General features: G+C 70.0%; 44 protein-coding genes, 1 tRNA gene and 2 pseudogenes (1 of these 47 running past the window's edge). 16 read left to right on the top strand and 31 right to left on the bottom strand.

Translation table 11 applies throughout. The annotated features are described in order from the left end of the window. The 12 genes from nuoE to ASF45_RS05545 form a co-directional block, all read right to left on the bottom strand. Window positions 1-336, bottom strand: the 5' portion of a protein-coding gene (gene nuoE, locus ASF45_RS05600; protein WP_056658263.1) for an NAD(P)H-dependent oxidoreductase subunit E. The gene continues 201 nt to the left of window position 1, outside the view; only the first 336 of its 537 coding nucleotides appear in the window; it begins with the start codon at window positions 334-336; its stop codon lies off the left edge, out of view. Further along, complete coding sequence (locus ASF45_RS05595; RefSeq protein WP_056658260.1) at window positions 333-1586, bottom strand: NADH-quinone oxidoreductase subunit D; 1254 nt, start codon at window positions 1584-1586, stop codon at window positions 333-335. Before ASF45_RS05595 ends, nuoE begins: the two co-directional genes overlap by 4 nt. A gap of 28 nt (window positions 1587-1614) precedes the next feature. Then, complete coding sequence (locus ASF45_RS05590; RefSeq protein WP_056658257.1) at window positions 1615-2223, bottom strand: NADH-quinone oxidoreductase subunit C; 609 nt, start codon at window positions 2221-2223, stop codon at window positions 1615-1617. A 3-nt stretch (window positions 2224-2226) separates the two neighbouring features. Continuing rightward, window positions 2227-2709 carry an NADH-quinone oxidoreductase subunit B family protein gene (locus ASF45_RS05585; protein WP_056175322.1) on the bottom strand — a complete coding sequence of 161 codons (483 nt, stop codon included), beginning with the start codon at window positions 2707-2709 and terminating at the stop codon, window positions 2227-2229. 27 nt (window positions 2710-2736) lie between these two features. Continuing rightward, the gene (locus ASF45_RS05580; protein ID WP_056658254.1) at window positions 2737-3096 is read right to left on the bottom strand and encodes an NADH-quinone oxidoreductase subunit A; all 360 of its coding nucleotides are present in this window, start codon (window positions 3094-3096) and stop codon (window positions 2737-2739) included. A 63-nt stretch (window positions 3097-3159) separates the two neighbouring features. After that, window positions 3160-3244, bottom strand: a tRNA-Leu gene (locus tag ASF45_RS05575). 157 nt (window positions 3245-3401) lie between these two features. Then, complete coding sequence (secG, locus tag ASF45_RS05570; RefSeq protein ID WP_056658251.1) at window positions 3402-3782, bottom strand: preprotein translocase subunit SecG; 381 nt, start codon at window positions 3780-3782, stop codon at window positions 3402-3404. 24 nt (window positions 3783-3806) lie between these two features. Beyond that, complete coding sequence (gene tpiA, locus ASF45_RS05565; protein WP_056658771.1) at window positions 3807-4562, bottom strand: triose-phosphate isomerase; 756 nt, start codon at window positions 4560-4562, stop codon at window positions 3807-3809. 5 nt (window positions 4563-4567) lie between these two features. Continuing rightward, a complete protein-coding gene (locus ASF45_RS05560) occupies window positions 4568-5554 on the bottom strand; it encodes an NAD(P)H-quinone oxidoreductase (RefSeq protein WP_056658248.1) in 987 nt (328 codons plus the stop codon). A 94-nt stretch (window positions 5555-5648) separates the two neighbouring features. After that, complete coding sequence (gene pnp, locus ASF45_RS05555) at window positions 5649-7811, bottom strand: polyribonucleotide nucleotidyltransferase (RefSeq protein ID WP_056658245.1); 2163 nt, start codon at window positions 7809-7811, stop codon at window positions 5649-5651. A gap of 229 nt (window positions 7812-8040) precedes the next feature. Continuing rightward, window positions 8041-8307 (bottom strand): 30S ribosomal protein S15, encoded by a 267-nt coding sequence (gene rpsO, locus ASF45_RS05550; protein WP_056658242.1) that lies wholly within the window; start codon window positions 8305-8307, stop codon window positions 8041-8043. Between the two features lie 147 nt (window positions 8308-8454). After that, window positions 8455-9330, bottom strand: a complete 876-nt coding sequence (locus ASF45_RS05545) for a neutral zinc metallopeptidase (RefSeq protein WP_056658239.1) — start codon at window positions 9328-9330, stop codon at window positions 8455-8457. A 153-nt stretch (window positions 9331-9483) separates the two neighbouring features. Between ASF45_RS05545 and ASF45_RS05540 the strand changes: the two genes are divergently transcribed. Continuing rightward, a complete protein-coding gene (locus ASF45_RS05540) occupies window positions 9484-10698 on the top strand; it encodes an adenylate/guanylate cyclase domain-containing protein (protein WP_056658236.1) in 1215 nt (404 codons plus the stop codon). Between the two features lie 4 nt (window positions 10699-10702). On the opposite strand, the gene dcd is transcribed toward ASF45_RS05540, so the two are convergent. The 3 genes from dcd to ASF45_RS05525 all read right to left on the bottom strand — a co-directional run bounded on the left by dcd (window position 10703) and on the right by ASF45_RS05525 (window position 13526). Further along, a complete protein-coding gene (gene dcd, locus ASF45_RS05535; protein WP_056658233.1) occupies window positions 10703-11269 on the bottom strand; it encodes a dCTP deaminase in 567 nt (188 codons plus the stop codon). Between the two features lie 59 nt (window positions 11270-11328). Continuing rightward, complete coding sequence (locus ASF45_RS05530) at window positions 11329-12495, bottom strand: BMP family ABC transporter substrate-binding protein (RefSeq protein ID WP_082550824.1); 1167 nt, start codon at window positions 12493-12495, stop codon at window positions 11329-11331. A 185-nt stretch (window positions 12496-12680) separates the two neighbouring features. Next, entirely contained in the window at window positions 12681-13526 is an 846-nt protein-coding gene (locus ASF45_RS05525; RefSeq protein ID WP_082550823.1) for a LysR family transcriptional regulator, read from the bottom strand. A 141-nt stretch (window positions 13527-13667) separates the two neighbouring features. On the opposite strand from ASF45_RS05525, the gene ASF45_RS05520 reads away from it, so the two are divergent. The 4 genes from ASF45_RS05520 to ASF45_RS05505 are packed head-to-tail and all read left to right on the top strand — an operon-like array spanning window position 13668 to window position 17217. Further along, window positions 13668-14714 (top strand): tripartite tricarboxylate transporter substrate binding protein, encoded by a 1047-nt coding sequence (locus ASF45_RS05520; RefSeq protein ID WP_162243962.1) that lies wholly within the window; start codon window positions 13668-13670, stop codon window positions 14712-14714. 25 nt (window positions 14715-14739) lie between these two features. After that, complete coding sequence (locus ASF45_RS37050; protein WP_369802100.1) at window positions 14740-16032, top strand: nuclear transport factor 2 family protein; 1293 nt, start codon at window positions 14740-14742, stop codon at window positions 16030-16032. Between the two features lie 35 nt (window positions 16033-16067). Continuing rightward, on the top strand, window positions 16068-16688 hold the full coding sequence (locus ASF45_RS05510; RefSeq protein ID WP_063887586.1) for an XRE family transcriptional regulator: 621 nt from the start codon (window positions 16068-16070) through the stop codon (window positions 16686-16688). Window position 16689: 1 nt separating this feature from the next. After that, window positions 16690-17217 (top strand): N-acetyltransferase, encoded by a 528-nt coding sequence (locus ASF45_RS05505; protein WP_056658221.1) that lies wholly within the window; start codon window positions 16690-16692, stop codon window positions 17215-17217. Window positions 17218-17224: 7 nt separating this feature from the next. On the opposite strand, the gene ASF45_RS05500 is transcribed toward ASF45_RS05505, so the two are convergent. Together ASF45_RS05500 and ASF45_RS05495 are read right to left on the bottom strand one after the other, a co-directional pair. Continuing rightward, the gene (locus ASF45_RS05500; protein ID WP_235580829.1) at window positions 17225-20659 is read right to left on the bottom strand and encodes a DEAD/DEAH box helicase; all 3435 of its coding nucleotides are present in this window, start codon (window positions 20657-20659) and stop codon (window positions 17225-17227) included. A 7-nt stretch (window positions 20660-20666) separates the two neighbouring features. Next, window positions 20667-21716 (bottom strand): adenosine deaminase, encoded by a 1050-nt coding sequence (locus tag ASF45_RS05495; RefSeq protein WP_056658218.1) that lies wholly within the window; start codon window positions 21714-21716, stop codon window positions 20667-20669. Between the two features lie 68 nt (window positions 21717-21784). On the opposite strand from ASF45_RS05495, the gene ASF45_RS05490 reads away from it, so the two are divergent. Beyond that, window positions 21785-23245 (top strand): SulP family inorganic anion transporter, encoded by a 1461-nt coding sequence (locus ASF45_RS05490; protein ID WP_056658215.1) that lies wholly within the window; start codon window positions 21785-21787, stop codon window positions 23243-23245. A 46-nt stretch (window positions 23246-23291) separates the two neighbouring features. On the opposite strand, the gene ASF45_RS05485 is transcribed toward ASF45_RS05490, so the two are convergent. From ASF45_RS05485 to ASF45_RS05460, 6 genes and pseudogenes are all read right to left on the bottom strand, one after another. Further along, a complete protein-coding gene (locus tag ASF45_RS05485; RefSeq protein WP_056658212.1) occupies window positions 23292-24446 on the bottom strand; it encodes a BMP family ABC transporter substrate-binding protein in 1155 nt (384 codons plus the stop codon). Window positions 24447-24483: 37 nt separating this feature from the next. Continuing rightward, window positions 24484-25404 carry an ABC transporter permease gene (locus ASF45_RS05480; protein WP_056658209.1) on the bottom strand — a complete coding sequence of 307 codons (921 nt, stop codon included), beginning with the start codon at window positions 25402-25404 and terminating at the stop codon, window positions 24484-24486. Further along, a complete protein-coding gene (locus ASF45_RS05475) occupies window positions 25404-26474 on the bottom strand; it encodes an ABC transporter permease (RefSeq protein ID WP_056658206.1) in 1071 nt (356 codons plus the stop codon). Before ASF45_RS05475 ends, ASF45_RS05480 begins: the two co-directional genes overlap by 1 nt. Continuing rightward, window positions 26461-27987, bottom strand: a complete 1527-nt coding sequence (locus ASF45_RS05470; protein ID WP_056658203.1) for an ABC transporter ATP-binding protein — start codon at window positions 27985-27987, stop codon at window positions 26461-26463. Before ASF45_RS05470 ends, ASF45_RS05475 begins: the two co-directional genes overlap by 14 nt. A 176-nt stretch (window positions 27988-28163) precedes the next feature. Continuing rightward, window positions 28164-29893, bottom strand: a pseudogene (locus ASF45_RS05465) (alkaline phosphatase). A gap of 59 nt (window positions 29894-29952) precedes the next feature. Continuing rightward, complete coding sequence (locus ASF45_RS05460; protein ID WP_056658200.1) at window positions 29953-30867, bottom strand: LysR substrate-binding domain-containing protein; 915 nt, start codon at window positions 30865-30867, stop codon at window positions 29953-29955. Window positions 30868-30948: 81 nt separating this feature from the next. Between ASF45_RS05460 and mdlC the strand changes: the two genes are divergently transcribed. Both mdlC and ASF45_RS05450 read left to right on the top strand, forming a co-directional pair. Next, window positions 30949-32541 (top strand): benzoylformate decarboxylase, encoded by a 1593-nt coding sequence (gene mdlC / locus ASF45_RS05455; RefSeq protein ID WP_056658197.1) that lies wholly within the window; start codon window positions 30949-30951, stop codon window positions 32539-32541. Between the two features lie 27 nt (window positions 32542-32568). After that, window positions 32569-33537, top strand: a complete 969-nt coding sequence (locus ASF45_RS05450; protein ID WP_056658194.1) for a tripartite tricarboxylate transporter substrate binding protein — start codon at window positions 32569-32571, stop codon at window positions 33535-33537. On the opposite strand, the gene ASF45_RS05445 is transcribed toward ASF45_RS05450, so the two are convergent. Genes ASF45_RS05445 through ASF45_RS05415 form a run of 7 tightly spaced genes read right to left on the bottom strand, consistent with a single transcriptional unit; the run spans window position 33538 to window position 45959 of the window. Beyond that, the gene (locus ASF45_RS05445; RefSeq protein WP_056658191.1) at window positions 33538-36921 is read right to left on the bottom strand and encodes a hypothetical protein; all 3384 of its coding nucleotides are present in this window, start codon (window positions 36919-36921) and stop codon (window positions 33538-33540) included. Next, window positions 36918-40076 carry a discoidin domain-containing protein gene (locus ASF45_RS05440; protein ID WP_056658188.1) on the bottom strand — a complete coding sequence of 1053 codons (3159 nt, stop codon included), beginning with the start codon at window positions 40074-40076 and terminating at the stop codon, window positions 36918-36920. Before ASF45_RS05440 ends, ASF45_RS05445 begins: the two co-directional genes overlap by 4 nt. Further along, window positions 40076-40903 carry a carbohydrate ABC transporter permease gene (locus tag ASF45_RS05435; protein WP_056658185.1) on the bottom strand — a complete coding sequence of 276 codons (828 nt, stop codon included), beginning with the start codon at window positions 40901-40903 and terminating at the stop codon, window positions 40076-40078. Before ASF45_RS05435 ends, ASF45_RS05440 begins: the two co-directional genes overlap by 1 nt. Then, the gene (locus ASF45_RS05430; RefSeq protein ID WP_056658182.1) at window positions 40903-41778 is read right to left on the bottom strand and encodes a carbohydrate ABC transporter permease; all 876 of its coding nucleotides are present in this window, start codon (window positions 41776-41778) and stop codon (window positions 40903-40905) included. The genes ASF45_RS05435 and ASF45_RS05430 overlap by 1 nt, the downstream gene beginning before the upstream one ends. Beyond that, a complete protein-coding gene (locus ASF45_RS05425) occupies window positions 41775-43076 on the bottom strand; it encodes an extracellular solute-binding protein (protein WP_056658178.1) in 1302 nt (433 codons plus the stop codon). Before ASF45_RS05425 ends, ASF45_RS05430 begins: the two co-directional genes overlap by 4 nt. A gap of 5 nt (window positions 43077-43081) precedes the next feature. Continuing rightward, complete coding sequence (locus tag ASF45_RS05420) at window positions 43082-44608, bottom strand: glucoamylase family protein (RefSeq protein WP_056658176.1); 1527 nt, start codon at window positions 44606-44608, stop codon at window positions 43082-43084. Window positions 44609-44612: 4 nt separating this feature from the next. Beyond that, complete coding sequence (locus ASF45_RS05415) at window positions 44613-45959, bottom strand: GH1 family beta-glucosidase (RefSeq protein ID WP_056658173.1); 1347 nt, start codon at window positions 45957-45959, stop codon at window positions 44613-44615. Window positions 45960-46381: 422 nt separating this feature from the next. Here ASF45_RS05415 and ASF45_RS05410 point away from each other — a divergent pair, with 422 nt between their 5' ends. From ASF45_RS05410 to ASF45_RS05395, 4 genes are all read left to right on the top strand, one after another. Further along, on the top strand, window positions 46382-49438 hold the full coding sequence (locus ASF45_RS05410) for a PAS domain-containing hybrid sensor histidine kinase/response regulator (RefSeq protein WP_056658170.1): 3057 nt from the start codon (window positions 46382-46384) through the stop codon (window positions 49436-49438). A 229-nt stretch (window positions 49439-49667) separates the two neighbouring features. Then, window positions 49668-50669 carry a Bug family tripartite tricarboxylate transporter substrate binding protein gene (locus ASF45_RS05405; RefSeq protein WP_082550821.1) on the top strand — a complete coding sequence of 334 codons (1002 nt, stop codon included), beginning with the start codon at window positions 49668-49670 and terminating at the stop codon, window positions 50667-50669. 111 nt (window positions 50670-50780) lie between these two features. Next, a complete protein-coding gene (locus ASF45_RS37045) occupies window positions 50781-51068 on the top strand; it encodes a tripartite tricarboxylate transporter substrate-binding protein (RefSeq protein WP_156472860.1) in 288 nt (95 codons plus the stop codon). Window positions 51069-51071: 3 nt separating this feature from the next. Further along, on the top strand, window positions 51072-51659 hold the full coding sequence (locus ASF45_RS05395) for a tripartite tricarboxylate transporter substrate-binding protein (RefSeq protein WP_162243961.1): 588 nt from the start codon (window positions 51072-51074) through the stop codon (window positions 51657-51659). Here ASF45_RS05395 and ASF45_RS05390 read toward each other — a convergent pair. Next, window positions 51598-52566, bottom strand: a complete 969-nt coding sequence (locus tag ASF45_RS05390; protein ID WP_162243960.1) for a LysR family transcriptional regulator — start codon at window positions 52564-52566, stop codon at window positions 51598-51600. The genes ASF45_RS05395 and ASF45_RS05390 overlap by 62 nt on opposite strands. Window positions 52567-52720: 154 nt before the next feature. Here ASF45_RS05390 and ASF45_RS05385 point away from each other — a divergent pair, with 154 nt between their 5' ends. From ASF45_RS05385 to ASF45_RS05375, 4 genes and pseudogenes are all read left to right on the top strand, one after another. Further along, entirely contained in the window at window positions 52721-54586 is a 1866-nt protein-coding gene (locus ASF45_RS05385) for a hypothetical protein (RefSeq protein WP_056658160.1), read from the top strand. Between the two features lie 178 nt (window positions 54587-54764). Further along, window positions 54765-56483: a PHB depolymerase family esterase gene (locus ASF45_RS05380; protein ID WP_056658157.1), complete on the top strand. Its 1719-nt coding sequence runs from the start codon at window positions 54765-54767 to the stop codon at window positions 56481-56483. A 111-nt stretch (window positions 56484-56594) separates the two neighbouring features. Then, window positions 56595-56911 (top strand): annotated as a pseudogene (locus ASF45_RS35060) (Bug family tripartite tricarboxylate transporter substrate binding protein); the annotation flags it as partial. Window position 56912: 1 nt separating this feature from the next. Then, window positions 56913-57668, top strand: a 756-nt coding sequence (locus tag ASF45_RS05375; protein ID WP_063887588.1) for a tripartite tricarboxylate transporter substrate-binding protein, incomplete at its 5' end; no start/stop codon positions are given. Window positions 57669-57671: the final 3 nt, after the last annotated feature.

Below are 57671 nucleotides of genomic sequence, written 5' to 3'. Positions count from 1 at the left end.
GTGCAGCGCCTTGTAACCGTCGCGCAGCTGGCACGGCAGGTTGGTACAGACGTTCAGCTTGAACTTGCCGACCGGCTGCTGGTTGTACATGTTGTAGAAGGTCGTGACCTCGTGCACGGCGATCGTCGGCATGCCCAGCAGCTCGCCGATGATCTTCTCGTGCTCGGGGTACACGTGGCCGTGCTGCTGCTGTGCGATCGACAGACATGCCATCACGGCCGACGCGCGGCCCTCGTAGGGGTACTTGGCGATCTCGCGCGCGAAACGGTCCAGCGTCTCCTGCGACAAGGCAGGCGCCGGCGCGGCGGATGCGGAATGGGGAGCTGCTGCGCTCATCGGTCGATCTCTCCGAACACGATGTCCAAGGTGCCGATGATCGCCACGGCGTCGGCCAGCATGTGGCCGCGCGACATTTCGTCGAGCGCTGCCAGGTGCACGAAGCCGGGCGGACGGATCTTCAGGCGGTAGGGCTTGTTAGCACCGTCGCTGACGAGGTAGATGCCGAACTCGCCCTTGGGATGCTCAACGGCGGCATAGGCCTCGCCCTCGGGCACGTGGAAACCTTCGGTGAAGAGCTTGAAGTGGTGGATCAGCTCTTCCATGTTGGCCTTCATGCCCTCGCGCGAGGGCGCCGCCACCTTGTGGTTGTCGGTGATGACGGGGCCGGGGTTCACGCGCAGCCAGTCCACGCACTGCTTGATGATGCGGTTGGACTGGGCCAGCTCTTCCATGCGGACCAGGTAGCGGTCGTAGCTGTCGCCGGTCTTGCCGACCGGGATGTCGAAGTCCATGCGGTCGTAGACGTCGTAGGGCTGCTTCTTGCGCAGGTCCCAGGCGATGCCGGAGCCGCGCAGCATCGGACCCGTGAGGCCCAGGTTCAGTGCGCGGTCGGCATCCATGACACCGATGCCCACGGTGCGCTGCTTCCAGATGCGGTTGTCGGTCAGCAGTGTGTGGTACTCGCCCAAGTAGGTCGTGAAGCGCTTGGTGAAGTCGTCGATGAAGTCCAGCATGGACCCCTGACGGTTCTCGTTCATACGCGCCAGCGCCTTGGCGTTCTTGATCTTGCTGACCGTGTACTGCGGCATGGTGTCCGGCAGGTCGCGGTAGACGCCGCCCGGACGGAAGTAGGCCGCGTGCATGCGCGCGCCGGAGACGGCCTCGTACATGTCGAACAGGTCTTCGCGCTCGCGGAACGCGTAGATCAGGATGGTGGAGCTGCCGCAGTCGTTGCCGTGCGAGCCGAGCCACATCAGGTGGTTCAGCATGCGCGTGATCTCGGAGAACATCACGCGGATGTATTGCGCGCGGATCGGCACCTCGATGCCGAGCAGCTTCTCGATGGCCAGGCAGTAGGCGTGCTCGTTGCACATCATCGAGACGTAGTCCAGCCGGTCCATGTAGGGCAGCGACTGGATGAAGGTCTTGTGTTCGGCCAGCTTCTCGGTGGCGCGGTGCAGCAGCCCGATGTGCGGGTCGCAGCGTTGCACGACCTCGCCGTCGAGCTCCATCACCAGCCGCAGCACGCCGTGCGCGGCCGGGTGCTGCGGGCCGAAGTTCAGGGTGTAGTTCTTGATTTCTGCCATGGGGTGTCCGCGGGTCGGCCTCGCGCGCTCAGTGCAGGCCGCCGTAGTTGTCTTCGCGGATCACGCGGGGCGTGATCTCGCGCGGCTCGATGCTCACGGGCTGGTAGACCACGCGGCGGAGCTCTTCGTCGTAACGCATTTCCACATGGCCCGACAGCGGGAAGTCCTTGCGAAAGGGATGGCCGATGAAGCCGTAGTCGGTCAGGATGCGGCGCAGGTCAATGTGGCCGTCGAACAGGATGCCATAGAGGTCGAAGGCCTCGCGCTCGAACCAGTTGGCCGAGGCCCACAGGTGCATGAGGGACGGCAGCATGGGCAGGTCGTCATCAAGGCAGAACACCTTCACGCGCAGGCGCTGGTTCAGACTCACGGACAGCAGGTGCGAGACCACGCAGAAGCGCGGACCTTCCCACACCGCATCGCGGTAGGCGGAGTAGTCGACGCCGCACAGGTCGATGAGTTGCTCGAACTTGCAGCCGGGCGCGTCGCGCAGGGTCTGCATGGCGTCGATGTAGTCGGCGGCCTTGACGGTCACGGTGACTTCGCCGCGCTCGAGTTTGAGCGCCTGCACCTTGTCGCCCAGCGTCGTGGCGACCGTGTCCTTGAGGACTTGGAGATCAACAGCAAAGACGGTCATGGATCAGACGCGGGCAATGGTTTGGGTGCGGCGGATCTTCTGCTGCAGCTGGATGATTCCGTAGATCAGCGCTTCGGCCGTGGGCGGGCAGCCCGGCACGTAGACATCGACCGGCACGATGCGGTCGCAGCCACGCACCACGGAATAGCTGTAGTGGTAGTAGCCGCCGCCATTGGCACACGAGCCCATGGACAGCACCCAGCGCGGCTCGGCCATCTGGTCGTAGACCTTGCGCAGGGCCGGCGCCATCTTGTTGCACAGCGTGCCGGCCACGATCATGAGGTCGGACTGGCGCGGGCTGGCGCGGAACACCTCGGCGCCGAAACGGCCGATGTCATAGCGCGCAGCGGCCGCGTGCATCATCTCGACCGCGCAGCACGCCAGACCGAAGGTCATGGGCCACAGCGAGCCGGTCTTGGCCCAGTTCACCACCGCGTCGTACGAGGTCGTGACGAAGCCTTCCTTGAAAACGCCTTCAATGGCCATAGCTATTCTCCAGTTGCCCGACCAGGATCACTCCCAGTCCAGCGCACCCTTTTTCCATTCGTAGACGAACCCGACGACCAGGATGGCCAGGAACATGACGACGGCCCAGAAGCCCACCACGCCCACGTCCTTCAATGCCACGGCCCAGGGAAACAGGAACGCGATTTCCAGGTCGAACAGGATGAACAGGATGGCGACGAGGTAGTAGCGCACGTCGAACTTCATGCGCGCGTTTTCGAAGGCTTCGAAACCGCACTCGTAGGGGGAATTCTTGGCCGCGTCGGGCCGGTTGGGGCCGAGCAGGTAGCCCAGCAACTGCGGTGCGATGCCGACCGCTATACCCACCAGGATGAACAAAAGGACTGGGAGGTATTGGCCGAGGTTCATCTGGGGACTTCTTCACCGCTGCGTCGGCATGCAAGCGTGGGGTGCTTGCATGCCGACTTAAGTTGGTGCCGTCGGCGAGACTCGAACTCGCACAGCTTTCGCCACTACCCCCTCAAGATAGCGTGTCTACCAATTTCACCACGACGGCGGTTTTGTCGTGCCTGGATGGCATGAGGAACTTCGCTCTTGTCGAGCTAGTTGTTTGGCTTTCCAGACAGCATTCGAGTTTACCCTGAAACCGCAGGGTTCCCAGGCTGACGCCAGGGAAATTTCGCTGACGCATCCAGAGATGCGCCAGCATGGGATCACTGCGTCGGGATCTGGCCCGCGCCCGAAGCCGGAACGGCCGGTGCTGCCGGCGCCGAGACACCCGAACCCGGGATTTGCGACGCCGGTGCCGGCGCCTCCTGCACCGCGCGCTCCAGCACACTGCCTGCGCTCGTGGGCTGGCGGTTGCCGAAGTAGGCCAGCGCCAGCGTCGCGACGAAGAACACGACGGCCAGCACCGCCGTGGTGCGTGATAGGAAGTTGGCACTGCCGCTGGCACCGAACAGGCTGCCGGCGCTGCCGCTGCCGAAGGCGGCGCCCATGTCGGCGCCCTTGCCATGCTGGATCAGGATCAGGCCGATCATCCCGAGGGCCGACAGGATCTGCACCGCCAGGACCAAGTTCAACAACACATTCATCTCTGCAAAACCTCTTCAGGGCCCTCAGCGGGCGGCGGCCACGATGGCCAGGAAATCCGGAACCTTGAGCGACGCGCCGCCGATCAGGCCACCGTCGATGTCGGGCTGGGCCAGCAGGCTGGCCGCGTTCGATGCGTTCATGCTGCCGCCGTACAGCAGCGGGATGCGGTCGGCATGGCTGCTGGCCGCGGCGAGCTGCGCGCGCAGCACGGCATGCACCTGCTGGGCCTGTTCGGGCGTGGCGGTCTTGCCGGTGCCGATGGCCCAGACGGGCTCGTAGGCCACCACGATCTCGGTGATGCAATGGCCGTTCACATGGACCACTGCCGCCAGCTGACGCCGCACCACTTCTTCGGTGTGGCCGGCTTCGCGCTCGGCCAGCGTCTCGCCCACGCAGACGATGGGCGTGATGCCCGCCGCCAGTGCGCGCTGCGCCTTGGCCGCGACGACCTCGTCGGTCTCGCCGTGGTATTGGCGACGCTCGGAGTGGCCGACGATGGCGTAGCGCACGCCGAAGTCGCGCAGCATGTCGGCGCTGACCTCGCCGGTGTAGGCGCCGCTGGCATGCTGCGACACATCCTGCGAACCAGCCTGCACGGCCGTCTGGCCCGCCAGCCAGCCCTGCACGGCCGCGAGGTAGGGCGCGGGCACGCACATGGCCACATCGCACATGGCGGGCGCCGCAGCCAGGCCTTCGAGCACGCCGCGCACCAGCGCCTCGCTGCCCGCCAGGCTGGCGTTCATCTTCCAGTTGCCTGCAATCAGTTGCTTCTTGCTCATCTTGCTCACCAGGTCAGGACGATCTTGCCGATGTGCTGGTTCGATTCCATCAACGTGTGGGCCTTGGCGGCCTCCGCCGCGGCAAAGCGGCTGTGGATCACCGGCTTGATCTGGCCGGCCTCGATCAGCGGCCACACATGGCGGCGCAGCGACTGCGCGATGGCCCCCTTGAACGCTACCGGCCGCGGCCGCAGCGTGGAGCCCGTCACCGTCAGGCGGCGGCGCAGCACCAGGCCGGCATTGACCTCGGCCTTGGTACCGCCCTGCACCGCGATGATGACCAGGCGGCCGTCTTCAGCCAGGCAGTTGATCTCGCGCGCCACGTAGGCACCGGCGACCATGTCCAGGATCACATCGACACCCTTGCCGTCGGTCAGCCTGTGGGCCTCCTCGGCAAAGTCGGCAGTCTTGTAGTTGATCGCGTGGTCGGCACCCAATGCCAGGCAGGCCGCGCACTTCTCGTCGCTGCCGGCCGTGGCGATCACGCACGCACCCAACGCCTTGCCGAGCTGGATCGCCGTCACGCCGATGCCGCTGGTGCCGCCCTGCACCAGCAGGGTTTCACCTGGCTGCAGGCGCGCGCGGTCGAACACATTGCTCCAGACCGTGAAGAAGGTCTCGGGCAGGCTCGCGCCTTCCTCGTCCGTCAATCCGGCGGGCACCGGCAGGCATTGCGCGATCGGCGCCACGCACAGCTCGGCATAGCCGCCGCCGGCCACCAGGGCGCAGACGCGGTCGCCGATGCTCAGGCCCGCGGCACGCAGCTCTTCCGCATCACCGGACTCGATGACGCCCGCCACCTCCAGGCCGGGAATGTCGGACGCGCCGGGCGGCACCGGGTAGTTGCCGGTGCGCTGCAGCACGTCGGGCCGGTTCACGCCGCTGGCACGCACGCGCAGCAGCAACTCGCCAGCGCCGGCCACGGGGTCCGGGCGCTCGGCCAGCTGCAGCACCTCGGGGGCGCCATAGGTCGTGATCTCGATAGCTTTCATCGCGAGTCCTCGAAAGTACAAGGTACCGGCCCAGCATCGCTGCAGCCGGTGCGGTGCGCCGCGTCAAGCAGACGCGGCGCGTCGCAACGCAGGCTTACTCGGGCTGGCCGGGTGCAGCGTCGACCGGTGCGGACACCGGTGCGGGTGCGTACGCCTGCGGCGCCGAACGGTCCAGCAGCGCCTTCATGGACAGCTTGATGCGGCCCTTTTCGTCGGTCTCGAGCACCTTGACCTTCACGATCTGGCCTTCGCTCAGGTAGTCCGTGACCTTCTCGACGCGCTCGTGCGCGATCTGGCTGATGTGCAGCAGGCCGTCCTTGCCGGGCAGCAGGTTGATCAGCGCACCGAAGTCCAGGATCTTGGTGACCGGGCCTTCGTAGACCTTGCCGATCTCGACCTCGGCCGTGATCTGCTCGATGCGGCGCTTGGCTTCCTCGGCCTTGGCCGGATCGGCGGAAGCGATGGTGATGGTGCCGTCTTCCTCGATGTTGATCTGCGTGCCGGTCTCTTCGGTCAGCGCGCGGATCACGGAGCCGCCCTTGCCGATCACGTCGCGGATCTTCTCGGGGTTGATCTTCATCGTGAACAGGCGCGGCGCGAAGCTCGACACCTCGGTCTTGGCAGCGCCCATGGCCTCCTGCATCTTGCCCAGGATGTGCATGCGGGCTTCCTTGGCCTGGGCCAGCGCGACCTGCATGATTTCCTTGGTGATGCCCTGGATCTTGATGTCCATCTGCAGTGCCGTCACGCCATTGGTCGTGCCGGCCACCTTGAAGTCCATGTCGCCCAGGTGGTCCTCGTCGCCCAGGATGTCGGTCAGCACGGCGAAGCGGTTGCCGTCCTTGATCAGACCCATGGCGATGCCGGCCACGTGCGCCTTCAGCGGCACGCCGGCGTCCATCATCGACAGGCAGCCGCCGCAGACCGAAGCCATGGACGAGGAGCCGTTCGACTCGGTGATCTCGCTGACCACGCGCACGGTGTAGGGGAAGTCTTCCTTGGTCGGCAGCACGGCCACCAGGGCGCGCTTGGCCAGACGGCCGTGGCCAATCTCGCGGCGCTTCGGCGAACCCACGCGGCCCGTTTCGCCGGTGGCGAACGGAGGCATGTTGTAGTGCAGCATGAAGCGGTCTTCGTAGTCGCCCGACAGTGCGTCGATGCGTTGCGCGTCGCGCTCGGTGCCCAGCGTGGTCACCACCAGGGCCTGGGTCTCGCCGCGCGTGAACAGCGCCGAGCCGTGGGTGCGCGGCAGCACGCTGTTGCGGATCTCGATCGGGCGCACGGTGCGCGTGTCGCGGCCGTCGATGCGCGGCTCGCCGGCCAGGATCTGGCCGCGCACGATGCGCGCTTCGATGTCGAACAGCAGGCCTTCGACCTTGACGCTGTCGAACTCGGTGCCGTCGGCCTTCAGCACGGCCAGCACATCGGCGTAGGCCGCGCGCGTGGCTTCGGTGCGGGCCTGCTTGTTGCGCAACTGGTAGGCGGCGCGCAGCTTCTCTTCGGCGGCGGCGGTGACCTTGGCGATCAGCGCTTCGTCGCGGGCAGGCGCTTGCCAGTTCCAGACCGGCTTGCCAGCGTCGCGCACGAGTTCGTGGATCGCCTCGATGGCGATGCGGGCCTGCTCATGGCCGAACACCACGCCACCCAGCATGACCTCTTCGCTGAGCTGCTGGGCCTCGGACTCGACCATGAGCACGGCGGCTTCGGTGCCGGCGACGACCAGGTCCAGCACCGAATCCTTGCGGGCGGTCTGGCCCGGGTTCAGCACGTACTGGCCGTTGACATAGCCCACGCGGGCCGCGCCGATGGGGCCGGCGAACGGCACGCCGCTGACCGACAGCGCAGCGCTGACAGCGACCATGGCGGCGATGTCGGCATCGACCTCTGGGTTCAGCGACAGCGTGTGGATGACCACGTGCACTTCGTTGAAGAAGCCTTCGGGGAACAGCGGGCGGATCGGCCGGTCGATCAGGCGGCTGGTCAGCGTTTCGTATTCGCTGGGGCGGCCTTCGCGCTTGAAGAAGCTGCCCGGGATCTTGCCGGCGGCGTAGCCCTTTTCCAGGTAGTCGACGGTCAGAGGGAAGAAATCCTGGCCGGGCTTGCCGGTGGTCTTGGCGACGACCGTGGCCAGCACCACGGTGCCGTCCATGTCCAGCAGCACGGCGCCGGTGGACTGGCGTGCGACCTCGCCGGTCTCCATGCGGACCGTGTGCTGGCCCCATTGGAAGGTCTTGGTGACTTTATTGAACATCGTCATGCGGTACTCCTCGTTGGTTTCGGCGCGGCGTCATTGCCGGCCGGGATGGAGACAGCGCCTGCGAAGGAACGATGCCATTCCACAAGAATCCGCGGTGCGGGCCGCTTGTGGAATGACACAGCGCGTACCCGCGCGTGGCAACTGTCGGTTTTTTGTCGGTTTTTGAAGTGCAAAGCGCCTGAGCCAGCGAACCAACTCAGGCGCCTTGTGAACCTTCAGGTTCGGCGGATTACTTGCGCAGACCCAGCTTGGCGATCAGGGCCGCGTAGCGGTCGTGGTCCTTGGCGTTCAGGTAGTCCAGCAGCTTGCGGCGGCGGCTCACCATGCGCAGCAGGCCACGGCGACCGTGGTGGTCCTTGGCGTGGGTCTTGAAGTGGGGGGTCAGCTCGTTGATGCGTGCGGTCAGCAGTGCAACTTGAACTTCGGGGCTGCCAGTGTCGTTGGCGGCGCGGGCGTTGGCCTTGACGACCTCGGCCTTGATGGATGCTGCAATCATGGAATTTCCAGAATGGACCGGACCCTGACGCATCTCGCCGCGGTACGGCAAGGGCAGGTTCCGGAGGTTTCACTTGCGTTGGCCGACGGAACTGACCGCCAACGTGCGCCTTGCACGAGGCAAAGCCCGAAGATTATAGCGCGATGCTCAAAGTGAGCCGGCCGAGAAGGTATCGCAAGCCTTCACGCTGCCGGTCTTGAGGCCGTTGGCGAACCAGCGCTGGCGCTGGGCGCTGCTGCCGTGCGTGAAGCTCTCGGGCACGACGGCACCGCCGCTGCCGCGCTGCAGTGCGTCGTCGCCGATCTTGGCGGCCGCGTTCATGGCCGCCTCGATGTCGCCGTTCTCCAGGATCTGGCGCGCGTCCTGGGCCTTGTTCGCCCATACCCCGGCAAAACAGTCGGCCTGCAGTTCCAGGCGCACGCTCATGCCGTTGTATTGCACCTCGCTCATGCGCTGGCGCATCTGGTCCATCTTGGCCGTGATGCCCAGCAGATTCTGCACATGGTGGCCGACCTCGTGGGCGATCACATAGGCCTGCGCGAACTCGCCCGGCGCGCCGAGGCGGTTCTTGAGCGTCTCGTAGAAGCCGAGGTCGATATAGACCTTCTGGTCGGCCGGGCAATAGAACGGCCCCATGGCGGCCTGGCCCTGGCCGCAAGCCGTGCGCGTGGCGCCACGGAACAGCACGAGCGTGGGGTCGCGGTACTGGCCGCCGGCCTCGGCGAACTGCTTGCGCCAGACGTCCTCGGTGTCGGCCAGCACGGTGGAGACGAACTTGGCCATCTGGTCGTCGGCCGGCGGGCGCTGGGCCGGCCCCTGCGGCTGCTCGATGGCCACCGGCCCTCCTCCACTCAGCATGCCCAGCAAGGTCAGCGGGTTCACGCCCAGCACCCAGCCGCCGACCAGCGCGATGACGATGGTGCCGATACCGATGTTGCGGCCACCGAACACTGGGCGGCCGCCGCCGCCCTGCCCGCGCCGGTCTTCGACGTTCTCGGACTCTCGATTTCCTTCCCAGCGCATGGGTCTCTCCTGCCTTGTAGTGGCGTGATGGTACCGCTCGTCCGGCGGACAGGCGGGCGGCGCCCGACACCAATGTTTCCGCATGTACGATCCGCCGCGGATGCCGGTCTTGCCCCGCCCCTGGCACCGCTGCACACCGAAGGAAGCCTGCCGATGGACCTGACCCCGGCCGACAAACCCACCGTCCTCGTGGTCGACGACACCGCGGACAACCTCACGCTGATGGCCGCGCTGCTGCGCGACAGCTGCCGCGTGAAGGTCGTGAACCACGGTGCCAAGGCGCTGGCCACGGCCGCCAACGCGCCGCCCGACCTGATCCTGCTGGACATCATGATGCCGGAGATCGACGGCTACGAGGTCTGCCGCCGGCTCAAGGCCGACCCCACGCTCTCGCACATCCCGGTGATCTTCCTGACCGCGATGACGGACGAACATTCGGAGGAAAAGGGCTTCGAGCTCGGCGCGGTCGACTACATCACCAAGCCGCTGAGTCCGCCCATCCTGCTCGCGCGCGTGCACAACCACATCGCGCTGTCCACGCGCACGCGCATGCTGCGCTCCTTGTCGGAAAAACTCTCGCGCTACCTCTCGCCGCAGATCTACAAGTCGATCTTCGAGGGCGCGCAGGACGTCTCGATTTCCGCCGTGCGCAAGAAGCTCACGATCTTCTTTTCCGACATCAAGGACTTCACGCGCAATGCCGAGCGCATGCAGCCCGAGGACCTGACCTACTTCCTGAACAACTACTTCTCCGAGATGTCCAAGATCGCGCTGGACCACGGCGCGACCATCGACAAGTTCATCGGCGACGCCATCGTGATCTTCTTCGGCGACCCGGAGACGCGCGGCGTGGAGGAGGACGCGCGCCAGTGCGTGCGCATGGCCGTGGCCATGCAGCGCCGCATGCGCGAGCTGCAGGCGGTCTGGCGCGACAAGGGCTATCGCCAGCCCTTCCAGGTGCGCATCGGCATCAACACCGGCTTCTGCCACGTCGGCAACTTCGGCAGCGAGCAGCGCATGGACTACACGGTGATCGGCAGCGAGGTCAATATCGCCGCGCGGCTGGAGCAGAACGGCACGCCCGATGGCGTGGTCATGTCCTACGAGACCTATGCGCTGGTCAAGGACGAGTTCCAGGCCGAGGAGCGCGAGCCGCTGGCGGCCAAGGGCGTCTCGCGCGATGTGCGCTGCTTCGCGCTGCAGGGCATCCACCCCGACGAGCCGGAGCAGCGCCCCGGCATCCACCAAAACTACGCCGGCCTGCAGCTCACGCTGGACCCGAACCGGCTGACCGAGGAAACGCGCGCCCGTGCGCGCCAGGACCTGGCAGCGGCGCTGGCCGCGCTGGACGCGGCGCCGCCCGCCTGACGCATCAGGTCTTGGGCAGCGTCACGCCGACCTGGCCCTGGTACTTGCCGCCGCGGTCCTTGTAGCTGACCTCGCAGACCTCGTCGCTCTCGAAGAACAGCACCTGGGCGCAGCCCTCGCCCGCGTAGATCTTGGCCGGCAGCGGCGTGGTGTTGGAGAACTCCAGCGTCACATAGCCTTCCCATTCGGGCTCGAACGGCGTCACGTTGACGATGATGCCGCAGCGCGCGTAGGTGCTCTTCCCGAGGCAGATGGTCAGCACGTTGCGCGGGATGCGGAAGTACTCCACCGTGCGCGCCAGCGCAAAGCTGTTGGGCGGGATGATGCAGCTGTCGCCGTGGAAGTCCACGAAGCTCTTCTCGTCGAAGTGCTTGGGGTCCACCACCGTGCTGTGGATGTTGGTGAAGACCTTGAATTCCGGTGCGCAGCGGATGTCGTAGCCGTAGCTGCTGGTGCCGTAGCTGATGATCTTGTGGCCTTCGCGCTCGCGGACCTGGCCGGGCTCGAACGGCTCGATCATGCCGTGCTGTTCGGCCATGCGGCGGATCCACTTGTCGCTCTTGATCGTCATGGGTGAAGGCTCTCTCTGAAACGGGCGGCGATTGTAGGTGCCGCCCGCAGCCTGGGATGTCAGCGCGGCAGCCCGCCCACCACGCCTTCGGCCAGCCAGTCCATCGCGAGGATCTGCGGATCGGCCAGCGTGCGGCCGGCCTCCAGCACCACGCGGCCCGTGTTGTCGCGCAGCGCGCCGGTGGCATGGAAGGGATGCAGGCGCCCAGCCGCGATGTCCTGCTGGCGTGCCAGCACCTCGTCCTGCACGGCCTTGGGCACGCGCGAGCCGAAGTCGCCCACACGGATCATGCCTTCGCGCACACCGCCCCAGACGCTGGCGCTCTTCCAGCTGCCGTCCAGCACGGCGCGTGCACGCCGCGTGTAGTAGTCGCCCCATTCGTGGCGCACCGACACCAGCTGCGCATCGGGGCCCAGCTTGCGCATGTCGGAGTGGTAGGCGATGGCCAGCTTGCCGCGCTCCTGCGCGGCCGTCATGACCGCGCCCGAACCGGTGTGGAAGGCCATCACGTCGGCATCCTGGTTCATCAGCGTCATGGCCGCGTCGCGCTCGCGCGGCGGATCGAACCAGGCCTGCAGCCAGACCAGCCGCACGCCTGCCTGCGGCGCCACCGAGCGCAGGCCCAGCGTGAAGGCGTTGATGCCCTGCAACACCTCGGGAATCGGAAAACCCGCCACGTAGCCGGCCATGCCGGTCCTGGTCATGCGGCCGGCCGCCACGCCGGCGAGATAGCGGCCTTCGTAGTAGCGCGCATTGGCCGTGGCCACGTTGGGCGCGGTCTTGTAGCCCGTGATGGACTCGAAGCGCACCTCGGGAAAGTCGCGCGCCACGCGCAGCGTGGGCTCCATGTAGCCGAAGCTGGGCGTGAAGATCAGGCCGCAGCCCTGCTGCGCGAGTTCGCGGATCACACGCTCGGCGTCCGGGCCCTCGGCCACGTTCTCCACGTAGCGCGTCTGCACTTGGCTGCCGAGCGCGGCCTGCACGGCCTTGCGGCCCTCCTCGTGCTGGCGCACCCAGCCCGCATCGGTGAGCGGGGCCACGTAGAGGAAGCCGATCTTGAGCGGATCGCGCGCCGCGGCCAGGCCGGGCAGGCACACGGTGGCGACGGTGGCCAGCAGGTGCCTGCGCGACAGCGCGGAGGAAGAAGGTTGTGCCGTGCAGCGGTCGGCAGAAATGAAAGCGCGGCCAAGGCCGCTGCTGCGTATTTTAGAAGTGACGCTCTTCATGGGATGTCCGAAAGGGACGGGGAAAGGGGCGCGTATTGTCCACCATGCGCGGCGCACGCAGCGCCGGCCGCCGGCTCCCCTTTACCGAGAGGCTTCGGCCAGGGCCTGCAGAACCGCCTCGACCACCGGCCCCGGCGACAGCTCCCGCCACACCAGGCCGACGTTCCCCGAGTCGTGCGTCAGGCTCAGCGGCAGCGCCACCAGCGCGCCCTGCTCCTGCAGGCTCTGCGCGACCACGCTGGAGTGCAGGGCCAGGGCGTCCGACTGCCCAGCAGCGCGACGTTGGCGGCACCCGAGGCCGAGGTCAGCAGCACGGGCGGCATGGCCAATCCCGCTGCCGCGAACGTGGCGCTCAGCGCCTCCTGCAGCGGCGTACCGGCCCCAGGCATCAGCCATGGGTGGCGCGCAGCATCCCGCCAGCCCACGCGCTTGCGCCCCGCCAGCGGATGCTGCGGCCCGCACACCACGCGGTAGCGGTCGGCGAACAGCGCCCGGTGGGGCAGGCCGGAGCCCAGCACGCGGGTGTCCAGCCTGGTCACGAGCACATCGAGTTCGTTGCGCTCGAAGGCCTCCCACAGGCGCGCGGCGATGTCCTCGACCAGCGCCAGTTCGACACCCGGCACCTGCGCCCGCAGCCGCAGCACCGCCGCCGGCACCAGCGACGCGGCCGCCACCCGCATGGCGCCCACGCGCACCAGGCCGGCACCGCCCGCGCGGATGACGGACAGCTCCGCGAAGGCGCGCTGGGCATCCTGCAGCACGCGGCCGGCATGGGCCAGGATCGGCGCGGCGAACGGCGTCGGCCGCAAGCGCTGCCCACGCTCGAACAGGCGCACCCCGGCGGCCGCCTCGATGTCGGCCAGCCACTGCGACACCGCCGGCTGGGTGATGTCCAGGGCGACCGCCGCCTCCGTGAGGCTGCGGTGCCGCGCGATGGCCAGCAGCACCTCCAGGTGGCGCAGACGGATGCGGCGTGTCCACTGCATCGCCATGGCACTGGCCGCGTCGGTTCGGGCGCGAGGGCGGGTCATAAGCGGATGGTAATGACGGCAGTAGAACTTGGCCGTTCTGGTCGCTGCCGGTTTCCGCAATCATGCGTCGCATCGCCCCTCCGAATGGCCATGCCCGGAGCCGCGGCGCCCGCTGTCGCAACCTGCTCCAAGGAATCCACCATGCCGTCCATCCCCCGTCGCCCGCCCATGCCGCTACACCACGACGCCGGCCGGCGCCAGGCGGTCCAGCGCCTGTTCACGACCGCCGCAGCGGCCGTGGCGGGGCTGCCGTTGGCGTCGGCGCACGCCCAGGCGGCCGCAGCATCCGGCGGCTGGCCCGACCGCCCCATCCGCCTGGTCCATCCCTGGGCCGCCGGCGGTGGCGGCGACATCGTCGCGCGCCTGCTGGCCGAACGCATGCAGCCGCTGCTGGGCCAGCCTGTGGTCGTCGACAACCGCACCGGTGCGGGCGGCAACATCGGCGCGCAGTTCGCGGCACGGCAGGCGGCCGACGGCTACACGGTCATGACCACGGCCGGGGGATTCGCGATTGCGCCATCGCTGTTCCGCAGCCTGGGCTACGACCCGGTCAAGGACTTCGTGCCGGTCACCAAGATGGCGACCGCCCCCCTGCTCGTGCTGGTGCGCGCGGACTCGCCGCTGCGCAGCATGGCCGACCTGGTGGCACTGGCCAGGAAGGAGCCCCAGGGCGTGAGCTTCGCCTCCTTCGGCATCGGCTCGCCCTCTCACCTGATGGGCGAGAGCATCAACCGCCTGGCCGGCATCACGATGACGCATGTGCCCTACTCCTCGGGCAACGCAGGCACCGACCTGATGGGCGGACAGGTGACGCTGGCCATCCTCGACGCGCTGTCGCAGACGCCGCAGGTGAAGGCCGGCAAGCTGCGCGCGCTCGCGCTGAACGGCACCGCCCGCTTGCCATCGCTGCCCGACGTGCCCACGCTGGCCGAGCTCGGCATCCCCTTCGAGCTGGTCGGCTGGCACGGGATGTTCGCGCCGGCCGGCACGCCGCGCGCGGTCGTGGACCGCCTGAACCGGGTGGTCAACCAGATCATCGCGCTGCCCGAGGTCAAGGGACGGCTCTTCGACCTGGCCCTGTTCCCCGTGCAGCCACCGACCACACCCGAGCAATGGGGCGCGATGTTCCGCCAGGACGTGCAGAGCTGGGGCGAGCTGGTGCGCAGCGCCGGCATCCAGCCGACCTGATCGCCGCATGCAAGGGCCCGACACCATGACCACGACTTCCTGCGCCGGCGCCGCGCCGATCCGCACCGAGCTTGACCTGTGCTACGGCGAAGCCGCCATCGGCCACGGAACCGACAGGCCAGGCGTTCGCGCGCTGCGGATGGACGCCTACCTCCCGGCCGGCGCTGCGCCGCCCACGGGCCGGCCGGCGCTGGTGCTGGCGCACGGCGGCGCCTACCACCGCGGCGCCAAGGACCGCGACGAGTTCGACCAGGACGGCGCGCACAACACGCCCGTGCACGAATACTGCGCCCGCTTCGCCGCGCGCGGCTATGCCTGCTTTTCCATCGGCTACCGGCTGACCCAGGAGCGTGCCGCGCCGCAGGCCTGGCCGATCAAGCGCGACCGGGGCTCGTCCTCGCGCGAGCGGATCGACTGGGTGCGCGCACAGCTGGGCCTGCCGCCGGCCAGCCACGACGAGCTGCTGAACGGGGTCGAGGCGGTGTACGCCGATGTCGCCAACGCCTTCCGCTTCATCGGCGAGAACGCCGCGCGCTGGGGCATCGACACCGAGCGCATGGCGATCGGCGGCTTCTCCGCCGGCGGCTTCGCAGCGGCCTATGCCGCCTTCGCGCTGGGCGTGCCCGCGGCCGCCCTGATCGGCCTGTCGGCCGGCATGGACGCGGAGGACGCCGCGTACTACGTGCATGGCGGCCGCGGCCTGCCGCCGGTGCTGCTGTTCTACGGCGAGCACGACCTGCCCGCGATTCCTCCCCGTACCGAGGCGCTCGCCTCGCGGGCGGCACAAGCCGGCCTGGGCATGCGCCACTACCTGGTGCCCGGCAAGCCGCACTTCTACGACCGCGCCGCGCCCGTGGTGCTGCAGCAGTCGACCATGGCGGGCGGCGAGGCCTGTGCCACGGTCGAGGACGCCATGCTGCGCTTCCTGGACGATGCCCTGGTGCGCCCCAGCGTCGGCGTCGCCCGGCTCGAGGCCTTCGCCCAGGCCTGGACGCGCCACGACATCGATGCGCTGATGGATTGCATGGCCGATGACTGCGTGTTCCACAGCGGAGCCGGCCCGGACGCGGGCGGCACGCGCTACATCGGCCGCGCGGCGGTGCGCACCGGCTTCCTGCGCGCCTGGGCCGACTTTCCCGACGCGCAGTGGACCCGCGCGCGGCATGTGGTCACGGGCCGGCGCGGCATGTCGGAATGGACCTTCGTGGGCACCCGCGCCAGCGATGGCCAGCGCATCGAGGTCGATGGCTGCGACCTATTCACCTTCCATGGCGACAAGATCCGCGTGAAGGACTCCTGGCGCAAGCAGCGCAGCTGAACCGACGGGCAACGGGGCTTGCCAGGTCATCCAATATGGTGGAATATTCATCCACCATGACAGAAGAAGCCCAGCCATCTCTGCACGAGCGCATCGCCGCGCAGGTGCGCCAGCTGCGCGCCGCGCGCGGCCTATCGCTGGACGCGCTCGCCAGCCACTGCGGCGTGAGCCGCTCCATGATCTCGCTGATCGAGCGCGGCGAGAGCAGCCCCACGGCGGTGGTGCTCGAGCGTCTGGCCTCGGGCCTGGGCGTGCCGCTGGCGGCGCTGTTCGAGGCCGCGCCCGACGCGGCAACGGAGCCCGTCGCGCGCCGTGCGGAGCAGCCGCTCTGGCGCGACCCGGCCTCCGGCTATGTGCGCCGCAACGTGTCGCCGGCCGGCGCCGGGTCGCCCATCCGCATCGTGGAGGTCGAGTTCCCCGCCGGCGCGCAGGTGGCCTACGACACCGGCGCGCGCAGCCCGCGCGTGCACCAGCAGATCTGGGTGCTGGAAGGCCGCATGCAGATCCGCCTGGGCGAGACCGTGCACGACCTCGCCACCGGCGACTGTCTGGCCCATGCGTTGGACCGCCCCATCCTCTACAGCAACCCCACGCGCCGGCCGGCGCGCTACGCCGTGGTGCTCGTCAGCGAGGACGCGGCATCGGCCGGGAGATGAGATGAGCACCCCTGCATTCCAGATCCACCGCCTGCCGCAGATCGACGCCGACCAGCGCCACGCACTGGCCGATCTGCTGATCGACTGCGTCGAGGGCGGCGCCTCCGTCAGCTTCATGCATCCGCTGGCGCCGGAGCGCGCCCACGCGTTCTGGCACGGCGTGGCCGAAGGCGTGGCGCGCGGCGAACGCGCGCTGCTCGTGGCCGAGGATGCGCTGGGCATCGCCGGCACGGTGCAGCTGGTGCTGGCCCAGCCCGAGAACCAGCCGCACCGCGCCGACCTGGCCAAGATGCTGGTGCACCGGCGCGCACGCCGGCTCGGCCTGGGCGAGGCCCTCATGCGCGCGGCCGAGGCCCTGGCGCGGGACTGCGGCAAGACGCTGCTGGTGCTCGACACGGTGGACGGCTCCGACGCCGAACGGCTGTACCGCCGGCTCGGCTGGCAGTCCTGCGGCGTGATCCCCGGTTATGCGCTGTGGCCGCAGGGCGGGCTGTGCGCCACGCACGTCTTCTACCGGGCGCTGCCGTGAGGCCGCGTCAACCGATCGGCCGCAGCAGCTCGGCCACATCGTCCTCGCTGAACAGCGGCGCCTCGCGCGTGGCCGCGCCGTGCAGCAGGCCCTGCGCCAGCGCCGCCTTGCGCGCCTGCAGGTCCAGGATGCGCTCCTCGATCGTGCCCTCGGCCACCAGCTTGTAGACCATCACCTGGCGCTGCTGGCCGATGCGGTGCGCGCGGGCCGTGGCCTGTTCCTCGACGGCCGGGTTCCACCAGGGGTCGTAGTGGATCACGGTGTCGGCCTGGGGCAGGTTCAGCCCGGTGCCGCCGGCCTTCAGGCTGATCAGGAACAGCGGCACGGCACCGCTGGTGAAGCGCTCGATCACGGCGTCGCGCTGCTGGGTCTGGCCGGTCAGCGTGGCGAACGGGATCTTGCGCTCGCGCAGCGCGGCCTCGATCAGCGCCAGCATGCCCGTGAACTGCGAGAACAGCAGCACGCGCCGACCTTCGTCCAGCAGCTCGGGCAGCATCTCCATGAGCAGGTCGAGCTTGGCCGAGCCCGCCGCCCGGGTCACCCCCGGCGTGGCCTTGACCAGCCGCGGGTCGCAGCAGACCTGGCGCAGCTTGAGCAGCGCGTCCAGCACCTGGATCTGTGAACGCGCCAGGCCCTTGTCCGCCAGCGCCGCGCGCACGGATTTCTCGGTCGCCAGCCGGATCGTCTCGTACAGATCGGCCTGGGCGCCGTCCAGCGTCACGGGCGAGACGCTCTCGCTGCGCGCGGGCAGCTCGGTGACCACGGCCGCCTTGGTCCGGTGCAGCATGAAGGGCGTGATGCGCCTGCGCAGCAGCGCCAGCTGCTGGGTGTCCGCATGCTTCTCGATGGGCTGGCGGAACACCTCGCGGAAACGCGCCTGGCTGCCGAGGAAGCCCGGCATCAGGAAGTGGAACAGGCTCCAGAGTTCGCCCAGGTGGTTCTCCATGGGCGTGCCACTCAGGCACAGGCGCTGGCGCGCCTGCAGCGAGGCCGCCACCTGCGCGGCCTGGGTGCTGGCGTTCTTGATGTGCTGGGCCTCGTCCAGCACCACCAGGTGCCAGCGCTGGCCCAGCCAGAGCTCACGGTCGCGCTGCAGCAGCGAGTACGGAGCGACCACCAGGTCGCAGCCGGAGAAGTCGGCCTTGTGCCGGTCGGCGCCATGCCACACGCGCGTGCGCAGCGCCGGCGCGAAGCGCTCGGCCTCGCGGCGCCAGTTGCCCAGCACGCTGACGGGCGCCAGCACCAGGCTGGGGCGGTCCAGCCGGCCGTCCTCGTGCTCACGCAGCAGATGGGCCAGGGTCTGCAGCGTCTTGCCCAGTCCCATGTCGTCGGCCAGCAGGCCGGAGAGGCCGGCCCGGCGCAGGAACTGCAGCCAGTTCAGGCCCTGCTGCTGGTAGGGCCGCAGCTGCGCGTTCAGGCCCGTGGGCGGCGCCACGGCCGGCGGCGCGCCGCCGACGAGCTCGCGCAGCAGCTGGCGCAGGCCCTCGGCGCCATCCCAGACCGCGCCCTCGCCCAGCAGCACGCCCATGCGCAGGGCCTCCAGGCGCGACAGCCGCAAGGCATCGGCCTCCAGATCGCGTTCGGGGCGCTCGCCCACGAGGTCCAGCAGCGCCTGCAGCCAGGGCTGCAGCGGCGCCGAGGGCAGGCGCAGCCAGCGGCCATCGAGCTGCTCGCGCCAGAGCCATGGCGGCATCTGCGGGCCGTCGGGCGTGTAGCGCACCTGCCGCAGCAGCGCCGGCAACCAGGGCAGCACGTTGTGGCGCGCACCGTCGATGGCGATGCCCAGCGAGAGGTCGAACCAGGCGACATCGGTGCCGGCCCGCAAGGCGTCCTCGAGCGCGGCGTCGTCGTGGCCGGGCGGCGGCGATGCCACCTGCACCAGCAGCGCGTCGGCCTGCTGCACGAAGCCGGCCAGGTCCGCATCGGCCTGCACGTCGAAGCCCGCGGCGCGCAGCGGCGCCCAATCGTCCATCGCCCAGTCCAGCCAGACCATGCTGGCGGCCGACAGATGGAAGCGCGACACGGCGTCGCCGACCAGGCCCAGGGCCTGCAGGCGCGCCTCGGCCCCGCGCTCGGCGGCCACATCGCGGGTCAACACCACGCGGCGGCCGGCGTGCGCGACCAGCACCTGGGCCTGCGGCACGAACCAGTGGCCGCGCAGGCCGGCGTAGTCGAAGTCCAGCGTGGCGCGCAGCAGGCCGCGCTGCGCACGCTCGGCGGCCGGAACGCGCGCCAGCCGCAGGCAGGGCACGGGTGGCACCTGCGGCCAGCGCTCGGGCGGCGCCACCACGGGCGGCAGCGGCAGGCCGGCCAGGCGTTCGAGCAGACGGCTGTGCTCATCGCCGAAGGCCGATTGCGGCAGCGGCGGCGCGGCCAGCAGCAGGCGCAGCTGGGCCGCGTCCAGGCCCGGGCTGTCCACCGGGCCGCAGCAGCGGTGTTCCAGGTCCAGGTACAGCGGCGACTGGGCACCGTACACGCCCGTGCGCGGCGCGGGTCTGGCGTCAGCGGCCTCGGGGTCGGCGCCCTGCTCCGCCACGCCGGCGCGCAGCACCCACAGGCTCTCGGCCTCGCGCGGCTGCTTGGTCTCGTGCCATTGCCACAGCAGGCGGCGCGGCGGGCCCCAGCGCAGCGGGGTCTCGCCCATCTCGCCCGACTCGACCACCGCGAACAGCCGGCCCGTGCGCGCGGCGGCCTGCAGGGCCAGGCTGCCGACCGCGCCGTCGACGGTGCCGCTGTGGGTCGTGCCGTAACCATGGCGCTGCCCGCCCAGGGACTGGATCAGGCGCACGCACTCGCGGTCGTCGTTGGGCTCGGCGGTGGCCAGCGCGGCAATGCGCAGCAGGGCGTCGTGGCCGGGCACCTTGGGCTTGGACCAGCCGCCGCGCTTGAGTGCGCGCGACACCTGCCAGGCCAGCTGCAGGCGTGGCGGCTCGCGCGTGCCGTACGCGGCCTGCGGCGCCACCGACAGCAGGTACAGCGGCACGTCGGCGTTGCCCGCCGCCGCGCGCGCGGCGCTGTCCACGGGTGCGGTGTCGAACAGGTCCAGCCAGGCGTGCATGGCCGCCTCCGCACGCGGCGCGGCCACAGCCGGCTGCGGCGCTGGCCTGGTGGCCGGCGTCGCCGGGCGACGCACGGCGCCCGCGGCATAGGCGGCCTTGAGCGCCAGCGCCACCGCATGCTTGCAGCGCTGCGCCACCGGGCAGGAGCAACTGGCGTCGAAGCGCAGCACCTGGCCGTCGTCGCCCAGTTCCATCACCAGGCTGGTGTCGTAGGGTTCGCGCTCGCTGCCGCGCACCACGCCGTCCACCTGCCAGCGCTGCGCGCTCTCGGCGCGCAGCTGGTGCTCGAGCACACCCTGGTTCAGGTAGACCTGCAGTCCACGGGCGTAGGTGGCGGCAGGCAGGTGCGGGGCGATGGACTGGGGATCGATCAGCAGGTCCACCGGCAACTCAGAACCCGGCGAAGTGGGCTTGCAGCCGGTCGCGCCAGGCCTGCTTCTGCGCAGCACCGGCAAAGGTCGCCACAAAGCTGTTGTCCGCCAATTGAAAGGCCTGCTGCGCCGTGAGCCCCGTGGCCGCGAAGGTCTGCAGGAAGTTCTCGTTCATGTAGCCGCCGAAGTAGGCCGGGTCGTCGGAGTTCACCGTGGCGACCAGGCCGGCGTCGAGCAGCGCACCGAGGTTGTGCTGCGCCAGATCGGGGAACACGCAGAGCTTGAGATTGGACAGCGGGCACACGGTCAGCGGGATGCGGTCGGCCGCCAGGCGGCGCATCAGCGCCGGGTCCTTGGTGCTCTGCACGCCGTGGTCGATGCGCTCGACCTTGAGCAGATCGAGCGCCGTCCACACATAGGCCGGCGGCCCCTCCTCGCCCGCGTGCGCGACCAGGTGGAAGCCCAGCTCGCGGCAGCGCGCGAACACGCGCGCGAACTTCTCCGGCGGGTGGCCGACCTCGCTGGAGTCCAGGCCGATGCCGATGAACTTGTCGCGAAAAGGCAGCGCCTGCTCCAGCGTCTCGAAGGCTTCTTCCTCGCTCAGGTGGCGCAGGAAGCACAGGATCAGCTCGGCGCTGACGCCCAGCTGCGACTGTGCGTCGACGCAGGCGCGGTGCAGGCCGTTCACCACGGTCTCCATGGCCACGCCGCGCGCCGTGTGCGTCTGCGGGTCGAAGAACATCTCGGTGCGGATGACGTTGTCGGCCGCGGCACGCTGCAGATAGGCCCAGGCCATGTCGTAGAAATCCTGCTCCTTGAGCAGCACCGAGGCACCTGCGTAGTAGATGTCCAGGAAGCTCTGCAGGTTGGTGAAGGCGTAGGCCTTGCGCAGGTCTTCCACGCTGGCGTAGGGAATGGCCACGCCGTTGCGCTGCGCCAGCGCGAAGATCAGTTCGGGCTCCAGCGAGCCTTCGATGTGCATGTGCAGCTCGGCCTTGGGCATGCCGCGCAGCAGTTCGGGCAAGCGCTCGGCCGGGATGGCGGAGAAATTCAGGGCGTGGGGTGTCATGGCGCAACTCTAAGGCGTAAAGCGCGCCACTGTCCTAATATCGCGCCCTTTTCGCCCACCGGTTCCCCATGTCGCTCTCCCGCCTGCGCGCGGAATGGTGCCCCAGCATTCCACGCGAACTGCTGGCCGGTGCCGTCGCCACCTTCGCGCTGATCCCCGAGGTCATCGCCTTCTCCTTCGTGGCCGGGGTCGACCCCTCGGTCGGCCTGTTCGCCTCCTTCGTCATCAGCATCGTGATCGCGTTCACGGGCGGGCGCCCGGCCATGGTCTCGGCCGCGGCCGGCTCGGTGGCGCTTGTTGCAGCACCGCTGGTGCAGTCGCACGGGCTGCCGTATCTGCTGGCGGCGGGTCTGCTGGCCGGCCTCGTGCAGATCGGCTTCGGCCTGCTGCGTCTGGGCGTGCTGATGCGCTTCGTTTCCAGCTCGGTGCGCACGGGCTTCGTCAACGCGCTGGCGGTGCTGATCTTCGCGGCCCAGCTGCCGCACCTGGACGGGGCCAACGGCGCCACCTGGGCCATGCTGGCATTGGGTCTGATGCTGATCTACGGCCTGCCGCGGCTGCCGTTCCGGCTGTTCACCGTGCTGCCCTCGCCGCTGATCTGCATCCTGGTGCTGACCGGCCTGTCGCTGGCGCTGGGCCTGCCCCTGGCCACCGTGGCGGACCTCGGCAAGCTGCCCGACACGCTGCCCCAGTTCGGCTGGCCCGGCGTTCCGCTGACGCTGGAGACACTGCGCCTGATCGCCCTGCCCGCCCTGGCCATCGCCATGGTCGGCCTGCTCGAATCCATGATGACGGCCAGCGTCGTCGACGAGATGACCGACACGCCCAGCAGCAAGAACCGCGAGTGCACGGGCTTGGGGCTGTCCAACATCGCCGCCAGCCTGTTCGGCGGCATCGCGGGCTGCGGCATGATCGGCCAGACCGTCAGCAACGTGAAGTACGGCGGCCGCGGCCGGCTGTCCACCCTGTTCGCGGGCCTGTTCCTGCTGATCCTCATGGTGCTGCTCAAGCCCTGGGTGGCGCAGGTGCCGGTCATCGCGCTGGTAGCCATCATGGTCATGGTGTCGGCTGCGACCTTCGACTGGGGTTCGCTGCGCACGCTGTTGCGGCACCCGCGCCTGTCCAGCGCGGTGATGCTGGCCACCGTGGCCGTGACGCTGGCCACGCACAACCTGGCGGCCGGCGTGGCCGTGGGCGTGGTCATGAGCGGCGTGTTCTTCGCCTTCAAGGTGGCACACATGCTGGACGTGCGCACCGAGGACGATGCCACCGGCCTGCGCAGCTGGACCGTGACGGGCCAGGTCTTCTTCGCCTCGGCCGACGCCTTCATCGAGGCCTTCGACGTGCTGGGCGCCGAGGGCCGCGCCGTGCGCATCGACGTGGAGCGCGCCCACTTCTGGGACGTGACGGCCGTGGCCGCGCTCGACAAGGTCGTGCAGCGGCTGCGCCACCATGGCTGCACGGTGGAGGTGGTCGGCCTCAACGCGGCCAGCGCGGTGCTGATCGACCGGCTCGCGCCGCAGCGTTGAAAAGACAACGGCCGCCCAAAGGCGGCCGTTACTGTGCAGGCGCAGCTTACTTGTCGCCCGGCACCTTGCCTTCCACGCCCTTGACGTAGAACTTCACGCCCGACAGGAACTGGTCGTCGGCCACGGCGCCCGCCGCCACGACTTCCTTGCCCGTGTTGTCGACGATCGGCCCCTTCCAGATCGCGAAGCTGCCGTCCTTCAGACCCTTCTTGATCTCGTCGATCTTGGCCTTGGTCTCGGCCGGCACGTCGGCGGCGATGGAGACCATGTCGATCGCGCCTTCCTTCACGCCCCACCAGACGGCGCCCGTGGACCAGGTGCCTTCCAGCGCGTCCTTGGTGGCCTTGATGTAGTACGGCGCCCAGTTGATGATGGCCGAGCCCAGGTGGGCCTGCGGGCCGTAGGCCGTCATGTCCGAATCCCAGCCGAAGGCGCGCTTGCCCTTGTCCTGCGCGGTCTTGAGCACGGCGGCCGAATCGGTGTTCTGCATCAGCACGTCGGCACCGCCGTTGATCAGCGCGGTGGCGGCCTCGGTTTCCTTGGGCGGGTTGAACCACTCGTTGACCCAGACCACCTTGGTCGTGATCTTGGGGTTCACCGATTGCGCGCCGAGCGTGAAGCTGTTGATGTTGCGCACCACTTCCGGAATTGGAATGGAGGCCACCACGCCCAGCGTGTTGCTCTTGGTCATGGCGCCGGCGATCACGCCGGCCATGTAGGCGCCTTCGTAGGTGCGGCTGTCGTAGGTGCGCAGGTTGGGCGCGGTCTTGTAGCCGGTGGCGTGCTCGAACTTCACGTCGGCCGCATCGGGCGCGACCTTGAGCATGGGCTCCATGTAGCCGAAGGTGGTGCCGAAGATCAGCTTGTTGCCCTGGCCCACGAGGTCGCGGAACACGCGCTCGGCGTCGGCCGACTCGGGCACCTTCTCGACGAAGCTGGTGACGATCTTGTCGCCGTATTCCTTCTCCAGCGCCTTGCGCGCGTTGTCGTGCGCGAAGGTCCAGCCACCGTCGCCGACCGGGCCGACGTAGGCGAACGCGATCTTGAGCGGCTCGGCCTTGGGCGCGGGCGCCGGTGCGGCGGCGGCCGGTGCCGGTGCGGGCGCCGGCTCTTCCTTCTTGCCGCAGGCGGCCAGCGCGGCGGCGGCCGCTGCGCTCAGCGCAAGCACGCGCAGCATCGAACGTTTGTTCTGGTCGGTCATGGATTCTCCGGAGGTGTCAACGAAAAAAGCGGCCCGATTATGAGCCGGGGTAGAAGGGCTTGCCGATGGAATTGGGCATGTTGGCCCGGATCCACGCGGGGTTGCGCGAGATGATGGCCAGCACTACCACCGGCGCGATGTACTGCAGCATCGACAGGAACTGGCTGGGCACCTGCACGCCCTGGCTCTGCAGGAAAAATCCCAGCTGGCCGACGCCGCCGAACAGATAGGCGCCCAGCAACACGCGCGCGGGCCGCCAGGTGGCAAACGTGGTCAGCGCCAGCGCGATCCAGCCGTTGCCAGCCACCATGCCCTCGACCCACAGCGGCGTGTAGACCACCGACAGGTAGCTGCCCGCCAGCCCACACAGCGCGCCGCCGGCCAGCACCGCGAGGAAGCGGATGCGCCGCACCGGATAGCCTAGCGCGTGCGAGGATTCGGGCGACTCGCCGACCGAGCGCAGCACCAGGCCGGCGCGCGTGCGCATCAGGAACCAGATCAGCGCGAACGTGAACAGCACGGCGATGTAGACCATGGGATGGTGGCGGAACAGCGCCGGCCCGAACCACGGGATGTCGGCCAGCACCGGGATCGCGTACTGCGGCGAAGGCGGCAGCTTCTCCTGCACATAGCCCACGCCCACGAAGGCCGAGAAGCCGCTGCCGAACAGGCTCAGCGCCAGGCCCGTGGCGTACTGGTTGGTGTTGAACCAGATCACGAGCACGCCGAAGGCCGCGGCCATGGCCGCGCCGGCCGCCATGCCGGCCGCAAAGCCCACCCAGGTGCTGCCGCTGTGCACGGCGGCCGCGAAGCCGGCGATGGCGGCGCACAGCATCATGCCCTCGGCGCCCAGGTTGATGATGCCGGCCTTCTCGTTGATGAGCAGGCCCAGCGCCGCGAGCGCGAGCACGGTGCCTGCATTGAGCGTGGCGGCCAGCAAGAGTGCGTACGCGTCCATCACGCAGCCCTCCGCAGGCCGGTGAAGCGCACACGGTAAGCGATCAGCGTGTCGCAGGCCAGCAGTGTGAACAGCAGGAGGCCCTGGAACACGCCTGTGAGCGATTTGGGCAGGCCCAGGCGCGATTGCGCGAGTTCGCCACCGATGTAGAACATGCTCATGAGGATGGCCGAGAACACCATGCCGATGGGATGCAGGCGGCCGACGAAGGCCACGATGATGGCCGCGAAGCCGTAGCCCGCCGGCACATAGGGCGTGAGCTGGCCGATCGGGCCGGCCACCTCCAGCGCGCCGGCCAGCCCGGCCGCGCCGCCGGACGTGAGCAGCGCGATCCACAGCGCGCGGCGCGACGAGAAGCCCGCGTAGCGCGCCGCCGCCGGCGCCAGGCCGCCGACCTGCTGCGCGAAGCCCGCCCGCGTGCGGAACAGGAACACCCACAGCGCCCCAGCGCCGAGCAGCGCGATCAGAAGGCCGACGCTCACGCGCGAGCCCTTCATGAGCCGCGGGATCTGCGTGACGGCCTCGAAGGTCTTGCTCTGCGGGAAGTTGTAGCCGCCCGGGTCCTTGAGCGGCCCCTGCACCAGGTAGCCCAGGAAGTGGATCGCCACGTAGACCAGCATCAGGCTGACCAGGATCTCGCTGGCGTTGAAGCGATCGCGCAGCAGCGCCACGATGCCGGCCCAGACCATGCCGCCCAGGATGCCGGCGAGCAGGATGGGCACGACGATCCAGCCCGACGTGCCCTTGCCGGCCATCAGCGCGACACAGCCCGCGCAGACCGCGCCGATCACGAACTGCCCCTCGGCGCCGATGTTCCAGACGTTGGAGCGAAAGCACACGGCCAGGCCCAGCGCGATGATGAGCAGCGGCGTGGCCTTGACCATGAGCTCGCCGAGTGCGTAGGCGTTGCGCAGCGGCTCCCAGAAGAACACGCCGAGGCCGCGCAGCGGGTCCTTGCCCAGCGCGATGAACAGCAAGGTGCCGATCCCCACCGTGATGGCCAGCGCCAGCAGCGGCGAGCCGAAGCTCCAGAACTTCGACGGTTCGGGGCGGGCTTCAAGCTTGAGCATGCTGCGCCTCCCCTGCTCCGGTCCACAGGCCCGACATCCATTCGCCGATCTGCGGCACCGTCGCCTGCGCGCGCGCCACGGAGGGCGACAGCCGCCCCTTGGCGATCACGTAGAGCCGGTCGCTGATCTCGAACAGCTCGTCCAGCTCCTCGCTGACCACGAGCACGGCGCAGCCTGCATCGCGCAGCGCGAGGATGGCGCCGCGGATCTGCGCGGCCGCGCCCACGTCCACGCCCCAGGTTGGCTGCGAGACGATCAAGAGCTTGGGATTGGCGTCGATCTCGCGGCCGACGATGAACTTCTGCAGGTTACCGCCCGACAGCGACTTGGCCGCTGACTGCGGCCCGCCGGCCTTGACCTTGTAGCGCGCAATCGTCTCGCGCGCCTGCTCGGTGAGCCGGCGCACCCGGATCCAGCCGCTCTTGCCGACGGCGTCGTTGCGCGTCAGCAGCAGGTTGTGCGCCAGGCTCAGCGTGGGCACGGCGCCGCGGCCCAGCCGCTCCTCGGGCACGAAATGCAGGCCCAGCGCGCGACGGCGGCCAGGCCGCAGGCGTGCCGCGTCCTGACCGAAGATGCGCACCATGGCGGGCTGGGCACGGCAGTCCTCGCCCGACAGCGCGTAGAGCAGTTCCTTCTGCCCGTTGCCCGAAACGCCGGCGATGCCGACCACCTCGCCCGCGCGCACGTCCAGGTCGATGCCCTCCAGGTCGACGCCGAACTGGTCCTCGCGCGCCAGGCTCAGGCCCTGCACCTGCAGCACGGTGGCGCCGGCCTTCACCTCACGGTGCTGCAGGGCCGGCGGCTCGGCGCCGATCATGAGCCGGCTCAGCGAGGCATTGCTCTCCTCGCGCGGGTTGCACACGCCCGTGACCTTGCCGCCGCGCAGCACCGTGCAGGCCGTGCAGAGTTCGCGGATCTCGTGCAGCTTGTGGCTGATGTACAGGATGCTGCAGCCCTCGGCCGCCAGCTTCTTGAGCACCACGAAGAGCTTCTCGACGGCCTGCGGCGTGAGCACCGAGGTCGGCTCGTCCAGGATCAGCAGCTTGGGGTCGGTCAGCAGCGCGCGGATGATCTCCACGCGCTGCATCTCACCGACCGACAGCGTGTGCACGGGCCGCGTGGGGTCGATGTCCAGGCCGTACTCGCCGGCCTTGGCCGTGATGCGCTGGGTGACCTCGGCCAGCTTGAGGCTCTTGTCCAGCCCCAGCCAGACGTTCTCGGCCACGGTCAGCGTGTCGAACAGGCTGAAGTGCTGGAACACCATGCTGATGCCCAGGGCGCGTGCCTCCTGCGGGTTGCGGATGTGCACCTCGCGGCCGTCGAAGGTCACCGATCCCTGGTCGGGCTTGACCGAGCCGTAGATGATCTTCATCAGCGTGGACTTGCCGGCGCCGTTCTCGCCGAGCACGGCGTGGGTCTCGCCGGGCATCACGGTCAGCGAAACGTCGCTGTTGGCCACGACGGCCGGGTAGGCCTTGGTGATGTTGGCGAGCGCCAATCGGGGAATGGTCATGGACAGCGGGGCACCTCTGGGCGGGTCTTGGATGTGTTTCGGTCACACCAGCAAGGTCGATGCCACCCCACGGCGGCCCTTCCCCGCCGGCCATGCACCAAAACCGAGCGTGGGCGCGATGTTAAGGGCCCCCGCCCCCGCGCCCACGGCCCGGGGAAACCCCAGGCCGGCCGTGCTCAGACCGCCACGATGCGCCGGTTGGCCGCGCCAGGCAGCACGCGCAGGGCCTTGTCCGTCACCGCCTGGTAGCTGCGGCTGGTGATGGTGTTGACGTAGGTCCAGTCGGCCCGGCACTCGGCGGCCGTGGTCGTCAGCACCATGTAGCCGCGGCGCGCCGTGTCGCAGTACTGCAGCGGGCCGACCAGCTGGGTCAGTGCGCCGGCCAGCACGGCCGGGTCTTCGCCCGGCAGGTAGTCCTCGAAGCCGGGCGAGGTGACCGACGAGGTGGCGAACTCCACGCCGACCTGGCGGCCCTGCGCGTCCAGCAGGTCGCTGGCCCAGGCGTTGTGGGTGTCGCCGGCCAGCACCACGAGGTTCTTGCCCTGGCTGCGCGCCATCTCCAGCACGGCCTCGCGCGCAGCCGGGTAGCCGTCCCAGGCGTCCAGGTTGTAGGGAATCGCGGGCGCCTGCAGCACGGCCAGTTCCTGCGCCGTCAGGGTCTGCGGCGCAGCCTGGGCCTTGGCGGCGATGGCGCTGTACGCGGCCAGCGAGACGCCGCCCAGCCCGAGCAGGCCGAACAGCAGCGGCGCCGGCACCTGCATGCGGCCCATCAGCACCTGCTGGCCCAGCACCTGCCAAGTGGCGGTGGAGGCGGCCATCTGACCCGCCAGCCAGTTGGCCTGGGTGCTGCCCAGCAGCTGGCGCGCGGGATCGCCCACGGCCGCCGTGAAGCCGGCCGCGTCCAGCCCGGTCTGCGTGATGTACGGGGTGTAGGACAGCTGTTCGTCGCGGCCGACCACGCGCGTGTCCAGCATGTGCAACGCGAGCAGGCCGCCGAAGTCGAAGCTGCGGTAGATCCGCCCGGTGTCGGCACCGCTGCGGATCGGCATCCACTCGTGGTAGGCCTGGATGGCAGCGGCCTTGCGCGCGGCGAAGTCGCCTTCTGCGGGCTGGTGGTTCTCCGCACCGTTCATCCAGGTGTCGTTGCTGATCTCGTGGTCGTCCCAGACCGCGATCATGGGCACGGCCGCGTGCAGGGCCTGCAGGTCGGCGTCGCTGCGGTATTGGGCGTAGCGGCGCCGGTAGTCCGTCAGTTGCACGGTCTCGGTGGAGGGCTCGGACAGACGGCCCAGCGCGGCCGCGTTGGCCGACGCATAGCCGCCCTGCGCGTACTCGTAGATGTAGTCGCCCAGGTGCACGGTGGCGTCCAGGTCGTTGCGTTTGGCAGCCTCGGCGTAGACGTTGAAGTAGCCGGCCGGGTAGTTGGAGCACGAGAACACCGCCAGCCGCACCTGGGTGGCACCTGCAGCCGGCAGCGTGCGGGTGCGGCCCACGGGCGAGAGCTGGCCGTAGGCGTTGAAGCGGTACCAATAGCTGCGCCCGGCCGCCAGGCCCGTGGCATCGACCTTGACCGTGTGGTCGCGCGCGGCCGAGGTGCGGGCCTCGCCGCTGGCGACGATGGCGGTGAAGCCGCTGTCGCTGGCCACCTCCCAGCGCAATGCGATCTCCTGCGTGGCCGCGGTGCTCACGCGGGTCCACAGGATCACGCGGTCCGCGAGCGGATCGCCGCTGGCCACGCCGTGCGCGAACGCGACCTCGGGATCGTCGTCGCTGCCGCCGCAGCCGCCAGCGCCAGGCCGCCGAAGGCGGCGGCGCCCAGTGCCACCTGGCGCACGAAGCGGCGACGGCCGGGTTGCGGGGGCACGGCCTCGGCCAGCGGATTGACCATCGCGGGGATCTTCTTCATCGGGGACCTTGTGGAAGAAACAAAGCCAGGCAGCTTGCCGGCCCCCCATGACGTGCGCGTTAAGCCGCAGCGGTCGCGAACAGATTCACGATGAATTGGCGCAGCCAGGCCCGCGCCGGCTCGCTGGCGTGGCGACGGCTCCAGTGCAATGACACCGTGAATTCGGCCAGCGGCAGCGCCGGCTCCACCAGCGCGTAGCCGCCCTGCTCGGCAAAGCCCAGCGCGATGTTGCGCGGCATCACCACGGCCAGGTCGGTCGCGCGCACGATGGCCGGCAGCACGAGGAAGTGGTGCGTGGTCAGCCGCAGCCGGTCCTGCAGCTGCAGCAGTTCGAGGATGCGCAGCGTGTCCGAGTGCGTGCGCACGGCCACCAGTTCCAGTTCGCGCAGCCATTGCAGGTCGCCGGCCTTGCGGCGCGTGCGCAGCAGCGGATGGCCTTCGCGCAGCAGCACGATGTAGCGGTCGCGCAGCAGCGCCACATGCTCGGTGCCCTGCACCTGGGGCAGGAAGCCGAAAGCCAGGTCGATGCGCCCGTCGTCCAGCGCCGGCGCGATCTCGGCGGCTGGCAAGGGCATGGTCTCCACCCGCACACCCGGCGCGGCCCGCAGCAGCGCGGCCATGAGTTCGGGCAGGAAGCGCGCCTCGCCGATGTCGGACAGATGCAGGCGGAACACCTGGCGCGCGCTGGCCGGATCGAAGCTGGCCTGCGCGTTGAGCGCCTGCTCCAGGATGCCCAGCGCCTCGCGCACCGCGCTGCCCAGGGCCTCGGCCTTGGGCGTGGGCCGCACGCCGGCGCCGGCGCGCACGAACAGCGGGTCGTGCAGCAGCGTGCGCAGCCGCGCCAGGCCCTGGCTCGCCGCGGGTTGGGTGATGTCCAGCAGCTCGGCCGCGCGGCTCACGTTGCGCGTGCGGCCGATCGCATCGAACAGCCGCAGCAGGTTCAGGTCGAGTGCGTTGATATGCACAGGGCGCATGGTTCTTATCCATACCATTTTATTGATTGCATGAGCCCGGCGACAGAAGATCGCGGGCTCCCGTTCCTTCCGACTGCCACCATGTCCGACCAACCCACCGTCCGCGAAGCCGTGCTGGCGCTGCTGCGCAGCTTCGGCATCGACACCATCTTCGGCAACCCCGGCTCCACCGAGCTGCCGCTGTTCCTCGACTTCCCGGACGACTTCCGCTACGTGCTGGGCCTGCAGGAATCCGTGGTCGTGGGCATGGCCGACGGCTACGCCCAGGCCACGGGCAACGCGGCCTTCGTCAACCTGCATTCGGCGGCCGGCGTGGGCCACGCCATGGGCAACATCTTCACGGCCCACAAGAACCGCACGCCCATGGTCATCACGGCCGGCCAGCAGGCGCGTTCCATCCTGCCGTTCGAGCCCTTCCTGTTCTCGGCCCAGGCGACCGAGCTGCCCAAGCCCTATGTCAAGTGGAGCGTGGAGCCGGCCCGCGCCGAGGATGTGCCGCTCGCCATCGCACGTGCCTACTACGTCGCCATGCAGGAGCCCAAGGGCCCGGTGCTGGTGTCGATCCCGGCGGACGACTGGGCGCAGCCGACCGAGCCCGTGCTGGCGCGCACGGTGAGCCAGGTGGCGCGGCCCGATCCGGCGCTGCTCGCGCGCATCGGCCAGTTGCTGGAGGCGAGCCGCCGGCCGGCGCTGGTGGTCGGTGCGGCCACGGACCGCGCTGGCGCCTGGGACGTCACCGTGGCCCTGGCCGAACGCCACCAGGCCCGCGTGTGGATCGCGCCCATGTCGGGCCGGGCGGGCTTCCCCGAAGACCACCCGCTGTTCGCCGGCTTCCTGCCGGCCATGCGCGAGCAGATCGTGCAGAAGCTTTCTGGCCACGACTTCGTGCTCGCGCTCGGCGCGGCGGCCTTCACCTACCACGTGGAGGGCCAGGGCCCACACCTGCCGGCCGGCGCCAGCCTGGCGCAGATCGTCGACGACCCACAGGTCGCGGCCTGGGCGCCCGTGGGCCTGGCGGTGGTCGGCAACATCCGGCTCGCGGTCGAGGAACTGCTGGCACGGCCGGCCGCAGCAGCAGGCCACCGCGAGCCGCCGCCCGCGCGCCAGCCGGCCCCGGTGCCGCCGGCCCCGGCCGCGGGCGAGCGCCCCTCCACCGCCTGGGTGCTGCACCGGCTCGACAAGCTGCGGCCGGCCGATGCCGTGGTGGTCGAGGAGGCGCCCAGCGCCCGCGCCACCATGCAGCAGCAGTTGCCCATGCGCGCGGCCGCCAGCTTCTACACCATGTGCAGCGGCGGCCTGGGCCACAGCCTGCCGGCGGCCGTGGGCGTGGCGCTGGGCCGGCCCGGCCGGCGCGTGATCGCGCTGATCGGCGACGGCTCGGCCATGTACGCGATCCAGGCGCTGTGGAGCGCGGCCCAGCTGCGGCTGCCGCTCACGGTGCTGATCCTCAAGAACCGCAGCTACGCGGCACTCAACATGTTCGCGCCGGCCTTCGGCTTCGCGGCAGGCGCCGAACTGCCCGGCACCGCCCTGCCCGACCTGGACTTCGTCGCGCTGGCGCATGGCCATGGCTGCCAGGGCCTGCGCGCGGCCGATGGCGAATCCCTGGAGCGTCTGTTGCCGCAGGCGCTGGCCGCGACATCGCCGACGCTGCTGGAAATCGAAGTCGACTGAACCGCACCACAAGACAAGGAGACAAGCATGACCATCCCCCGCCGGACCGCCCTCGCCACGCTGGCCGCGTTCGCCACTGTCGGCCCCGCCCGAGCCCAGGCCTGGCCCGCCAAACCGATCCGCGTGGTCGTCAACTTCCCGCCCGGCGGCGCGGCCGACCAGATCGCGCGCGCGGTCGGCCAGCCGCTGTCCGAGGCGCTGGGCCAGCCCGTGGTCGTGGAGAACCGCGGCGGCGCCAACGGCAACATCGGCGGCGAAGCCGTGACCAAGGCCGCGCCGGACGGCTACACGCTGCTCATGAGTTCGGGCGGCATGGTCTCGGTGAATCCGCACATCTATGCGCGCATGCCCTTCGACCCGGTGCGCGACATCGTGCCCGTGGCCTCGGCCGCGCGCGTGCTGGTCTACCTGCTGGTGCGGCCGGACCTGCCGCCGAAGAACATCGCCGAGTTCATCGCCTACCTCAAGGCCAACCCGGGCAAGCTGTCCTACGGCTCTCCCGGCAACGGCAGCTCGCCACACCTGGCCGGCGAGATGATGAAGGCGCAGGCCAATGTGTTCGCGGTGCACGTGCCCTACCGCGGCGCAGCGCCCGCGCTGCAGGACCTGCTGGCCGGCCAGATCGACTACTTCTTCGACCCCGGCATCGGCCTGAACCAGGTGCGTGCCGGCAAGCTGCGCCTGCTGGCCGTGGGCAGCCCCAAGCGCTCGCCGGCCTTTCCCGACGTGCCCACGCTGGACGAGGCCGGGCTCAAGGGCTTCGACGCGGACACGGTGTTCGGTTTCTACGCGCCGGCCGGCACGCCGGCCGATGTGATCGCGCGGCTGAACCGCGAGATCAACCGCATCCTGCAGACGGCGCCGCTGCGCGAACGCATGCTGGCGCTCGGTGGCGAGGCACTGCCCTTGAGTCCGGAGCAGTTCCACCAGCGCGCGGAGGAGGATTCCAGGCGCTTCGGGGCCATCATCAAGGAGCGCGGCATCCGCGGGGACTGATCAGGCCAGCACGATCTCCAGGCGCGCGCTGTCTGCGGCCTGCGCGAGCGCATCCGTCCAATCTTGCAGCGCGACGCTGGCCGCGCCCAGTCGGTAGCGGTTGGGCAAGCGCGTGAACGCCAGCACTTGCCCGTTCAGCACCAGCTGCTGCACCCCGCAGCCGCGCGGCCCGACGCGGTAGCGCACCTCCAGGGCCGTGCCGCGCAGCGTGGCCTGCGCGACCAGACCATCCAGGCTCGCGGGCATCACCGGGTCGAAGTGGACCGCGTCGTGGCTGCTGCGCAGCCCCAGCAGCTGGCGCACGACCAGGCTCAGCGCGATGCCCGCGCCGCTGGAGTACACGCGCCAGCCGCCCTGCACGCCGACCTCGCCGGCGGACAGGCGGTCGTACTGCTCCGCGGCCTCGTAGCGGTCGGCGAACTCGGCGTCGGAACTGGAGTAGTAGCAGTTGGCCTGGCGCAGCCGCGCCTGCGGTAGCCACGCCTGCATGCCGATCGGGTTGGCCTGGCACAGGGCCTCGAAGAAAGCCTCTGCATCCCCGTGCTGCGCCAGCGCCTCGGCGTAGCGCAGGTGGGCATGGGTGTACATGAGGCCGATCTCGCGGCCGAAGAAGCTGCTGCTTTCGGCGCGCTGGAACAGGGTCTGCGGGCCGCCGCAGTAGGCCAGCGGGCGGTCGAACAGACGGGCGCCGTCAGGGCCCAGCAGGTGCGTACGGACCAGGGCCAGGTGCCGTGCGGCCTGGTCCGGGTCCAGCATCTCGTGGATGACGGCGTGGACCATGGGCAGCAGGCTGTAGTGCGCCCCCGTCAGCGCGTCGCGCGGGTGCAGCAGGTAACGCGGCGCGCCTGTGGCCTCGAACAGGGCATAGCCTGCCAGCACGCCATCGGGCATCAGCTGCTGCTGGAAGTCGTGCAGCGCCGCCTGGGCCTGCGCCGCCAGCGCATCGGCCCGGTCCGTGCGGCCCAGGGCCTGCAGCGCCTGCCCCAGCGTGCGCAGCATCTGGTAGTGCAGCGTCACGGTCCAGGCGCTGCACAGCCGCTCGCGCAGGGCCGGGTCGGCCGGCTGCAACGAATCGTTCCAGTCGCCATGGCCATAGGCCGCCAGGTGGGTGGCCGGGATGCGCCGGCGCGCGATGACGCCCAGCGCGCGCTCCACGTGCTGCCAGACCGTGGCCTGCTCGGCATGCGACGGTCCCTTCGCGTGGAAGAACGGCAGCCGTTCGTCGAGCAGGCCACCATCGCCCGAGGCCTGCAGGTACTGGCCCAGCGCGACGAGCGGCCAGAACACGATGTCGCCGTGCGAATCGCCGGCGCGCACGAGGCGGTCGCGCGCGAAGAACATGAACCACTGCGGCCAGTCGCCGTTCGGCTGCTGCTCGGCGAACACGCGCAGCAGCAGGTCGCGCAGCGGTGGCAGGCAGCCGTGCGCCAGCAGCAGCTCCACAGGGCCCTGGCTCACGTCGCGCGTGCCCCAGCCGCCGCCCGTGTACTGCTCCAGGCCGCGCGGCGCGAGGTAATGCACCAGCGCGTTGTCCTGCAGCCAGGGCAGCCACTCGGACAGCGCCGCCAGCCTGGGCTGGGCCGTGCCTTGCGGTAGCTCCAGCCGTGGCAGGCGCAACGCAGGCAGGCGGGGCAAGGCGGCATCGGGCGCGGCCAGCGGCCCGAGCAGGTGGGAGCGGATGTCCAAGCCGAAGTCGGTGCACGGCAGGGTCCGCAGGCACAGGAAGGGCTGGCCGCGCGATCGCCCGTCCAGGTACAGCAGCTCGTCCGCACCGACGTGCTCCAGCAGCGCCGCACTGCGCGCGTCGGGCTGCAGCGCGAAGCTGCCGCCCGGGTACTGCCGCTGCGCGGCGCTGCCGGGCGCGGGCGCCACGGTCACCGCACCGTCCGCGCCGCGCTGCCAGGCGGGCATGCCCGGCGCGAGGCCGTCGTCGCCCTGCAGGGCCAGGTGGTGCGTGACGAGGAAGCGCCGCGCGGGACCGGCGTCCACCTGCAGCGCGAGCGACAGCGCATGGTCCTCGGCCGCGGCGCCGGCGCGGACCGTCAGCACGCCCTCCGCGTGGGCATAGACCCATTGGCATTGCCGCCCGGACATGGCGAACGCCGAGGGCAGCCCCAGCAGTTGCCATTGCCCGCCGATCTCCACCAGCACGCGCTGGCCGCTGCCGCGGTTCAACCCCAAGTAGCTGCGCACGGTGGACAGCAGCCGGTTGCTGCTGACATGGCCCTGGGTCACCATGGAATGGAAGACCCCGCCCATCCAGCAGGTGCTGGTCAGGCTGCGCTCGTCGGGCACCAGGTGCGCGCCCGTGCGCAGCAGCTGACCATGCGGGCGCAGCGCCTGCCGCTCCTTGCGCGGCAAGGCCACATGCGTACCGCAGGCCGCGAAGAAGGACAGCAACAACCCGTCGGCGTCGCGCTCCACCTGGCGCCAGGGAAGCGGAAACCGCTGGGCCAGCTGCGCCTCGGACAGCTCCCGCGCCGGCAGGTCGCCGGCCTGCGTGAATAGGCTGGGCACGGCCTCGCGCCAGCGCGGACCCGGCTCATCCGGCGCCGGCGCGGCCGCGGCCAACGCCGCCCAGGCATCGGCCTGGGCCAGGTCGGCCGTGCCTGTCGCGCCTGGATGGTCGGCCTGCACACCGGCGAAAAATCCCAGCCGCACATCGGCATGCGCAGCCAGCACGCAGGCTTCGTCCTGCAGCGCCAGCATGGCGTGTTCGTGCTGCAGCCGCTGGTTGGGCAGGTCGGCCACGGCTGCAACGGGTGCCTCACCGCTGCGCCAGCCCAGGCCGACGGACTGCAAGGCGTCGGTCGCGAAGCCGACCGCCTGCCGCAGCGAGCCCATCAGCAGCCAGGGATGGCGCTGGCCCGCGCCCGCCAGGTTCTGCCGCGTTGCCAGCACGGTGCCGCGCGACGGATGGTCCAGCGGCACATGGTCCAGGTACTGGCTCACGTAGTACTCGTTGATGCGGACCGCACCATAGGGCGCCAGCGCGACGTCCTGCAGCAGCACGAGATCGACCGCCTGCGCGCTGTCGCCCGCGTTGTGCAGGTCCACATGCCACGACCAGACCGGTGCGCTGGCGTGCAGTTGCAGCCGCACCAGGTAGCGCAGAGCGCCCCAGCGCCCGCGCGCCTGCCACGCACCGGCGTGCAGGCGCCACTGCGCCCCGCTGGCCGGCGCGAGCAGGTTCAGGCTGTCCAGCACCGCCCCATCCTGCCGCCGCCGCAGCCACAGCGCCGTGGCCGCCGCTTCGAGCGCGTGGCCCGAGAACAGCTGGAGGGTGGTGTCGCCGAAGTCCAGGCGGTGCAGCGTGCCGTTGGCATGGAAGGCCGCGGACAGGCCGCCGGGGCTGGTCAGCAGAAGCTCGGAAGAAGCGCTCATGGGTGCGGCAAGGGCGAACGGTGGAGGGATGGGCAGGGTTTCAACGTGGCGCCGCCGGCGGCCACGGTAAAGCGCAGGCGGGCTGGCAGCCGGTGCACCACGAGGCCGGCGGGTGGCAGGCAGGCCAGCGCCTGGCCGTCGATGCTGGCCTGCGCTGGCGCGGCGCTGCCGGGCAGCGCGATGACGAGGCCGCCAGCTGGCAGGCGCATGCCGCCCGCGATGTCCACGGTGGTGGTCGCACCGGCGCGGCGAGCACGGTAGCTCAGCGGGCCGTGTGGCGTGTGCAGGTCGCGCAGCGCGAGGCCCTGGCCTTGCAGCCAGGCCGGGGACACGCCCGCGCCGAGCACCCAGGCCGAGCGCTCGGGCGCCTTGTAGGCGAACAGGTCCAGCGCGGCGCGCAGGAAATCCGAGGCCACCCAGCCGTGCGGCATGTCGCCCACGAAGCGCGGCGCGCGCGGGTCGCGCCCGACGACCTCGGCCCATTGCTTCCAGCCCAGCGGCCGGCGGTCGCGCAGGAAGTAGTCGGCCGCGGCCAGCGCGCGTTCGCGCGCGCCCAGGCGCAGCAGCGCGCCCACCGTGCGCCATTCGTAGGGGGTATAGGCATCCCAGGTGGGCGGGCCGTCGCGGCGCGCTGTGAAGTGCTGCCAGTACTGCGCGAAGGTGGCGTTCAGCGCGTCCTGCGGCAGCACGCCCTGCAAGCCGGCTGGCGCCAGGGCCACGGTGGTCGAAGTGGCGTCGAAGTCGCCACGATCGGCCGCGCCGGGGATTGCGGCCATGCCGTACTTTTTCTGCGCCAGCGCAATGGAGGCCAGCACATCGCGCTGGAAGTCGACCTGCTGTGCTTGCCAGTGCGCTGCGGCCGCCGTGTCGCCAAGCGCCCGCGCCATCGCCACCCCGTCGGCATAGCCCAGCAGGCCCCAGAAGTTGTCCCAGTACGCGTACGCAGCCTGGTCGGAATAGCCTTCGTGGCTGATGGAGGGCGGCAGCAGGCCCTGGTACAGACGGCGCTCGGGCGTGCCGTTCTTGTGCGCGCCCTCCTCGGCACGCAGGGTGTCCATGTAGGCCAGCACCTTGACGGCAGCCGGCCATTGGGCGCGCAGCCAGGCCACGTCGCCGGTGTGGCGGTAGGTGGTGGCCAGCAGGTGCAGGTAGGCGCCCATGCTGTCGTTCTCCGGCACCGGATCGGCGCCGCGCGCATCGATGCAGCACGGCACCTTGCCGTTGGCGAAAAGCTGCGGCGTGAACCAGTCGGCATAGTCCCGCGCCACCTGGGCGTGACCCAGGCTGGCCAGCGCGGCGCTGGTCATCGCGCCGTCGCGGATCCAGGAGCGCGCGTACGAACGCGTGCCCGGCCGGATGGCCGCGCCCTGCTGGTTGATCAGGATGTGGGCCAGGGCCGTGCGCACGGTGTCGGCCAGGCCCTGGGTGTCGCCCTCGAAACGCAGGCCGGTGCGGTTGAGCCGGGATGCCCATTGCGCGGCGCTGCGCTGGCGCGCGGCCTCGAACCAGGCGGCCGGCGCGACGGCCTGCGGCAACCTGGCCGGCCCGGCCTGCGGCAGCACGACCACGATGTCGCGGCTGGCACCGGCCGGCAGCGCGATGGCGTACTGCAGCGCCACCGATGCGAAGCCTTGCGGGTCGTCCCAGCGCACGGCCTGGTCGGCATCCAACGGCTGCCGCAGCGCTTGCAGGCTGCCCGCACCGCCCTGGCCGAACAGCAGCCGCGTGGGCCGGGTGGTCGTCGCGAGCCAGGGCCGTTCGTCGCGCGCCAGCACGCCGTCCTGCCAGTCCAGCCGGTGCAGCGGCGCGGCGCCACCCGGAATGTTCAGGAACTGCGTCGGCGGATTGACCTGGAAGGGGCGCGCCGCGAGCCACAGCGTCATGGTGCGGGCCTCCCGTGCGGGGTTGTGCACGCGGTAGCGCACCTGCGTCTGCAGGCCGCCCGCGTCGTCGGCGAAAGCCGTGGTCTCCAGGCGGAACAGCGGATGCGTCCACGTGACCTGCGGGATCGGCATGTAGCCGCGGGTCAGGCTCTGCGCCACTTGCACATCGGCCCAGCCGTGCAGCTGGCCATCGACCTCGACGAAGGGCTCGAGCGAAGGCCCGGCCTTCATCGGCTCCACGGTACCGTCTTCGGACATCAACGCCTGCTCGCCCCCGCCCGGCACGCCCAGCACGGTCCAGTAGGCCTGCTCACCGCTGAAGCCGCGTGGGAACTGGCCGCGCTGGCCGAAGGCGGCCTGCTTCTCGACCAGGGCGTTCAGCGAGCCCAGCGCGCCGGCCGCCAGGAACTCCACGCTCTGCAACGCGAGACGCTCGCCCGCCCCCTGCTCCAGCACCAGGCGCAACTGCTGCGCCTCCTGCTCCGGGGTGTAGAGCACCTCATGTCCGCCCAGGCCCGCCGCCACCGTCTGCAGGGTCCGCCACTCGTGGCCATCCAGCGAACCCTCGACGCGGTAGCGGCTGGCGTGCTGGCCGGGCGCCCAGTGCAGCACCATGCCGCTGAATTCGCGTGGCTGGCCGAAGTCGGTCTGCAGCACGAGCGGCTGGCCCGCTGCGGCGCTCCAGGGCATGCTTCTCGGCACATCGGCGCCGGCCTGCCACAGCGGCTCGGGCCACTGCGCAGGCGGCTCCGGCAACGGCGCGATGGCCAGCGCGTCGAAGCACAGCTCGCCACGCGCGCCCTGCGCACCGACCAGCACCAGCTCGAAGCGTTCTGTATGGCGCAGGGTCTTGTCGGCCGCCGGCCCCCAGGCGAACCCGATGTGCCGGCGCTTGGTGGCCAGCGCCGTCCACTGCACCGGTGCGGCGAAGTCCGCGCGCCGGTGCCACCAGACGTTGAGCCCGCTCGCGTCGACGAGCTTGAGTTCGAGGGCCGTCAGCCCGCCCTGCCCGCGCGCCGGGAGGCTCAGCGCGAAGTTGCCCGCGACGTCCAGCGGCACCGAGCGACCCAAAGCCACATGGCCCGCGACACGACCGAAGTCGTAGCGCACGCAGGCCGCGGTCCGGCTGTCAGGTGCGGGCAGGAGTTCGGCCTGCACCTGGTCGGTGGCCGACAGCTGCCAGGCCTGCAGGTCCGCGAAATCGGCCAGGGTGCGCGCCTGCGCCGGCGCGGGCAGGAGCCAGGCGCAGAGCAGCAGTGCCAGCCACTTCATCACTTGACGCCCCCCGACAGGATGCCGCTCACGTAGAAGCGCTGCGTGCACAGGAACAGCAGCAGCACGGGAAGCACGGTCACGACGGCACCGGCCATCATGAGTTCGCTGTCCTGCACATGCTCGCGCGACAGCGAGGCCAGCGCCAGCGGCAAGGTGTGCAGGCGGTCGCCGGTCAGCACGATCAGCGGCCACATGAAGTCGTTCCAGCTTCCGAGGAAGGTCAGCACGGCCAGCGTCGCGAGCGCGGGGCGCAGCAAGGGCAGAACGATGCGCCGGAAGATGTAGAACTCGCCCGCGCCGTCCACGCGCGCGGCATCCAGCAGTTCGTCGGGGATGGTCTCGGCCTGGCGGCGGATCAGGAAGATGCCGAAGATGCTGGCCATGCCGGGCACCAGCACACCCAGGTAGGTGTTGACCAGGCCCATGTTCTTGAGCAGCAGGAACAGCGGCAGCATCGCCACCTGGCCCGGGATGACGAGCGCGCTCACCAGCAGCTGGAAGATGCGCTCCTTGCCCGCGAACGCGAGCTTGGCGAAGGCGTAGCCCGCGGCGCTGTTGAAGGCCAGCGACAGCAGCGTGCTCGCGCTGGCCAGCAGCACGCTGTTGGCGATGTAGCGCCACAGGCCTTCCAGGGCAAACAGCTCGCGGTAGTTCTGCAGCGTGGGCTCGGCCGGCAGCAAGGGCGGCGGCACCGTGCTGGCCTCGCCGGGGGCCATGAACGAGACGCTCAGCATCCAGACCAGCGGGCTCAGCGCGAACAGCGCGATGAGCAGCAGCAGGCCATGCACGGCGATGCCCTGCCCCGTGCTGCCGTGCCCCTGCATCACCAGCGGCTCCAGCGGCGCAGCGCCAGCAGGACGCCCGTGCACACCATCATGAGCACGAACAGCAGGAAGGCCACGGCGCTGGCCGAGCCCAGGTTCCACCACTTGAAGCCTTCCTCGTACATCAGGTAGAGCACGCTGACAGTGCTGCGCGCCGGCCCGCCCTGGGTCATCACATAGGGCTCGCCGAACAGCTGGAAGTAGCCCGTCACCGTCAGGATGCCGACCATGCCCAGCGTGGGCGCCAGCAGCGGCAGGGTCACGCGGAGGAAGCGCTGCCAGGCGCCGGCACCATCCATCGCCGCCGCCTCGTAGAGTTCGCGCGGAATGCTCTGCAGCCCGGCCAGCAGGATCACGGCGTTGTAGCCAAAGTTCTTCCACACCGCGAACAGCACGATGGCCGGCATGGACCAGCGCGGATCGCCGAGCCAGTCCACGGGCGCGATGCCGAGCTGCGCCAGCAGGTGGTTGACCCAGCCGTAGCGCGTGTGCAGCAGGTAGCGCCAGATCACGGCCACGGCCACCATGGTCGCCACCACGGGCGCGAACACCGCCGTGCGGAACAGGCCCTGCACGCGCGCGGCGGCCGCGTGCAGCAGCAGCGCGCACAGCAGGGACAGTCCCAGCGACAGCGGCACGCCGAGCAGAACAAAGTACAGCGTGTTGCCCAGCGCGTTCCAGAACTCCGCCGAGCGCAGCAGGGCCAGGTAGTTCTGCAGCCCGACGAAGCGCAACTGGCGCGGGTCCGCCAGCGCGTAGAGGTCGAAGTCCGTGAGGCTGAGCAGTAAAGCCATGAGCACGGGCAGCAGGAAGAACACGGCGATCAGCGCGAGCGCGGGCCCCGCGAAGACCCAGGCCACCCAGCGCTGCGTCATGCACGCGCCTCGGAGCCTTGCAGCAGCCAGCGGCGCTTGGCCAGGATCGCGTCGACCTGGCCGTCGAGCGCAGAGAGCGTGGGCGCCAGCGCGCCCTGGCCGCGGACCAGCTGTTCGGCTGCGCGCTGCATTTCCACGGCGATGCGCTCCCACTCCAGCACGGCGGGCGCAGGCTTCACGCGCTGCAGCTGGTCGGCGAATGCTGCCGTCCTGTCGTCGGCGTGCAGGCCCGCCAGCGCCCAGGCGCTGCGGCGCGCGGGCAGGTTGCCGGTCAGGGCGTGGAAGCGGGCCTGCACAGCAGGCTCGTTCATGTACTCGACGAAGCGCCAGGCCGCGTCCTGCCGCGGGCTGTGTCTGTGGACCACGAGGCTCGCGCCACCGGCAATCGACGCCCCCGGCCCCTGCGGCCCCGGCATGGCCGCGCAGCCCCAACTGGCCTGCAGCTCAGGCGGCAGCCGGCGCCGGAGTTCGCCCATGCTCCAGGGGCCGGACACGAAGAACGCGAAGCGGCCCCTGCCGAACTCGGTCCACAGGTTGCTGATCTGCTCCTTGCCTTGCAGGTCCGCCCAGCCGCGGCGAAAGAAGCCGCTGTAGAAGTCCAGCGCGCGGCCGAAGCCGGGGCTTGCGAAGTTGCCGCGCGTGTCCTCTTCGCGCAGCAGGCCCTCGTCCTGCTGCAGCGCCAGCGCCAGCAGTGGCTCGAACTCGTTGACAGCCAGGAACATGGGCTGGCCGCGGCCCGCGAGCCTGGCCTTGAGCGCCTCCAGCATCTGCGCCCAGCCGCTCCAGTCCTGCGCCATCTGCGCGAAGCCGGCCTGCGCCAGCAGGTCGCGGCGGTAGAACAACAAACGCGTGTCCACGTACCAGGGCAGGCCCAACAGGACCGGCGCGCTGGAGGCCGCGCGTGCGGTGATGCGCGCAGCCCGGTTGGTGGCCAGGATGCCGGGAAAGTAGTCGCCCGTGTCGACGACCGCGGACGCCTGCACGCGCGCCTGCAGTGGCGCCAGCACGTCGAGCTGGGCCATCTCGGCGATCCAGGTGTTGCCGAGCTGGAACACGTCGGGCAGGCTGTTGCCCACGTAGGCCGTCAGCAGCTTCTCGTGTGCGGAGGACCAGGGGATCTGCTGGACCTGCACAGAAATGCCAGGATGCCGCTGCGCGAAGCCCGGCAGCAGTTCCCGCACGACCTCGGCCTCGCGGCCCATGGCCCAGAACTGCAGGGGCTGCTTGCTCGAACGCCCAGTGCAGCCGCTCAACGCCACCGACGCGCCGGTGCCCAGCAACAGCGCGCGCCGGCGCATGCCGCTCACGACACCTCGTCCGCGTCGCCCTCGCTCAGCCACCCGCCCTGGAACCCGGCCCGCTCCAGCCCCAGCCGCACCGCGGGGTTGCTGCGCATGCGCTCCCAGACCAGGCCGCTGCGGTGGTTCTCGAACATGGCCACGATCGGCCCCTGGTCGATGCCCAGGTAGTCGGTGTCCACCCAGCCGAAGCCCGGCTTGATGCTGCCGTGCTGGAGCGTCACGTCGGCCGGCACGCTCTGGTTGAAGGCGTCGAAGAAGCCATAGGAGCCCATGATGTACGGACCATGCCTGGACGCCATGCTGGCCAGCGTCGGCAGCACGATCTCGGGTGCGAACGGCAGGGATGCGGCGACGGCCGTGGGCGTGATCGTGCCGTCGTCCACGGTGCCGTCCAGGCCCACGCCGCGCGCGGCATAGGTGCGAAAGCGCCGCGGCGTGCCCTTGACACTGCGCACCACATCGGCCGGGCCGTTGCAGGCCGCCAGGCCCCACATGCTGCTGCCGTAGCCCTTCCAGCCCATGGGGTTGCGTTCGGCGTAGGCCTGTTGCGCATAGGTGGCGCGGCGCGAGTTCTCGAAGTAGTCCAGGCCCTTGCTGCGCATGTACGCGTCGCGGATGCCACGCAGGTCCAGCCAGACCTGGGCGTACTGGTGGCCGAACAAGGGGCCGAAGCTCAGGTGGGTCTGGCCTTCCACCGTGCCCCAATGGGCCTCGTAGCCCCGCGTCCAGGCGCCGTAGGCGTCGCCCCGCACGGGGTGGGTGGGCGAGCCGAGCGCGAGGACGTAGACCAGCATGGCCTCGTTGTAGCCGACCCAGTCCAGGCTCAGGAAGCCCGCGTGGCGCGCCTTTGCGCTCGCGGTGTGGTCGCTGCCCGCGACCAGCAGGTCTGCAGGCGCCTTGCGCACGTCCGGCAACCAGCCATGGGCGATGGCTGGCGGGCGCGCCTGCATCCACTGCCAGTCCACCCGTTCGTACAGGGACGCGCTGAGGCGGCGGATCTCCTGCTCGACCGGGTTGTCGCCATCGAAGTACTGGCCGGAAAACAGCACGCCGGCCATCAGCAGCGCGGTGTCCACGCTGGACAGTTCGATCTGCCTGTAGCGCCGCCCGCTGGCCAGGTCCAGGAAGCGGTAGAAGAAGCCACGGTGGCCCGCCATCCCCCGCTCCGTCTCGCCCTGCGGCGCGTTCCACAGGAAGCGCAGCGTCCTGCGCGTGCGCGCCGCGGCTTGTGCGCGCCGCACATAGCCGCGCTCGGCGCCGATGCCGTAGGCCGTGAGACCGAAGCCGACCGCGGCGATGCTGCAGAACGTGGGCGTTGGGAAGCGGTCCGGGACCAGGCCCGTCACCGGATGCGCGGTCTCCCAGAAGTAATTGAAGGTCCGGCGTTGCAGCTGGTCGAACGCGAAGGCCGGCGCCGTGCCGGTGGCAGCGGGCAGGCGCGCCAGCGCCGGCCCGCTGGCGGCAGCCAGCGCGGCCAGGCAGAACTGGCGGCGCGAGGCCATGGCGGCGGGGTGAAGGGAGAAGGTCATGGCATCACTCCTCGTCGAACAGGCATTGGCCTTGGCTGGCAATCACACGCGCGTAGTACGCACCGCTGTCCTTGAGCGTGCGCCGCTGGCTCTGGAAATCGACATGCGCCAGGCCGAAGCGCTTGGAGTAGCCGTGCGACCACTCCAGGTTGTCCAGAAGCGACCAGGCGTAGTAGCCGCGCAGGTCGCAGCCGTCGGCCATCGCCCGGTGCAGCACGCGCAGGTGCTGGCGCAGGTACTGCGTGCGCAGCGGGTCGTGCACCGCCCCACCCTGCGCCACCGGCGGGTCGTAGAAGGCCGAGCCGTTCTCGGTGATGTAGACGGGCGGGTTGCCGTAGCGCGTGCGCACCCAGTTCAGCGTGTCCAGCAGGCCCTGCGGGAACACCTCCCAACCGGTCTCCGAATAGGTCGCGCCGCGCTGCACGGGCCGCTCCACCGGCAAGGGGAAGCGGCCCGCGTCGTCGCGCACCACGTTGCGCGTGTAGTAGTTGATGCCCAGGAAGTCGATGGGCGCGCGGATGAGGTCCAGGTCCGAGGCCGGGAATGCCGGCCAGGCCGCGCCGAACATCCGCACCAGCACCTCGTCGTAGCGACCGCGGAACACCGGGTCCATGAAGTGCCGGTTCATGTAGGCATGGGCCCGCCGCGTGGCGGTGCGGTCCTGCGGCGCGTCGGAGGCCGGGTACTTGGGTTCCAGGTTCACCACCAACCCGATGCGGTGCGCGCCACAGGCGCGGTAGGCCTGCACCGCCTTGCCATGGGCGCGCAACAGGTTGTGCGACACGAGGGGCGCCTCGTACAGGTTGCGGTGCCCCGGCGCCAGCGCGCCCGACAGGTAGCCGCCGTCCATCACCACCCAGGGCTCGTTGAGCGTGGTCCACATCTGCACGCGGCCGTCCAGGCGCCGGAACACGCGCTCGGCGTACTCGGCGAACCAGTCGGCGCTGTCGCGGTTGAGCCAGCCGCCGCGGTCGTCGAGCGCTGCCGGCAGGTCCCAGTGGTACAGCGTGGCGTTGGGGGCGATGCCGGCCTCGAGCAGGCCGTCGACCAGGCGTTCGTAGAAATCGAGGCCGGCGGCGTTCACGGCGCCCGTGCCCTGCGGCAGCACGCGGCCCCAGGCGATGCTGAAGCGGTAGCTCTGCAATCCCAGGCGGCGCATCAGCGCGATGTCCTCGGGCCAGCGGCGGTAGTGGTCGCAGGCCACATCGCCGGTGTCGCCGCCGTGGACCAGGCCCGGCGTGTGGCAGAAGCGGTGCCAGATCGAGGCCCCCGCGCCATCTGCCAGGGGGGAACCCTCGATCTGGTAGGCGGCCGTTGCCGCGCCCCACAGGAAACCGTCTGGGAATGCCATGCCATCCACCCGTTCTACAGATGCCCATCCAGCCCGCACGCCCCAGGACATGCAGACCTTCCCGCTTGCGTCGCCTTTCGGCCTGGCCCCGCCGAGAGCACCGGCAGCCACATGGTGGCGGCCGGGCCATCGACCTGGCAAGACCTTCCGCCTGAACGGTTGGCAGTCGAACGACAAACGGTTACAGCCAGTGTGCGCCGCCATCCCGCGCAGCGCCATGGTCGTAAACACTGCCTTGCGATGATCGGACCGAGGCGACGAGTTACAACTTGTTAGTACTGCCGTAATGCCATATAAAGCTCCAACTTCGTTCGATTCCATGCGCTAATCCGCGCTTCAGGCGCTCCGGCCAAGCCGTCGACGGAGTCCGCACCGTCCAATGGCCACCCCAGGCCGCATGCCCGCGACCGGGCTGGAGACACATGAACGAAGTGGCCCTTGGCACGCTGGCGCTGGTTCTGTTCGGCATCGCCGTGGTGGCGCTGTGGCGGCAGTCCATGGCGCAGCGCGCCCTGCGAGCGCTGCAGGCAGACACCGAGCGGCGCGCCGCGGCCCTGTCGGAAAGCGAAGCCTTCATGCGCACGCTGACCGAGACCGGCCAGGCCAGCCTGATCGTGACCGACCGCAACGACCGCGTGCGCCATGCCAACAGCCAGTGGCTGCAGCTGTTCGGCTACACCAGGGGCGAGCTGGCCACGCTGGCCGCGCAGGACGTGCATGCCGACGGCGAGGCAGCGCGCGCCCGGCTGTTCGCCCAGATGCACAGCGACGGCGCGCTGCGCCACTGCGAGACGCGCTTTCGGCGCAAGGACGGCAGCGAGTTCTGGGGCCTCGTGGACTCGGCCCGTGTGCGCATCGCGGGCGAGATGCTGCGCGTGACCTGGATCACCGACAACACCGACGAGCACGCCGCCGCCGAGCGGCTGCGCGCGCTGGCGGCCGAGCAGGAACTGCTGCTGCAGAACCTGCAGGTGGGCATTGTCTACACCGGCGACGGCAAGCTGCTGCGCGCCAACCCGCGCTTTGCCGAGATGTTCGGCTTTGCCGACACCGACAGCCTGGTGGGCCGCGGCAGCGCCTGCCTGTATCCCGACGAGGCCGAGCTCAAGCGCTTCGGCGCCGAGGTCGGCAAGGCCTTCGCGGCCGGCCAGGTGTACAGCGGCGAATGGAAGGCGGCGCGCCAGGACGGCAGCACCTTCGACGCCTATGCCCGCGCACGCGCGATCAGCCACCCGGGCTACCAGTACGCCACGATCTGGATGATCGACGACATCACCGAGCGCAAGCGCTCGGAGGAGGCGCTGCGCGTGGCGCACAAGGCACAGCTGGCGATCTTCGAGGCGGCCAGCGTGGGCATCGGCATCCTGCGCGAGGGCGTGGTCCTGCGCTGCAACCGCCGGCTCGAGGAGATCTTCGGCTACGAGGCCGGCGAACTCGATGGCCGGCCGACGCGCATCTGGTATGCCAGCGACGAGGCCTATGCCGAGGGCCGGCGCATCGCCAACGAGCGCATCGGCCACAGCAGCCGCCACGACCTGCTGCTGCAGCGCAAGGACGGCACGCCGTTCTGGTGCCGCATGCAGGCGCGCTACATCGACCCCAATTCCACGCACGGCAGCGTCTGGGTCATGGAAGACGTGACCGAGGAGAACCAGACCGCCGAGGCGCTGCGCGAGGCCAAGCGCCTGGCCGACGAGGCCACGCAGGCCAAGTCCATGTTCCTGGCCAACATGAGCCACGAGATCCGCACGCCCATGAACGCCATCATCGGCATGTCGCACCTCGCGCTCAAGACCGGCCTGACGCCGCGCCAGCGCGATTACATCGCCAAGGTGCATGGGGCCGGCACGGCCTTGCTGGGCATCGTCAACGACATCCTGGACTTCTCCAAGATCGAGGCCGGCAAGCTGGAAATCGAGCATGTGCCCTTCGAGCTGGCCCAGGTCCTGTCCAACGTCGGCACGCTGCTCGAAGGCAAGGCCGGCGAGAAGGGCCTGGCGCTGACGGTGGACCTGGCGCCCGACGTGCCGCCCGCGCTCGTCGGCGACCCGCTGCGCCTGGGCCAGGTGGTGACCAACCTGGTCGGCAACGCGATCAAGTTCACCGACCAAGGCCACGTGGCCGTGCAGGTGCGGCTGCTCGAGCGCCTGGCCGACGGCGTACGGCTGCAGCTGGAGGTGCGCGACAGCGGCATCGGCATGGACGCCGCGCAGACGGCGCGGCTGTTCCAGGCGTTCTCGCAGGCGGACGGCTCGACCACGCGCAAGTACGGCGGCACCGGCCTGGGGCTGACCATCAGCAAGCGGTTGGTCGAAGCCATGGGCGGCGCCATTGCGGTGGACTCCGCGCCCGGCCGGGGCAGCCGCTTCTGGTTCAGCGTGCGCTTGGGTGTGGCCGAGCGCACGGGCTCGGCGGCCATGCCGATGCCCGAAGCGCTGGAGCCCATGCCGCTGCGCGGCGTGCGCCTGCTGCTGGCCGAGGACAACGAGATCAACCAGCAGATCGCCGTCGAACTGCTGGAAAGCGCCGGCGCCGCCGTGACGGTGGCCGGCAACGGCCAGCTGGCGCTGGACCTGCTGGCCGGCGGCGCGGCCTTCGACGCGGTGCTGATGGACCTGCAGATGCCGGTGATGGATGGCATGCAGGCCACGGCGCGGATCCGTGCCGATGCCCGCTTCGCGCAGCTGCCCATCATCGCGATGACCGCCCACGCCATGGTCGAGGAGCGCGAGCGCTGCCTGGCCGCGGGCATGGTGGACCACATCACCAAGCCGATCGACCCACCGACGATGCTGCGCACGCTGGCGCGCTGGGTGCAGCCGCAGCGCGACGCGCCCCACGTACCCACCGCGGCCGCGCCCACCGCCACCGACCAGCCCCTGCCTGTGCTGGCCGGGCTGGACACCGCGGCCGGCCTGTCCCGCGCGGGCGGCAAGCCGGCGCTCTACCTGCGCCTGCTGCAGCAGTTCCACGAACGGCAGGCCGATGCCGGCGACCGCATCGCCGCCGCGCTGGCGGCGCAGGACGCGGCCACGGCCGAGCGCATCGCCCACACCGTGCGCGGAGTGGCCGGCAACCTGGGCTTCGGCGCCCTGCAGCAGCAGGCCCAGGCGCTGGAGGCGGCCATCGGCTCGGGCGCGCCGCACGCCGAAGCGCTGGCCGCCTTCGCGCAGCAACTGGCGGCCGCGACCGCGGGCCTGCGCGCCGCGCTGGCCCCGCCCGCGGTGCTCGCCGAAGAGCCCGCGCCCCACACCGCCACGCCGGCCGAACTGGCGCAGCACGCCAGCCGCTTCGCCGCGCTGCTGCAGGCCAGCGACAGCGATGCCGGCGACTACTTCAACGCCCACCGCCCGGCCCTGCGCCAGCTGCTGGGCGAGGGCGCGACGGCCCGTGTGGCGAGCGCGCTGCAGGACTACGAGTTCGACACCGCACTCGACCAGTTGCGCGGCGCGGTCCAGACCCACGGCATCGCCGTATAGGAGGCTGTCGGGCCTGGGCATGGCCCCGCGTTGCGCCAGACGGGGCGCAGGCCAGGCGCCGAGCGCAAGCTGGACTGGCGTCCAGCGAGCATTGGCAACGCCGCATGCGCACTGTCTGGTGCAACCCTTCGGGCGCGGGGCCATGCCCAAGCCCGACAGCCTCCTGGAACCGGCCAGCGCGGCCGGCCGGCCACGTAACATCCAGCCGCTTCCCTTTCCGAGGAGACCCATGCCGTCCAACCCGTTCCCCCGGCTGCGCACGCCTGCGCAGCCCGTCACCCGCCGCTGGCTGGCCCGGCTCGCATTGGCTGCCTGTGCCGCCCCTGCCTTCGCCCAACCGCTGGACGGCGGCCCGCTGCGCATCCTTGTCGGCTACCCACCGGGCGGTGCCACCGACCGCGTGGCCCGCATCGTCGGCGACAAGCTGGCCGGCAAGCTCGGCGTGCCCGTGCTCGTGGAGAACAAGCCCGGCGCGGGCGGCCGCCTGGCCGCCCAACAGGCCAAGGCCACGCCCGCCGGCCAGAACCTGCTGATGCTGGCCAACCCCGCCGTGATGGTGGTGGCGCCGCTGGTGTTCAAGGACAACGGCTACGACGCCGAGCGCGACTTCGTGCCCGTGGCGCATGTCAACGACTACGAATTCGGCCTGGCCGTCTCCACGGCCGTGCCGGTCAAGGAGCTCGCGCACCTGCTGGCCTGGATGCGCGCCAACCCCAACCAGGCCAACGTGGGCGTGCCGGCCACGGGCAGCCTGCCGCACTTCTTCGCGTTGATGCTGGGCGACAAGGCCAAGGTGCGCACCGAGGTCATCGGCTACAAGGGCTCGGCCCCGGCCATCACCGACCTGATCGGCGGCCAGCTGCCGATGGCCGTGGACACTTTCGACGTGCTGGTGCCCCAGCACGAGGCCGGCAAGCTGCGCGTGCTGGCGGTCTCGGGCAGCAAGCGCTCGGCCTTCGCGCCCGATGTGCCGACCTTCAAGGAAGCCGGCCTGGACCTCGCCGCGCTGGGCTGGAACACCTTCTTCGCGCCCTCCACCATGCCGCCCGAGAAGGCCGCGCGGCTGGCCAGCGCCATCCACGAGGTCATGCAGGATCCGGACACGCAGCGCAAGTTCACCGATGCGCGCATGCAGCCCGTGGTCAGCACGCAGGCGCAGACGACAGCCATGCTCCAGGCCTACCGCGCGCAGTGGGCGCCGGTGGTGCGCAAGTCGGGCTACCAGCCGTGAGCGGTGGCGCCGCGCCGGTGCGTGGCTGAGCGCCGGCCACTGTTGCGCCGGGCCTGGTGGGGCTGCCTGCTGGCCGCAGGCTGCAGCGCAGCGCTGGCGTGCGAGCGTTCCGTGGTTTCCGTGGTCGTGCCCTACCCGGCCGGCGGCTCGCTGGACGGCGTCATGCGCATCGTGGCGGACGCGGCCAGCCAGGCCACGCAGCGCAGCTTCGTGGTGCGCAACATCGGCGGCGGTGCTGCCACCATCGGCGTGCAGCACGTGCTGCGCCAGCCGGCCGATGGCTGCACGGTGCTGGCAGGCAACCTCAACACGCTGGTGCTGGCACCCGCGCAGATCGCCTCGGCCGGGTATGTCCCGCACGACTTCCAGCCCGTCGGCCTGGTCGGCCAGACCGACTAGGTGGTGATCGCCGCCCCGGGCCTGGCCGCCGAGCGACTGGAAGACCTGCCGGCGCTGGCGGCGCAGCGCGCCTCTGCGCTGACGGCCGGCCACCCCGGCCCGGAGAGCGTGCAATACCTTGCGCTGCCGATGCTGGCGCACCAGCTGCAGCTGGCGCTGCTGCCCGTGCCGTACAAGGGCTCGGCGCCGCTGCTCAAGGACCTGGCGGGCGGCCACATCGACCTGGCCGTGGTGGCCAGCCCCGCGGGCGTCGCAGCTGCCGCGCATGGGCGCGTCAAGCTGCTGGCCCACCTGTCGCAATGGCTGGCCAGCGAGGCCGGCGGGCGCGCGCCGCCGCTGGCGTCGTGGGCCGGCTGGTTCGTGCCGCGCACCGTGCCCGAGCCGGCCAGCCAGTGGCTGCGCCAGGCGCTGCACGATGCACTGGCTGCGCCGCGGGCGGCCCGGGCCTTGCAGGCCCTGGGCTCGCCCGTTCCCGCGCTGGCCGCGCAGGAGGGCTTTGCCGAGCGCTTTGCGCGCGATGCGCAGCGCTTCAATCCACGCCAGGAGCAGGCAGAGGATGTGCCTGCGCCCAACGCTGGGCATGGGCGATGAACTGCACCACGCCGGCGCTGCAGCGCGCCTGATCGCGCGGCACCACCAGCCCGACCGGCGGCATGGCTGGCGTCATCTCGGCGCTGCAGGCCAGCTCGACCAGCAGCCCGGCCTGCAGCAGCTGCACCACCACATTGCGTGGCAGCAGCACCAGCAGCTCGCGCTGCTGCAGCATGGCCAGCGTCAGCAGCACGGCCCGGCCGGTGACCCAGCACACCGGCGGCGCAATGCCCAGCAGGCCGCAGAGCCGGTCGAAGTCGCGCGCCGCCAGGCCTGAAGGCGGCGGCAGCAACCAGGTGGCGGTGCCCAGCTGCGCCGTGCCGACCGGCTGCGCGGCAACCAGCGGATGCTGCGGCCCGCACACCACGGCGTAGCGGTCTTGCACCAGCGGCAGGAATTCCAGATCGGCCGGCAGTTGCTCCGGCGCACGGCAGGCCAGCAGATCGACCGAGCGCTCCTCCATGAGCCGGAGCAGCTCGTCGGCACTGGCGGGCCGCACATCGACGGCGACATCGGGATGCTGCACCGTGAAGCCCGGCAGCAAAGGCGCAACCAGGCCCGACATCGCAGCCCCGATGGCCGCCACGCGCACGCTGCCGGCCGCGCCGGCGTGCACCGCCGCCGCGGCCTCGGCACCGGCCTGCAGCTGCGCGATCGCATTGCGCACCAGCGGCAACAGCGCGGCGGCCATCGGCGTCGGCCGCATGCCGCGCGCATGGCGTTCGAACAGCGGCGCACCCAGCACCGTCTCCAGCTCGCCCAAGGCATGCGTGGCGCCGGGCTGGCTCATGTGCACCGAGGTCGCGGCGCGCTGCAGGTTGCCCAGCTCGGCGGTGCGCACCAGCAGCTGCAGATGGCGCAGTCGAGCGCGCGCCATGAGGCGGCCAAAGAGGACGGAAGGGGTCACAAGACATTCTATAAATGAATGATGTGGCCATCCGATGAATTGGACATGCGCCCTGTTGCTCCCCAGAATCCGCGGCACTCGCGAGACAACCATTCAATTTCTCAATACCAACAGGACGCTGACGGTGTTGCAGATCCCTCCGGAGACAGACACGATGAAGATCCACAATGTGGCGTGGCGCCTTGGCACGCTGGCATTCGCCACCACCCTGGTCGCCTGCAACGGCGGCGGTGGTGACAACGACACCCCTGACGCCCGCCTGAGCACCGTGGACAAGGCCCAGCTGATCAGCCCAAGCGAGGCCACGCAGTGGTTCCAGACCAAGGCCGGCTGGGGCGCCACCTACACCGGCTCGCCGGCCTGGAAGTCCTACATGGGGTTCATCGAGGCGCGGCTCGAAGAGTACGGCGCGCAGAACATCATCCGCGCCCGCTTCCCGTACGAGCGCTGGTACACCACCGAGTACCCCGACAAGACCGGCTGGTCGCTGAGTTCGGACGGCACGCCGGTCGAGGTCGCCTCGTACGCCACGCAGTCCGGCTCGACGGGCCCGAACGGCGTGACCGCCCAGATGGTGCTGTACGACCTGTCGGCGCCCGCGGCCACGCGGCCCACGGCCGCGCAGATGGCCGGAAAGATCGTGGTGGTGAAGCAGGCGCCCTACACCTACACCGGCCTCAGTGCGGGCTACACCGACTACGAGTTCCGCACCAACGACGACCAGTTCCTGGCGCCGTTCACGGCCGTCGATCCGAGCTACGAAGCGAGCTACCGCAACCGCCAGCAGTACGGCCAGATGGGCAGCACCATCAACAGCTTCTTCCGCGCCACCAGCAACCTGCCGGTGGGCCACGTGGTGGTGCTGGACATGCCGCCCGGTGCCGCCCAGGGAGGCCGCCAGCACGGCACGCCCAACCGCTACGAGGTGCCGGGCCTGCTGCTGGACAAGGTCAACGGCGCCAAGGTGATCGAGGACGCCCGCGCCGGCAAGACGGCCACGCTGAAGCTGGACGCGCAGGTCGAACAGGATGCCTTGGCCTACACGCTGGTGGCCACGCTGCCCGGCAAGGACTACGGCACCGACAAGGACACGGCCGTGATGATGGCCACGCACGTGGACGGCCCCGCGCTGATCCAGGATGCCGGTTCGCTCGGCATCCTCGCCGTGGCCAGGTACTACAGCCAGATCCCGCGCGAACAGCGTCCGCGCAGCATCTACATGGTGTTCGACACGCGCCACTTCGTGCCGGGCGCCGAGCGCACCTATCCGTACGACTTCGTCGAGGACAACCATGACATGCTGAGCAAGTACATCATCGGCGGCGTCTCGATGGAGCACGTGGGCGGCGCACAGATGGCCGATGCGGGCAACGCGTTCCGCGCCACCGGCCGGGCCATGACCACCTACATCAACACCCACGGCAACGATGTGACCGTGGCCAAGGCCATCGAGGCGGTGAAGATGGCGGCCCTGCCGCGTGCGCAGGTGAACGCAGAGGAACGCCCTGGCGTCAACGGCAAGCAGCAGAACAACTGGTTCGGCCGCAACTTCGCCGCGCACCTGGAGTCGCTCGGCAACCACCCGGTCTGGCACGTCACGGGCGACTGGCCCAGCTCCGGCTACCAGGCGTTCTACCCTGGCATGGACCGCTTCTCGTCCGAGGTCTTCATCGCCCAGGTGGCCACCGCCTCCAAGCTGGTCGGCGACCTCATGACGACCAAGGACCTGGTGCCGATGTCGTCGTCGTGGTCCAAGATCGACCAGGGCATCCGTGCGCTGTTGGATGCCGACTTCAATGCCCCGACCGAAGCCGCAAGCCGCCGCGCTGCACTGCTGGCGCAGAGCAAGGACATGTTCGCTGCGGTGCAGAAGAGCGACTACAGCAAGACGCCGGCCCAGCTGGACGCGCTGAAGGCTGCCGTGACCGGCGCCACCGTCGCAAATGCGCGGCAGCAGACCATCCTCGACCTGATCGAAGACGTGCGGGCGCGCGTGGCAAAGGCGACCAGGTCGAGCTGATCCCCGCCCGGCCAGGCAACCAGGCCTGCCGATCCAACTTCCGACAGGCGAGACCGCCTGCCTGCCCTCTTCGCGGCCACTTGCCGCGACCGAAAGTGCCCGCGCGTTCGTCGCGGGCTCCCATGACACCGAGAAGTCCATGCACAAGAAATCCCACCCCCTGTCTGTCGGCCGCTGGATGCTGACCAGCATCGTCGCGGCCGGCCTGGTCGCCTGCGGCGGCAGCGACGGCCAGAACCCCGAAGGGACTGCACCGCCCGTCGTCACCCCGCCCGGCGAGGAAACGCCTTCTGCGCCAGATGCACAACCCGTGGCCCTGGAGAAACTCAGCGTGACCGTCGACGGCAAGGAGCGCACGTACTTCGTCTACGCACCCGCCAACGTCGCAGAGCTGCGCGAGAACGACGCACGTGGCGTGCGCGTTGTGATCTCGCTGCACGACAACGGCCAGGATGGCCAGGCCAACGCCGACCGCACGCGCTGGAGCGACGTCGCAGACGCCAAGGGCTTCGTGGTCGCATTTCCGAATGCCGCAGGCGGCAACTGGAACACCCAGCGGCAACCTGGGAGCGCCGACGAGATTGCGTTCGTGCGCGCCATGGCCGCCGCCGTGCGCACCAAGTACGCGCTCACCGCCACGATCCCGACCTACCTGACGGGCATCGGGGCCGGGGCCACGATGGCGCAGCAGATTGCGATGATGGCGCCCAATCTTGCGACCGCGGTCGCGGGTGTGGGCGGCGTCGCTGGCGCCTCGACCTTCGAACTGCCGGCGTCGGAGAGACCCGCCTCGGCCATGGCGGCCTGGATCGTGCGCGCCGCGGGCGAGCCGCTCGCGTTGGATGAAATGCGCCAGATTGCGTACTGGAGCACCGCCAACGGCACGGCCAGCAGCGGCACGCGCACCGAGACGGAGTTGGCCGAAACCGTGAGCTATGCACACCCGGACAATGCGGTCCAACAGCTGAAGGTCTCCACGCTGCGCACCGGCCGTGCCGGCGATGGCAAAGCCATGAGCGAACTGTTCTGGAACGAGATGTTCGACAAGACGGTCCGCTTCGCCGACAACACACAGACCAACGGGACCTTGCATGCCAACCAAACGATTGCGTCCATGCAGTTGGTCGAGACGACGAAAGCGCTGAACCCAGACGGTCCTCGGCGCTGGCTGACCTACGTGCCGTCCAACTACGCGGCACTGACTGCCGGTGGGGCCAAGCTTCCCATCATCTTCTCGTTCCACGGCCGCAACGGATCCGCGCGCTTTCAGGCCCTCATCACGGAATGGCACAAGGTGGCCGAAGCCAAGGGCTTCATCGTGGTGTATCCGCAGGGCATCGGCGCGACGTGGTCGGCATCGATGGAGCCGGACACGCGCGACGTGCGCTTCTTTCTGGACCTGTTGGCCGAGATGAAGGCAAGCTACGCCATCGATGAAACGCGGGTGTTCCTGAACGGCTCATCCATGGGCACGGCCTTGACCAACCGCATCGCGGTGCAGTACCCCGAGCTGTTCGCGGCGATCGCTCCTTGCTACTCGGGACACTTGAGCCCGGCGAACTACGGCAATGCCATCGTCAAGACCAACGTACCGCTTCCCGTTTGGCAGTGCCGTGGTGTGGACGAACTACCCACCGAGTTTCCCGGCGGTACGGCAGGCGAGACGGCGGCGCGCAACTTCTGGCGCGAGACGGTCAATCGCAACATGGGGCCATTCACACTGCAGGTCGACGGCCGCCGCAAGACGGAGATCTGGAACGATGGCCTGGCGGAGTACCGCTGGCAACTCACCGACGACATCGGGCACTTCTGGCACCCCGGACAGGCCTTGAAGATGTGGGACGAGATGCTGTCCAAGTACCGGCGCACGGCGGACAGCCATCTGGTCCGACGGTAAGCGGCGCCCCTGTCGCGCCGCGACCGGCGGCGCGGCCTCCAATTCTTCACACGGAGTCTGATCTTGAAACATTGCACTGCACAGGCCATCTTCGGCCTCACCATCTCGACGCTGGCGCTCGCAGCCACCGCCCAGGATTTTCCGGGCGGCAAGCCCATCACCATGGTCGTTCCGTTCGCGGCAGGCGGCCCGACCGACCGCGTCGCGCGCGATCTGGCCGAGGCCATGCAGCGCCAGCTCGGCAACAACCCCGTCATCATCGAGAACCTGGGCGGCGCCGGCAGCACCATCGGCACCACCAAGGTGGCGCGCGCCAAGAACGACGGCTACACGCTGCTCGTCACGCACGTGGGCATGGCCACCACGCCCGTGCTGTACCGCAAGCTGTCCTACAACTACGAGACCGACTTCGAGAGATCGGAAGAGCGNACCAAGGTGGCGCGCGCCAAGAACGACGGCTACACGCTGCTCGTCACGCACGTGGGCATGGCCACCACGCCCGTGCTGTACCGCAAGCTGTCCTACAACTACGAGACCGACTTCGAGTACCTGGGCATCATCAACGACGTGCCCATGACGCTGATCGGCAAGCCCAGCCTGGCGGCCAACAACTTCGCCGAGCTGCGCACCTGGATCGGTCAGAACGCGGGCAAGGTGAACCTGGGCAATGCCGGCATCGGCTCGGCCTCGCACCTGTGCGGCCTGATGTTCCAAAGCGAACTGAAGGCCGAGATGACCACCGTGCCGTACAAGGGTACGGCACCGGCGATTGCCGACCTGCTGGGTGGCCAGATCGACCTGCTGTGCGACCAGACCACCAACACCACGTCGCAGATCGAGGCCAAGAAGGTCAAGGCCTATGCCGTGACCACGCCCAAGCGCCTGGCCACGCCGGCGCTGAAGGACCTGCCGACGCTGGACGAAGCCGGCATGAAGAACTTCCAGGTCACGATCTGGCACGGCCTGTACGCGCCCAAGGGCACGCCGGCCGCGGTGCTGACCAAGCTCAACACGGCATTGAAGGCCGCGCTGAAGGACCCCGAGTTCATCAAGAAGCAGGAGGGCCTGGGCGCCGTGGTGGCGAGCGACAAGCGCATCGAGCCGGCCGAGCACAAGAAGTTCGTGCAGGCCGAGGTGGCGCGCTTCGGCCCCGTCATCAAGGCGGCTGGCGTCTACGCCGACTGAGCG

Source organism: Pseudorhodoferax sp. Leaf265, assembly GCF_001422365.1.
GTDB lineage: Bacteria > Pseudomonadota > Gammaproteobacteria > Burkholderiales > Burkholderiaceae_C > Pseudorhodoferax.
The sequence above is the reverse complement of the archived record's forward strand: the minus strand, read 5'-3'. Positions and strand labels throughout refer to the sequence as shown.

What these genes read in the sequence shown, in the direction of transcription:
- ASF45_RS05485 (WP_056658212.1), bottom strand. Translation starts at nt 24,446, where the DNA reads ATGACCGACCAGAACAAACGTTCGATGCTGCGCGTGCTTGCGCTGAGC.
- mdlC (WP_056658197.1), top strand. Translation starts at nt 30,949, where the DNA reads ATGTCCGACCAACCCACCGTCCGCGAAGCCGTGCTGGCGCTGCTGCGC.
- ASF45_RS05590 (WP_056658257.1), bottom strand. Translation starts at nt 2,223, where the DNA reads ATGACCGTCTTTGCTGTTGATCTCCAAGTCCTCAAGGACACGGTCGCC.
- rpsO (WP_056658242.1), bottom strand. Translation starts at nt 8,307, where the DNA reads ATGATTGCAGCATCCATCAAGGCCGAGGTCGTCAAGGCCAACGCCCGC.
- ASF45_RS05490 (WP_056658215.1), top strand. Translation starts at nt 21,785, where the DNA reads ATGTCGCTCTCCCGCCTGCGCGCGGAATGGTGCCCCAGCATTCCACGC.
- dcd (WP_056658233.1), bottom strand. Translation starts at nt 11,269, where the DNA reads ATGACGATCAAGAGCGACAAGTGGATCCGCCGCATGGCCGAACAGCAC.
- ASF45_RS05415 (WP_056658173.1), bottom strand. Translation starts at nt 45,959, where the DNA reads ATGGCATTCCCAGACGGTTTCCTGTGGGGCGCGGCAACGGCCGCCTAC.
- ASF45_RS05510 (WP_063887586.1), top strand. Translation starts at nt 16,068, where the DNA reads ATGGTGGAATATTCATCCACCATGACAGAAGAAGCCCAGCCATCTCTG.
- ASF45_RS05385 (WP_056658160.1), top strand. Translation starts at nt 52,721, where the DNA reads ATGAAGATCCACAATGTGGCGTGGCGCCTTGGCACGCTGGCATTCGCC.
- ASF45_RS05445 (WP_056658191.1), bottom strand. Translation starts at nt 36,921, where the DNA reads ATGAGCGCTTCTTCCGAGCTTCTGCTGACCAGCCCCGGCGGCCTGTCC.
- ASF45_RS05585 (WP_056175322.1), bottom strand. Translation starts at nt 2,709, where the DNA reads ATGGCCATTGAAGGCGTTTTCAAGGAAGGCTTCGTCACGACCTCGTAC.
- tpiA (WP_056658771.1), bottom strand. Translation starts at nt 4,562, where the DNA reads ATGAGCAAGAAGCAACTGATTGCAGGCAACTGGAAGATGAACGCCAGC.
- ASF45_RS05495 (WP_056658218.1), bottom strand. Translation starts at nt 21,716, where the DNA reads ATGACACCCCACGCCCTGAATTTCTCCGCCATCCCGGCCGAGCGCTTG.
- ASF45_RS05380 (WP_056658157.1), top strand. Translation starts at nt 54,765, where the DNA reads ATGCTGACCAGCATCGTCGCGGCCGGCCTGGTCGCCTGCGGCGGCAGC.
- ASF45_RS05405 (WP_082550821.1), top strand. Translation starts at nt 49,668, where the DNA reads ATGCCGTCCAACCCGTTCCCCCGGCTGCGCACGCCTGCGCAGCCCGTC.
- ASF45_RS05420 (WP_056658176.1), bottom strand. Translation starts at nt 44,608, where the DNA reads ATGACCTTCTCCCTTCACCCCGCCGCCATGGCCTCGCGCCGCCAGTTC.
- ASF45_RS05460 (WP_056658200.1), bottom strand. Translation starts at nt 30,867, where the DNA reads ATGCGCCCTGTGCATATCAACGCACTCGACCTGAACCTGCTGCGGCTG.
- ASF45_RS05425 (WP_056658178.1), bottom strand. Translation starts at nt 43,076, where the DNA reads ATGCGCCGGCGCGCGCTGTTGCTGGGCACCGGCGCGTCGGTGGCGTTG.
- ASF45_RS05440 (WP_056658188.1), bottom strand. Translation starts at nt 40,076, where the DNA reads ATGAAGTGGCTGGCACTGCTGCTCTGCGCCTGGCTCCTGCCCGCGCCG.
- ASF45_RS05435 (WP_056658185.1), bottom strand. Translation starts at nt 40,903, where the DNA reads ATGCAGGGGCACGGCAGCACGGGGCAGGGCATCGCCGTGCATGGCCTG.
- ASF45_RS37050 (WP_369802100.1), top strand. Translation starts at nt 14,740, where the DNA reads ATGACCACGACTTCCTGCGCCGGCGCCGCGCCGATCCGCACCGAGCTT.
- ASF45_RS05450 (WP_056658194.1), top strand. Translation starts at nt 32,569, where the DNA reads ATGACCATCCCCCGCCGGACCGCCCTCGCCACGCTGGCCGCGTTCGCC.
- ASF45_RS05520 (WP_162243962.1), top strand. Translation starts at nt 13,668, where the DNA reads ATGCCGTCCATCCCCCGTCGCCCGCCCATGCCGCTACACCACGACGCC.
- ASF45_RS05480 (WP_056658209.1), bottom strand. Translation starts at nt 25,404, where the DNA reads ATGGACGCGTACGCACTCTTGCTGGCCGCCACGCTCAATGCAGGCACC.
- pnp (WP_056658245.1), bottom strand. Translation starts at nt 7,811, where the DNA reads ATGACGATGTTCAATAAAGTCACCAAGACCTTCCAATGGGGCCAGCAC.
- ASF45_RS05545 (WP_056658239.1), bottom strand. Translation starts at nt 9,330, where the DNA reads ATGCGCTGGGAAGGAAATCGAGAGTCCGAGAACGTCGAAGACCGGCGC.
- ASF45_RS05430 (WP_056658182.1), bottom strand. Translation starts at nt 41,778, where the DNA reads ATGACGCAGCGCTGGGTGGCCTGGGTCTTCGCGGGGCCCGCGCTCGCG.
- ASF45_RS05560 (WP_056658248.1), bottom strand. Translation starts at nt 5,554, where the DNA reads ATGAAAGCTATCGAGATCACGACCTATGGCGCCCCCGAGGTGCTGCAG.
- ASF45_RS05540 (WP_056658236.1), top strand. Translation starts at nt 9,484, where the DNA reads ATGGACCTGACCCCGGCCGACAAACCCACCGTCCTCGTGGTCGACGAC.
- ASF45_RS05530 (WP_082550824.1), bottom strand. Translation starts at nt 12,495, where the DNA reads ATGAAGAGCGTCACTTCTAAAATACGCAGCAGCGGCCTTGGCCGCGCT.
- ASF45_RS05475 (WP_056658206.1), bottom strand. Translation starts at nt 26,474, where the DNA reads ATGCTCAAGCTTGAAGCCCGCCCCGAACCGTCGAAGTTCTGGAGCTTC.
- ASF45_RS05525 (WP_082550823.1), bottom strand. Translation starts at nt 13,526, where the DNA reads ATGACCCGCCCTCGCGCCCGAACCGACGCGGCCAGTGCCATGGCGATG.
- ASF45_RS05505 (WP_056658221.1), top strand. Translation starts at nt 16,690, where the DNA reads ATGAGCACCCCTGCATTCCAGATCCACCGCCTGCCGCAGATCGACGCC.
- secG (WP_056658251.1), bottom strand. Translation starts at nt 3,782, where the DNA reads ATGAATGTGTTGTTGAACTTGGTCCTGGCGGTGCAGATCCTGTCGGCC.
- ASF45_RS05595 (WP_056658260.1), bottom strand. Translation starts at nt 1,586, where the DNA reads ATGGCAGAAATCAAGAACTACACCCTGAACTTCGGCCCGCAGCACCCG.
- ASF45_RS05580 (WP_056658254.1), bottom strand. Translation starts at nt 3,096, where the DNA reads ATGAACCTCGGCCAATACCTCCCAGTCCTTTTGTTCATCCTGGTGGGT.
- ASF45_RS05410 (WP_056658170.1), top strand. Translation starts at nt 46,382, where the DNA reads ATGAACGAAGTGGCCCTTGGCACGCTGGCGCTGGTTCTGTTCGGCATC.
- ASF45_RS05470 (WP_056658203.1), bottom strand. Translation starts at nt 27,987, where the DNA reads ATGACCATTCCCCGATTGGCGCTCGCCAACATCACCAAGGCCTACCCG.